Source organism: Pseudomonas flavescens (genome assembly GCF_013408425.1).
In the GTDB taxonomy this organism is placed as follows: Bacteria; Pseudomonadota; Gammaproteobacteria; order Pseudomonadales; family Pseudomonadaceae; genus Aquipseudomonas; species Aquipseudomonas fulva_A.
Genome location: NZ_JACBYV010000001.1, coordinates 3,666,886 through 3,724,423, shown reverse-complemented (window position 1 = coordinate 3,724,423; position 57,538 = coordinate 3,666,886). Strand labels below are relative to the sequence as shown.

The following is a 57,538-nucleotide window of genomic DNA, read 5'->3' as shown; positions in this document are numbered from 1 at the left end:
GGCGCACCAGCTGTGGCGATTGCCGAAGCGCTGCAGCAGCGCCGGTGCCGCCAGGCTACCGAGCAGGCCCATGCCTATGCACCAGGCTTCCAGAGCGCCGGCCTGGGTCAGGCTCAGGCCCCTGTCTATCCAGTAGGCGGACGCCATGCCCAGCATCAGCCGCGGTCCGCATTGCGCTAGCAGCACCAGCCCGGCACGCCGACGCATCACCGAACGCCAGGCATGGCGCAGGCTGGGTCTTGCCAGAGCCGAGCCAGTATCGACGCGGGGCAGGGGCAGGCTCAGCAGTGGTAACAGGCACAGGGCGAGCAGGGCGCCGAGCACGAGGGTCCCGGCGTGCCAGCCATGGCGATCGAGCAGGGGAGCGGCCAGTAACCCGGCAAGCAGGTAGCCGAGGTAGCTGCCGCCGATCTGCAGCCGATTGAGGGTCGGGTAGGCTTGCTCTGGCAAGGCCGCTACGGCAAGGCCGTCGCTGGCGATATCGCCACTGGCGGCGCACAGCGCTGCCAGCCCCAGCAGGCCGAGCGCCAGAGGCAACTGCTGCACCGGGTCGATGCTGGCCAGCGCGAAGATGCAGGCCAGCAGGCTGCCGTAGCACAGCAGCAGGCAGGTACGCCGCTGCTCGCGGCACCAGCGGTCTACCTGCGGAGCCCACAGCAGCTTCAGTGCGTGGGGCAGAAACACCAGGGCCACGAGGCCGATGCTGTCCAGTCCGACGCCCTCGCGGCGCAGGTAGGCAGGTAACAGCTGCAGGCTGAAGCCACCGAGCAGTCCGAGGCTGGTGTACTGGCCGAGCAGCAGCACGTGAATGCGGCGAGAGGCTGACAGGGCCATGGTCAGAAACGCAGGCTCAGGTCGACACCCAGCTCACGCCCGGGTCCGGCCTGGGCAAATGCATCTGCGCCCGAGAGGTAGGCGTAGCTGCGGTAGTCCTTGGCCGTCAGGTTGTTGCCGTACAGGGCCACTTGGTAACTCGCTGCCGGCTGCCAGGTCAGGCGCGCATCGAACAGGGTGTAGCCGCCCTGGGCCAACTGGTTGTCGGCGTCGAAGTAATGCTGGCCAACATACGATAGACCCACACTCGGGCGCAGCTCGCCGAGCAGGCCGTCCCAGCGCAGGCTGCGTTCCGCCGACAGGCGCAGGGTGCCGCGTGGCGCCAGAGCCAGGCGATTGCCCTGGCGGACGTCGGCATCCACCAGACGGCTACGGTTGATGGTGCCAGCCAGGTGCAGGCGGGTATCCTCGTCCGGTAGCCAGTCCAGCGACAGTTCGGCGCCTTCACTGCGGGCGTCGCCCATGTTCTGCAGGTTCTGAATGCCGACCATGCCGATGTACTGCTGCACGTCCTCGATGCGCATCCAGTAAAGCGAGGCATTGGCGAACAGGCGACGCTCGAGCAGGCTGGCCTTGAACCCAGCCTCCAGGTTCAACGAGCGCTCGGGGTCGTAGGCCACGGCGTCGGCACTGCTGCTGCCGATGCGGTTGAAACCACCGGGCTTGTAGCCCTCGCTGGCCAGTGCGTAGATGCGCAGGTCATCGCTTGCCTGGAAGCCCAGGACGATCTTCGGCGTGGTGGCGTTGAAGCGGTCCTGCCCGCGGTAGGCGAAGCCCGGCACCATCAGGCCATCCTGCTGGACGAAGCGGGTGCTGGCCTCCTCGCGGCTGTGGCGGGCGCCCAGGGTCAGATCCCAGCGTTCGTCGATGTGCCAGGTGAGCTCACCGAAAACGGCCTTCTCGGTGCTGTCGATACGGCTGTCGGCCAGGCCCAGCAAGGAGTCGTAGGGGCCGCCAGGTGCCGTGCGGCGTTGCGAGTGGGTCTTGCTGTCCTGCCAGTACAGGCCGAGGTTGGCGTCCCAGGTACGCTGTTCGCCCTGGGTGGTGAGGCGCAACTCCTGGCTGAGGGTGCGCTGGCGTTCCGGGTGGTAGAGGCCGAAATCACCGAGCAGGCGCTCGTGACGGTAGCTCTGCAGGGCGCTGGTGGAGGTGAGTTTCCAGGCATCGCCGAGTGACCAGTCGATGACCGCGCTGCTGGTTTCCACGCGGCGGGTGAAAGACGATTCGCGCCACCCGGGGTTGACCGCTCGGCTGGCATAGCCGTGGAAAGGCAGGTAACGCTCTTCGTGGGATGTCAGGCGATCACGGGCGTAGACCAGTCGGACGCTCAGGTCATCATTGGGTAGCAGGGTGAGGCCAACGCGACCACCGCCGTTGTCGCCGTCACCGTGCTGCGGGCTGCCCTTGAGCTCGCCTTGCAGATCATTGTGAAAGACGGCGGCCTCGGCGAGTAGGCGGTCTTCGACCAGAGCGCCACTGACGCTGGCGCTGACCTCGCGATTGAGATTGCTGACGCGGCTACCCACCTTCAACTGCGCAGCGTTTTCCGGGCGGCGGGTGACGATACTCAAGGCGCCGGCGTGGGCGTTGCGCCCGTACAGGGTGCCTTGAGGGCCTTTGAGCAATTCGATGCGTTCGATGTCGAGCAACTGCTGGTTGAAGGCGCCGAGCACATAGGGCACGCCATCGACGTAGAACGCCACCGGTGCGCTGTAGGCGTCGGCGGACGAGATCCCGCGCAGGCTCAGATTGGGGAACAGGCTCAGGCCACTTTGGCTCAGGAACAGTTCGGGGAAGACTCGATTCAGTTCCTTGCTATTGCCGATGTTGGCGCGTTGCAGGTCCTCCTGTTCGGCGACGGACAAGGCCATGTCGGTCTCCGCCAGGCTGGTCTCGCGTTTGCTCGCCGTGACTTGCAGGCCAGGCAGGTCGACGGCGGCGTGGGCCAGGGCCGGCAGACCGCTGGAGCACAGAATGGCAAAGCTCAAGGGCGTCAGGCGCATGATGCAGGCATCTCCATGGATGAATGGCCGGCATATTCCGCCGCTCGGGGGGAGGTTGCGCGTGCGATCGGGCGTAAATGCGCGTGATCGGCACTTTAACTGATAAGTGTTCTCATTTATTGTGATCGCCTTGTGGAGTGTCAGCCATGGCCATCAATCACTATTACGCCGACCGCCCCCTGAACGACGTTTTCGCCAGCTTCGCTGACGAGGAACTGGACGTGCGCCTGATCGAAATGGATGGCGAGCACGACCTGTACGTGCAGGCCGACAGTCATCCCTCCCTGACCCTCGCCTACTACGAGCAGGGCGGTGGTTGGCGGCAGTTCGCCGACACCCCGGCAATGGATCTGCGCAATGACACCTGCTGCCTCTACCACTCCAGTGTCTCCGTACGGGGCGAAGGTCTGCTGCCGGCAGGCTCGCGGCTACGCGGTGTGAACATCAGCTTCGCCCCGCAGATACTGCAGCGCCTGAGGGTTGGGGAATGGTTGTTCGACAGTGCCGGCCCGTGGGAGCGGGCCTGCTCCAGTGACGGCCTGGCGCGGCTGGTGCAATTTCCCGCGCCGCACGTGCTGCGTCGTATTGGTCTGGAGATGCTCGATTGCCGCCTGGAAGGCCTGGCGCGGGACATCCTGATGCGTGCCAAGGCTTTCGAGATGCTCGCTGAAATGCTCGGTTATCTACAGGAGAACCTGCGCCCCAGCGTGCTCGGAGGGCGTGATCGACTGCGTTTGGAACGTGCTCACCAACACCTGCGCGAAGCCCTCGAGCGCCCGTGGACGCTCGAGAGCCTGGCTGCCGAAGTGCAGTTGAACGTGCGCAAGCTCAAGGATGGTTTCCGCCAGTTGTACGGCAAGGGGGTGTATGCCGAACTGCAGGACCTGCGCATGCAGCACGCGGCCCTGTGCCTGCGTCAGGGCCAGCGGGTCGGCGATGTGGCGATGGCGGTGGGCTACTCCAACCCCAGTCATTTCGCCAAGGTGTTTCGCCGCCATCACGGTCTTGCGCCGCGCGCCTATTCACGGCAAGTGGGCGTAGCCGAAGCGTCCTGAGGCGGTTCAGGCCAGGATCGAGGCCAGGGCGGCGCGGTCGATGTTGGCGCCGCTGAGCACCACCGCCGAGCGTTGGCCCCGATTGATTTCACGTTCCTGGATCAATGCCGCCAGCGCTGCCGCTCCAGCGCCTTCGGCGAGGTTGTGGGTGTCTTCGTGAAGGATGCGAATGGCCTGGCGGATCTCGTCGTCATCGACTCGTACGATGCGCGCGGCACCGGCCCGGATGATCTCCAGCGCCTCGGGCTGCGGCATGCGGCAGGCCATGCCATCGGCGATGGTGTCGGCGCTGTCGGTGCAGATCACCCGCCCGGCCGCGAAACTTTGCGCGTAGGCATCGGCGGCACTGCTCACCACCCCGATCACTTCGGTGTCCAGGCCGAGCAGGTCGCGGGTGCGGATCACCCCGCAGATGCCCGAACCGAGGCCAATGGGCACATAGATGCGCTTGAGCGGTGGTGCGGCCTCGAACAGTTCCAGGGCATAGGTGGCGACGCCACGGATCAGGTCCGGGTGCAGCGACGGAACGAAGTGCAGGCCGCGCTGCGCAGCCAGCTCCGCCGCCCGGCTTCGGGCCTCGTCGAAGTCGCGACCGTATTCGATCACCTCGGCGCCCAGGGCGGCCATGGCCGCATTCTTCTCTCTCGCGTTGCCTTGCGGCACCACGATGCTGATCGGCAGGCCAGCCTTGCCGGCTGCCAGCGCCATGCTTTGTCCGTGGTTGCCCCGGGTGGCCGAAACCAAGCCGGCGGTGGTCGGTTCACGGCGCAGCAGGGCATCCACATAGACCAGGCCGCCGCGGACCTTGAAGGCGCCTGTGGGGGTGTGGTTCTCGTGCTTGACCCATACCTCGCAACCCAGGCGTTCGGCCAGCAACGGCCAGGCGAACTGCGGCGTTGCCGGAACGTTCGGGCGAATCAGGGTGGCGGCTTGGCGAAGCGCGGCAAGGTCGAACATCTGGGGGGCTCCCGGTTGGCTTTGACCCGATGCTACGGCCCTGTCATTGTATGGGTAAATCTTTATATTGCATGGCAAGCAATGTGGTTACCTGATCTGCAAGGCAGCACGCTGCCCACTTATCTGGCCCTGGTCGAGGCGATTTCCAGCGCGATCGGCAAGGGTGAGCTCAAGCCCGGTGAGCGCCTGCCGCCGCAGCGCCGACTCGCCTGGACGCTGGGCATCAATCCGAGCACGGTGATGCAGGCCTATCGCGAAGCTGCGCGGCGTCACCTGGTGTCCGGCGAAGTCGGCCGTGGTACCTATGTCCTGGCCGATAGCCACGAAGCCAGCCTGTTTCACCTCAAGCAGCCCGGCCAGCCCGCGCAGGGCATCGATCTGTCGACCAACGTGCCGGTGCACGACGGCGACAGCGATGACCTGTCCTGCACCTTGCAGCGCCTGATCGCCGAAGGCCGCATCGACGCGCTGCAGGCCTACGCGTCGGCCGAGCTGGAGGTGCGTGGGCGGCTGGCTGGCAGCCTGTGGCTGCAGCAGCGCGGCCTGCATTATCCGCCGTCGCGGGTGCTGCTCTGCGCGGGTGCTCAGCAGGGCGTTAGCGCAGCGTTGCTGGCGCTCTGCGAGCCCGGCGATCCGGTGCTGGTCGAGGCCTTCACCGCGCCCGGCATCAAGGCCGCGGCGCGGCAGTTGCGGCTGCCCCTGCACGGCGTGGCGATGGATGAGCGTGGCATTCTCCCTCAGGATCTCGACCGGCAGGTGCGTGCTACCGGCGCGCGGGTGCTGGTGCTCACCCCCTGCCTGCAGAACCCCACGGGCAGCAGCATGGATGGTGAACGACGGCAACGCATCGCCGAGCTGGTGGAACGCCACGGCCTGTGGCTGATCGAGGATGACGTCTACGGCGCGCTGGGTAGCCAGGCACCGCTGGCCGTATCGGTGCCGGAACGCAGCCTGCTGGTCACCAGCCTGTCGAAAACCGTGGCCCCGGGCCTGCGACTGGGCTTCGTGCATGGGCCGCAGGCGCTGCTCAAACGTATTGATCCGCAAGGGCACGCCACCGGTTGGGCGGTCTCGCCGTTGTGCCTGGCGCTGGCCTGCGAGTGGATCGAGGACGGCACCGCAGCGCGCAAGCTGGCCTGGCAGCGGGACGAGTTGCAGCAGCGCTGGCGCCTCGCCGCGCGGGTGCTCGGCGCACGCATGCCCCAGGGCCGTGAGGTGGCGCCGCACCTGTGGTTGGAGGCGGCGGATAGCCGTGACCTGGCAGCCGAGTGCCGAACTGCCGGTGTCGAGGTGGTGCCCGCCGAGGTGTTCGCCGTCGGCCCTGCTGCGGCCAACGCCATTCGCATCAGCCTGGCGGCTGCCCGCAGTCGTGTCGAGCTCAAGCAGGCGCTGGAGCGCATCGTCGATGTGTGGCCGCAATGATCGCTGCACTTGCACCCGGCCTGTAATGCGTGTCAGCTATGGTCCATGATCCCCACGATAAGGAACCGTGCATGTCCCTTTCTACAGACGGCGCTTTTATCGTCGTCCACTCTGCCGAAGAAGCCGTCGATCGTCTGGCGGTGCTGCACCAGCGCGCCACCGAAGGCCTGAGCCAGGCGCTCAAGCGCTACCTGAAAGATCGCATCCGCCCCGATGCCGAGCAGCAAGAGTTGTTTCGCTACCCCGAACTGCGGCTGACCTACGACTGCCAGGGCGAGGTGCCGACCACCGTGCGTGCCTACGCCAAGGTGCAGGTGCCCGGTACCTACAGCATCACCATCACCCATCCGGCTGCGTTCCGTAAGTACCTGCTCGAGCAACTGCAGCCGCTGATGGCCGACTTCACCCTGACCGTCGAGGTCGGTGTCAGCCAGCAGTACATCCCTTACCCCTACGTGGTGGAGCAGGGCGATGAGCTGGCTGGCTCCGGCGTGACCGCGGCAGAACTGGCGCGGGTGTTCCCCAGCACGGACCTGTCGGCCGCCACCGATGGCACCGCCGACGGCCTCTACGACTGGGAAAATACCGATCCATTGCCGCTGGCCCTGTTCGACGCCGCCCGGGTGGATTTCTCCCTGCGTCGCCTGGTGCATTACACCGGCAGCGACTGGCGCCACGTGCAGCCGTGGATCCTGCTGACCAACTACCACCGCTACGTCGACCAGTTCATTCGCAACGGTCTGGACATGCTCAATGGCGAGTCGCGCTTCGAGCGCATGGTGCTGCCGGGCAACGTGGTGATCGAGCGGGGCATGCCCGAAGGCGAGATGCAGGCGATCATCGAGACCGTGGTCTGGCACCGCTACCAGATGCCGGCCTACCACCTGCAGGCTGCCGATGGCGATGGCATCACCCTGGTCAACATCGGCGTCGGCCCGTCCAACGCCAAGAACATCACCGATCACCTGGCCGTGCTGCGTCCGCACTGCTGGCTGATGATCGGCCACTGTGGCGGCCTGCGTCAGTCGCAGACCATCGGTGACTACGTGCTGGCTCACGCCTACATGCGCCGCGACGGCATTCTCGACCGGGTGCTGCCACCGCACATTCCGCTGCCGGCCCTGGCCGAAGTGCAGCAGGCGTTGCAGGATGCCGCCGCGCAGGTGACTGGCGAGCGCGGTGACGATCTCAAGCGTCGGCTGCGCACCGGTACCGTGCTGACCTACGACGACCGCAACTGGGAGCTGCGCTGGGCGCAGGAGCGTCCGCTGATCAACCTGTCACGGGCCGTGGCGGTGGACATGGAAAGCGGCACCATCGCCGCTCAGGGTTATCGCCTGCGCGTGCCGTATGGCACCTTGCTGTGCGTGTCGGACAAGCCGCTGCACAGCGAGATCAAGCTGCCGGGCGCGGCGGGTGCCTTCTACGAGCGGGCCGTGACCCAGCATCTGCACATCGGTATCGCCGCTCTGGATCTGCTGCGTGGCCAGCTCAACTCGCTGCACTCGCGCAAGCTGCGCAGCTTCGACGAGCCGCCATTCCGCTGAAGGCGGCCCCGGGCGCCAGGCTCATAGCGGGTGAGCTTGGCGCTACTTCTTCGACTTGCCGACCATCATCCGCCAGCGGTTGCGGTTGAGCAGCACGTAGCCGGTCAGTTGCATGCCTGCGGCTATCACCAGGCTGCGGGTCAGGTCCGGGTCAGCCGGGCGCGGCCCGCTGTAGATGGCGTACAGCGCATACACGACGCCGATCAGGCCGAGGATGAAGAACACCAGGCCGAGAATGGTCAGACGGTGAAGATTGCGTAGAGGCATGGCAGAAATCGTCAGGGATAACGGGCGGCCAAACTAACCCGGAATTCCGGGTTTCGCCAGTCGCCCGTCCAGACGCTCACTTGCCCACCTGATGCAGCGGCAGGGCCGTGGTCGATTTGATCCGCTCCATGGCGAAGCTGGAGCTGATATCGGCGATGCCGGGGATTTCGATCAGGCGCTTGTACACGGCGTCGTAGCCCTCGATGTCGGGCACCACCAGGCGCAGCAGGTAATCGGTGACACCCGCCATGCGATAGAAGTCGACCACCTCCTCGATCGCCGCCACCTGACTGTGGAAGTGCTTGAGCCATTCGGCGTTGTGCTGATTGGTGCGCACGAAGGCGAATACCGTGACCGGCACGCCGATCTTGCGCGAGTCGAGCAGGGCCACTCGGGCACCGATCACGCCGCTTTCCTCGAGCTTCTGAATACGCCGCCAGCACGCCGTGTTACTCAAACCAACGCGTTCGGCGATCTCACCCAGCGGCTGAGTGCAGTCCTGCTGTAGCAGCGCGAGCAAGGCGCGGTCGAACTTGTCCACGGTCTAGAAAACTCCTGATAAGACGATTGGGGAATATCGTCAGTATGAAATGGGCTAAGTCTGGAAAATAATTTCGTTTACTTTGTCCAGGTTGGAAATATATTCCGTTTCATGGGCTCGAGAACAGTGAAATAACAAAATTTTTCACGTCCCGCTCTCTTAGCATGGTGCTCCAGACAAAGCCGTCTAGCACGGCGCCTTCAATCATCTGCACGGCCGCTACCCCTATGTCAGAACTGTATTTCGATTACGCCGCTACCACTCCCATCGACGACGCTGTCATTCAGGACATGTTGGCGTGCATGGGCCGTGACGTGGTGTTCGGCAATCCCGCTTCCGCGTCTCACTCCTTCGGGCAGCGGGCTCGTCTGGCGGTCGAAAAGGCACGCAAGCAGGTGGCGGCCCTGGTAGGTACCCGCGCAGATCGCCTGGTCTGGACGTCCGGGGCGACCGAGTCGAACAACCTGGCGCTCAAGGGCGTGGCCGCGCTGGCCGATGGCCGTCGGCACATCATCACCAGCCGCCTCGAGCACAAGGCCGTTCTGGATACCGCCGGGCAACTGGAGCGCGAGGGCTTCGAGGTGACCTGGCTGCAGCCCGATGCCAACGGCATCATCCAGCCGGAGGCGGTCGCGGCAGCCTTGCGTGACGACACCCTGCTGGTCTCGTTGATGCTGATCAACAACGAACTCGGTACGCTGACCGATATCGCCGCGGTGGGCGAGCTCGTTCGTCAGCGCGGCGCGCTGTTCCATGTGGACGCCGCCCAGGCCACCGGCAAGGTGGCCATCGATCTGGCCACCTTGCCGGTGGACCTGATGTCCTTTTCCGCCCACAAGACCTATGGTCCTAAAGGTATTGGTGCGCTCTACGTCGGTGACCGTGCGCGCTCGCTGATCCAGGCGCAGATCCATGGCGGTGGGCATGAGCAGGGGCTGCGCTCCGGCACCCTGGCCACCCACCAGATCGTCGGCATGGGCAGCGCCTTCGCTCTTGCCGGTGAGCTGATGAGCGAAGAGAACACGCGCATCGCTCGCCTTTGCGCGCACCTGCGCGAAGGGTTGCTGGCGCTGCCCGGCGTGCGTCTCAACGGCTGCGCCGAGAAGCGTGTGCCGCATACCCTCAACCTGTGCATCGACCACCCCTGGTTCGATGCCGAGAACCTGCTGGGGACGCTGGCGTTCTCCTCCACTTCGGCCTGCAATTCGGCCAGCAGCGCGCCGTCCCATGTGCTGCTGGCGCTCGGGCTGGACGATACCCAGGCGTATCGCAGCATTCGCCTGAGCCTCGGCCGCTACACCACGCTCGCCGACGTCGAGCAGGCCATCGATGCCATTCGCCGCTGTCTGCCTGAATGACGGGCCGGTGATCGCCCGATGAGCACGCTGGGAGAGCGAGCGCTGCAGGTCGAGAGCGTTTTCGATGCGCAGACGTCGACGTTCAGCCATCTCGTCCATGCTGGCGCGGGCAGCGCTTGCGCGGTGATCGATCCGGTGCTCGGCTATGACCTGGAGTCCGGCAGGCTCGACAGCGCACCGGCGGACGCTCTGTTGCGAGCGCTGGAGGCCAGGCACCTGGAGGTGCAGTGGATTCTGGAAACCCATATCCACGCCGATCACCTCACCGCCGCTGCTTACCTGCGCGAGCGCAGTGGCGGGCGGGTCGCCGCCGGACCAGGCATTGGCGAGGTACAGCGGACCTTTCAGGCGCGTTTCCAACTGCCCGAGGATTACTGCCAGGCGAGCGGCCAGTTCGACCATCTGTTCGCCCCCGACGAAGACTTCGCCATCGGTGCTCTGTCCGCTCGGGCGCTGCATGTGCCCGGGCATACGCCCGCCGACACGGCCTTTCTGGTCGAGGAGCGGCACGTGTTCGTCGGCGACACCCTGTTCCAGCCGGACATCGGCACGGCACGCTGCGATTTTCCTGGTGGCAGTGCTGCGCAGTTGTATCGCTCCATTCGGCATCTGCTCGAACTGCCGGGCGACACCCGCCTGTTCATGTGCCACGACTACCCACAGGATCGCGCGCCACGGGCCTGGTGCTCCGTGCAGGAACAGCGCCTGCATAACCAGCATATGCATCAAGGCGTCAGTGCCGCGCAGTTCATCGAATGGCGTGAAGAACGGGATGCAGGGCTGGAGCCCCCCAGGTTGCTGATCCCGGCGCTGCTGTGGAATCTTCGCGCGGGCGTTGTGCCCGACGGGGACGTGGCAGGCGTGCGTTTTCGCTGGGCGGCTAACTGAGCCCGTCCATCTCCACGGCGACCAGAGCCTTGCAATAAAAAGCCCCTGACACTCATCGAGCATCAGGGGCTTCTGAGCGGGCGACTCATCGTCGCCAGCGGAGGGGCGGGATCGGCTACCTCGAAGACTACTCGTCGCTCGGCGCCAGCTCCTTTTCACCTACATGCTCGCCAGCCAGCGATGCACGCACCGCGGCGACCTGCTCGGCGGACACCGCCGGCGCGTCGTTCGACCAGCCTTGACGCAGGAAGGTGGCCAGTTCGGCGACCTCGGCGTCGTCCATGCGATCGGCGAAGCCCGGCATCGGCAGGATCGAGGGTGCGCGCGCCGTCGATGGCGTTTGCGCACCGGCGAGTATCACGTGCAGCAGGGCGCTGGGGTTTTGCGCGTTGATCACCGACGCGCCATCCAGGCGTGGGAACACCCGAGGCGCGCCGTCACCCGCCACGAAGTGGCAGGCGCCGCAGTTGTCCAGATACAGACGCTCGCCAAGGGTCAGGTCGGTGGCCGCCGTCAGCTTGCGGGTGGTCGCTTCGCTGCGCTCGGGCTGATGGGCGCTGGCTGGCTGGCCGTCGGCGGCGAGGGACTTCAGGTAGGCCGCCATGGCGTGCAGGTCGTCGTCCGACATGTGCGAGGTGCTGTTGGCCACCACGTCGGTCATCTCACCGGCTACCGAGGCCTTGGCGTTACGGCCGGTACCCAGGTAGTCGACGATTTCGTCCTGGGACCAGTGCGGCATGCCGCGCAGCGAGGGCACGGCCCAGTCGTTGAGCTCGGCGCCGCTCAGGTAGTCGGCGGTGCTTTCATCGAGCCCCTTCTCCTGCATGGTCAGCGCCCGTGGCGTGTGGCAGGAGCCACAGTGGCCCAGGCCCTGTACCAGGTAGGCACCGCGGGCAATCTGCGCATCGGCATCGCGGGTGGTGACTTTCAGCGCCTCGGCAGCGGACTCCGGCGATGGCGAGAACAGCGTGCGCCAGTAGGCCAGGGGCCAGCGGATCGACAATGGCCAGGGGATGTCGTTGGCCTGGTTGGCCTGTTCCACCGGCTGCACGCCCTGCATGAAGTAGGCGTACAACGCCTGCATGTCGGCATCCGAGACCTTGGCGTAGGACGGGTAGGGCATCGCCGGGTACAGCGCGCTGCCGTCGTGGCCAACGCCGCGGCGAATGGCGCGTTCGAACTCGCCATAGGTCCAGTCACCGATCCCGGTCTGCTTGTCTGGGGTGATGTTGGTGGAGTAGATGGTGCCGATCGGCGACTCGATACCGAGGCCGCCGGCGAAGGCCTTGCCGCCTCGGGCGGTATGGCAGGCCACGCAGTCACCGACGCGCGCCAGGTACTCGCCCTGGCTGATCAATGCCGGGGTGACGGCCTGACCGAGCTGCGCCGAGGCGTCGCCCGAGCGGTTCAGGGCGATGCTGGCCAGCCAGGCCAGTGCAGCGAGCAGCAGACCGATGATCAGCAGCTTGAGGAGCAGAGAACGGGGTGTGGATTTCATCTCTGCGTTCCTCATGCCTGCACCAATGGGCCGGGGTTCTTCAGGTACTGATCCTTGATGGCCTGGGCGGCGAACAGGGTCAGTGCACCGATCAGGGCCGTAGGGTTGGCCTGGAAGTTCTGCGGAAAGGCGTTACCGCCCGGTACGAAGACGTTGTGCACGTCCCAGCTCTGCAGGTAGCGGTTGAGCGCACTGGTTTTCGGGTTGTCGCCCATGACCGCGCCGCCCACGTTGTGGGTGGACACGTACTTGGTGATGTCCCAGTGCGAGTCCATCGCCAGAAAACTCTCGGAGACGCTGTCCGGCCCCAGCTCGCGGGTGATGTTCTGGACGATGCCGCGCAGGTATTGCTGCAGCTTCAGCTCGTTCTCTTTCCAGTCGAAGGTGATGCGCAGCAGTGGCTGGCCCCATGGATCCTTGTAGGTGGGGTCGAGATCCAGGTAGTGGCCGCGGTAGGACATGCAGCCGGTGGAAATGCTCACCTTCATGGAGTGGCCGTACCAGTCGGTCATGCCGTCTTTCCAGCCCTGGCCCCAGGCCGGCGTGCCGCCCGGCAGCGCGGTGCCGATCGGCGTGCCGGTGGCCTGCGAGCTGTGGATCTTGGCGCCGCCGATGAAACCCAGCGAAGGGCCGTCGTAGTTGCCCGGCGAGATGTCGTTGAACATCTGTCCGGTGGCACCGGCGGTGGCGAACGGATTGAACTGCTTGTCCTTGAAGAACAGGGTCGAGCCGCCGACGCTGAGGTAGGCGTAATCGCGGCCGATGGTGCCTGTCTCGGTAACCGGGTCGTAAGGCTTGCCGATTCCGGAGAGCAGCATCAGGCGCACGTTGACGAACTGGAAGCCGGCCAGCACGACGATCTTCGCCGGCTGGAACACCGTGTTGCCGTGTTCGTCGGCATAGGTGACGCCGCGGGCGGTCTTGCCATCGGCGTGCAGCTCGACGCGCAGCACGTTGGCCCGGGTGCGGTAGGAGAAGTTTTCGAGGCGCTTGAGGGCATCCATCACCGCAGTCTGCGGCGAAGCCTTGGAGTAGTTCAGGCAGGGGTACTTGCTGCAGTAGCCGCAGTAGTTGCACGGCGCGATCTGGTTGCCGTAGGGGTTGGTCCAGGCGCGCGAGACGTTGGCCGACGGGTTGGGAAACGGGTGATAGCCGAGCTTGCGCGCGGCGTCGGCGAACAGCTTGTTGTTGAGCGTGTCTTCCAGCGCCGGCAGCGGGAACGGGTTGGAGCGCGGGCCTTCGAACGGGTCGCCGCCTTCGATGATGCGGCCCTGCAGGTTGCCGGTGTTGCCCGACAGCCCGCAGATCTTGTCGAACTTGTCGAGGTAGGGCTCGATCTCGTCCCAGGTGAACGGGTAGTCACCGATGCGCATGTCGTCCTGCAGAATGCCCTTGCCGTAGGCCTGGTCGGCGTAGGTCTTGAGCTTGATGTCGGTCGGTGTCGGGCGGATCAGTACGCCGGTCCAGTGCAGGCCCGAGCCACCCACGCCGGTGCCGGGCACGAAGGCGCCCCACTTGCGCGTCGGCAGGGCGGTGCCGTGGCTGTTGTGGCGGACCGTCAGGGCGCCATCCTTGGGGCTGACCATGACCTTGTTGCGTACCGCGTAGGCGTACTGGTCGGCAGGCTTGGGATAGGCGAAGTCGGCATTGTTGCGGTCTTCCCCACGCTCCAGAGCGCGTACTTTCAAACCCGCCTGGGCCAGTTCGATGCTCATCAACGAGCCGGTCCAACCCAGGCCGACTACGACGACATCGACTTCGTCATTGGTAATGTCTGACATAAAAAACCTTGCTTGCTGAAACGCTGCGCGAAAAGAAAATCAGCCGCGGTCGCCGTTGAGGCTGACCGGCCCGAGGGGATACTTGACGTTGTGCTGGGCGACCCATTCCAGGTAGCTGGCACGGGCACCCGGAAAGCCGATGGCGATCCACGCCTTCATGCCCTTGTTGCCGCCGTAGATCGGGTCGGACAGGTAGCCCTGCTGGGAGAGCGAAAGCATTTCGCTGAAGAACAGCTTGGAGCCGAGCACCTCTTCGCCGAAGGCCGCGAAGTCCACCTCACCGGCTTCGAGCTTCTTCAGCACGCTGTCCTGGGTGGTGGCATCGAGCAGGGCGAAGCGCTCGTGGTGGGCGTGCTCACACCAGGCATCCACGGCCTTGATGCCGTTGCGATAGATCTGCTGCGGCAGGTACGGAATCTGGTAGCCGAGGGTGGCTGGTGCAGCGAGGTCGAAGGGCCCCTCGAGGTAGATTTCGCTCCCCAGGTCGCTTGCCAGCTGCTGGTCCATGAATACCGGCACGTTGGTTTCCAGGGCGCCAGGTGCTTTACCGCCAGCGGGAATCAGACGGTCGCAGGCGGCCATCATGAAGGTCCACTCGGTGGCACTGAAAAAGGTCGGTGTATAGCTGTCGAGGGCTGGCGCGACCATCTCGGCAGCGGAGGCTGCGCTCAGGCCTTTGATGGTCACGCCCAGCGCGGGGAGGGCGATCAGCGAGGAAAGCAGAAACTTCCTTCGCGACGTGGGTTTGGACAACAACATGTAGAGGCCACCTATGACTGCTCACAAGAAAGCCGGATGTTGCAGGGCCCAGGGGCCGGGCACCTCACGTGCGGTCCAACTCCCAGCGCGAACGGGATGGCGACAGCCGCGACCTCCAGTCCGGGAGGCGACGGCTTTCAGGTTCCGGAGGCTGGCGTGGGCGGTCTGCGACCAGGGCCAGAGACCGCGGCCGCAGCGGGCAATCTGTGTGCAGTACGGCTCGCGCTCGTCTGCTCGTTCCACGTCAGGCTGTATCCAGAACAGGGCTGGCAGGCCTTGGCGGCCGCTCTAATTGTGCTTCATTCACATCGGGACGGCTGGCGTGCAAAAGGCATCGTCCAGCCCAACATCGAGGGGTGCGATACTCGGGTATCGTCTGCTCATCACGGTGAATCGATGCTAACATTCGAGACTGAATGTAACAAATAGTTTCTTGGAATGGTGTCAAGCAGACACACTGTCGCAGGCTTGTACCGCTCTAAATCGGCCCTTTTCGCCCGGCCGAGCTCAGTCATTAATTTGACCACTCGTTCAAGTATGAATAGGGTGTCAGCCCATTTCTCCCGCCGAGTATTTATGACCAGCCGCTCCAGATTGCCCGCAACCGTCTACCTGCTGGGGGCCACCATCTTCTCTTTGGTCACCGCCGAATTCATGGTTGCCGGCATGATGCCCGCCCTGGCCGAAGCCTTTTCGGTCAGCCTGGCGCAGGTCGGTAACCTGATCGCTCTGTATGCCCTGGGCATGGCCCTGGGTGGGCCGCCGGTGACGCTTCTGCTGCTCTCGCGCGGCATCAGCAACAAGCACGCGCTGATCGGGCTGCTGACCGTCTACGTCGCGGCCGGCGCCCTGGCCGCAGCCGCGCCGAGCTACCCGGTACTGGCGCTGGCGCGGATCATCATGGGGGTGGCCAGTGCTGCCTGCATCGGCCTGTGCATGACCGTTTGTGCCGCGATGGTCGAACAGGCGGCGCGCGGCAGGGCCATCTCGGTGGTGCTGGCAGGCCTGATGCTTTCCCCGGTCGCTGGCGTGCCGCTGACCGCCTGGGTCGAGCAGCACTACGGCTGGCGTGCCAGCTCCTGGGTGGTGGTGGCGCTGGCCTTGATCTGTACCGCCCTGGCGGCCATGCGTCTGCCGTCCAGCTCGCCGGGTGGCGAGGCGGGTCTGAACCGGCAGTTGGCCTCGCTGAACAACCGCAGCCTGTGGGGCGCCTACCTCACCAGTGGGTTGATCATTGGTGCCACCTTCGCCGCATTCAGCTATTGCGCGCCCATCCTGATCCACGAGGTCGGTATCGAGCCTGCACACGTGGCTCCGCTGCTGGCGCTTTACGGCGTGGCCAACCTGCTGGGCAACATGATCGTCGGCCGTTTTGCCGACCGCCACACCTTCAGCGCCCTGGGCTGGGGCCTGGCCTTGCTGGTGCTTGCCCTGAGCGGTTTCGCCCTGGCCGGCGATCAGGTCTGGCTGAATCTGGGTTGTTTCATCGCCATTGGCATGACCGGCGTGGCGCTCAACCCGGCAATGGTCGCGCGGGTAATGAAGGCCGCCGAGTCCGGGGCGCTGGTCAACACCCTGCACACCTCGGTGATCACCGCCGGGCTGGCTCTTGGAAGCTGGGCCGGAGGTGCGGCGATCGAAGCCGGTTATGGCTTGCGCGCTCCGCTGTGGGTCGGCGCGGGATTGGCGCTGCTGGGGCTGCTCAGCCTGGTGCGTCCGGTGGCGGCGAACAGGCTTGCGCGCGCTTGCGCTTGAGGGCGTCGGGACCGAAACTGTCCGCCATCGTGACCACCACGCAGGCGTTCCGGGAGAGATCGAATGGCAGACAAGCTGCACACCTACGACGTTCTGGTTGCCTGGACGGGTAATCAGGGCACGGGCACCTCCACCTACCGTGGTTACAGCCGAGCGCACAGCATCCAGGCGCAAGGCAAGAGCCCCATCGACGGCTCGTCCGATCCGAGCTTTCGGGGGGATCCGGCGCGCTGGAACCCGGAAGAGTTGCTGGTCGCGTCCCTGGCCGCCTGCCACAAGCTCTGGTACCTGGGCTTGTGCGCCGGAGCCGGCATCGTGGTCACCGCTTATGAGGACAATGCCCAGGGCACCATGCTCGAACAGGACGATGGCGCCGGCCAGTTCACCTCGGTGGTGTTGAGGCCGAAGGTGGTGCTGGCTTCCGGTTCCGATCTCGAGCGCGCCAGGGCCCTGCATCACCAGGCACATGAGATGTGCTTCATCGCCCGCTCGATGAACTTCCCGGTCAGCCATGAGCCGGAGCTGTCGATCAGCCCGGACAGCTGAGGCGGCGTCAGGCGCTCATCAGCTCGCGCACGCGCGACACCAGGGTGTCGACCGCGAAGGGTTTGGTCAGCACCTGCATCCCCGGCCCGAGGTGGCCGTTGCCGATCGCGGCATTTTCTGCGTAGCCGGTGATGAACAGGGTTTTCAGGCTCGGTCGAATTTCCCGTCCGGCATCGGCCATCTGTCGTCCATTCATGCCGCCAGGCAGACCCACGTCGGTGATCAGCAGGTCGATCTGCACGTTCGAGCGCAGCACCTTCAGCCCCGCGACACTGTCGGCAGCCTCGACCACGGCATAGCCGAGATCGCTCAGCACGTCGGTCAGCAGCATGCGTACCGTCGGCTCATCATCCACCACCAGGATCGTCTCGCCCGTTTCGGGCAGCGAGGCCGAGGTGGTGATGGCTTCGCTGCGGTCTTCGCTGGCGTCGCCGTGATAGCGCGGCAGGTAGATGCTGATGGTGGTCCCCTGACCCAGGGTGGAGTGGATGCGCACCTGGCCACCGGATTGCTTGGCGAAGCCATAGATCATCGAAAGGCCGAGGCCGGTGCCCTGGCCGATGGGTTTGGTGGTGAAGAACGGATCGAAGGCCTTGGCGATGACCTCGGGCGACATGCCGGTGCCGGTGTCGGTCACCGACAGGGAGAGGTACTGACCCTCGGGAATGTCGTGGGTCCGCGCGACGTCGCGATCCATCCAACGGTTGGCGGTCTCGATGGTGATGCGCCCGCCGTCGGGCATGGCGTCACGGGCATTGATGCACAGGTTCAGCAGCGCATTCTCGAGCTGACTGGCATCGGCCAGCGCCGTCCACAGGCCCGCCGCGCCGACCGTTTCGACCGCGATGCTGGGGCCCACCGTGCGCTGAATCAGATCGCTCATGCCGGTCATCAGCCGGTTCACATCGGTGGGTTGCGGGTCCAGGGTCTGCCGACGGGAGAAGGCGAGCAGGCGGTGGGTGAGGGCGGCGGCCCGCTTCGCCGCGCCCTGAGCGGCTGCCATGTACTTGTCGATGTCGCTCAGGCGGCCCTGGGCAACGCGAATGCCGAGCAGTTCCAGCGAGCCGGAAATGCCCGCCAGCAGGTTGTTGAAGTCGTGTGCGAGGCCACCGGTCAGTTGGCCGACGGCTTCCATTTTCTGTGACTGGCGCAGCTTTTCCTCGGCCTGCATCAGTTCGTTGGTGCGCTCGGCCACACGCTGTTCCAGGGTGTCGTTGAGCACGCGCAGGGCGGTGATGGCGCGGTCCCGCTCGGCCTCCACGGTGCGCCGCTCTTCCACGTCGATGAGCACGCCGGGGAAACTCAGTGGAGTGCCATCCGCCGCGTGGTCCACGCGCCCATTGGCCTCGATCCAGTAGTACTGGCCGTCTGCGCGTCTGACCCGATATTGATGCACATAGGCTCCCCCACGGCGGGCCGCCTCGTCGACTGCGGCGATCATCGCGTCGCGGTCGTCGGGATGCACGGTGGCGATCACCTGCTCGAGGTCCAGGCCTTCACGGCCCATGCTCGGGTCGAGGCCGAAGGCAACGGTGAAGGCTTCGTCGACCGTGAAACGGTCGGCCTGCAGATCCCAGTGCCAGGTGCCGATGATCGCTCCGGCGGCGAGCGCCAGTTGCACGCGCTCGACGTTTTCGCGGGCGGTCGCCTCGCTGATGCGCAGGCGTTCCTGCGCGTTGCGCCGTTCGGTCACGTCATTGAAGAAGATGCCGATCTTGCGCTCTTCGGGCTCACCGACCCGAACGGCACGTACGTCGAACCAGCGCTCGAAGGCCTTGGCGTAATTCTCGAAGTTGGTCGGTTCGCCGGTCTTGGCGACATGGCCGTACATCTCGAACCAGAACGTCTCCAGGTCCGGCGCGTACTCGGTGACCCACTTGCCGCGCAGGTCGACGCCCGCCTGCCGTTCGAACGCCGGGTTGACCTCGATGAAGCGATAGTCCACGGGACGATCGTCAGCATCGAACTTGACCTCGACGATGGCGAAAGCCGCCTCGATGGTGTCGAGGATGGTTTGGAAGCGCTCTTCGCTCTTGCGCAAGGCGATCTCGGCGCTGCGCATTCGGGTGAGGTCGAGCATGGCGCCGATCATGCGTACAGCGACCCCGTCGGCATTGCGGATCACATGTCCGCGATCCAGCACCTCGGCGTAGGTGCCGTCCTGACGCTGAAAACGGTAGCCGTCGGTCCAGTCCGTTGCCTCACCATCGATGACCGCGTGGATCGAGGCATCGATACGGGTTCTGTCATCCGGATGAATGCGCGCCATCCACCAGTCACCGCTGGTTTCGGTGCTCGCCAGGGAGTAGCCATAGGCATCCTCCAGCGCTTCGTTCCAGAGCACCTGATTGGCCGCCAGGTCCCAATCCCATACCGCGTCGTTGGTCGCTTTGGCGGCTAACCGATAGCGCTCCTTGGTCTCCTCCATCGCCTGGCCCGCCAGATGCTCGCTGGTGCGGTCGCGCAGGATCTTCATGAAGCCGAGAAGACTGTTGTCGTCATTGTAGAGCGGCATCATCTCGCCCGATGCCCAGAAGCGTTGCCCGCTCTTGCGCAGGTGCCAGCGCTCGTCAGCAGCCCGACCGTGCTGCAATGCACTGCGCATTTCATAGTCGACCCGGCCGCTGGCGCGATCGGCTGGGGTGAAAAAAAGCTCGGCCTTGCGCCCGCATATTTCTGCCGGTGCCCACCCCATAATGTGGGTCGCACCCTGGTTCCAGTCGGTAATGACTCCAGTCGTATCGATCAGGATGATGGCGAAGTCGATGGCGCTCTCGAATACCGCGCGCTGCCGTGCCGCGTTTCTGGCCTGGGTGATCTGGCTGGGTTGCAGCCTCCCATCGTTCGCAGCGGGGCGCACACCTGAGTGCGATGCATCGATGCCTGACTCTTCAAGCGCGACACGCAGTCGTAGCACTTCCGCTTCCAGCTCTTCACGGCTCAGGTTTTTCAGAGTTGTCTCCACGTACCCATGATTGCTGCTGCCCATGCAGAGAACGTCGTTTCGTCTCGCGCCGATCCTGGCAGCAATTACAGCCTGAAAATCGGCTTTGTATACTGATCCTTCTCAGATACTTCCGTGCAAAAACTTGTTTTCGAATGACGTGCAGGCTTCAGCGGCAGCCTGTCGTCTTGTCTCCATATTAAATCTGTTGGGCTTTGTATAGATTGCAGCGGTCACATCTTCGTGGAGGCCGTTCGCGACTCATAGTGTTCTGAACAAGCCGTGCCGAACTGCACCTGTATCCGAGCTGGAATCGACCGGCCGGCATACCGCATACGCCCATGTTTAGACAAGCCGACTCCCCTAACCATCCGGCGGGGCACTTCTGGAGTGGAAAATGGTAGAGATTAGGCCGGTTGTATCGACAGGGAATGCGGGTTTCGATGCCGTGTTGAAGGGCGGTTTGCCCAGCAATCGTTTGTATTTGCTCGAAGGCACTCCCGGCGCCGGGAAAACCACGCTGGGCTTGCAGTTTCTGCTGGAGGGCGTCGCCGCTGGCGAGCCGGTTCTGTACATCACGCTGTCGGAAACCAGCGAAGAGCTGGATAGCGTCGCCAAATCCCATGGCTGGACGCTGGAAGGCATCGACCTGTTCGAGTTCTCCTCCACCGAAGAGGTGCTGGGCGAGGACTACGAGCAATCGATCCTCCACCCCTGGGAGGCCGAACTCGGCGGCACCATCAAGCTGATTCAGCAGCGCGTGGATCAACTGCGCCCCAAGCGTCTGGTGTTCGACAGCCTCTCGGAGATGCGCCTGCTCGCTCAGGACCCGCTGCGTTATCGGCGCCAGGTGCTGGCGCTGAAACAATTCTTCGCCGGCCGCGACATCACCGTCCTGTTGGTCGATGACCTGACCACCATCAGCGGCGAGCGCGACAACCACTTGCACAGCCTTTGCCATGGCGTGGTCACCCTCGAGCGCCTGACCCTCGAATTCGGTGCTGCGCGCCGTCGCCTGCAGGTACAGAAGCTGCGTGGTGTCGACTTCACCGCAGGCTTTCACGACTTCACCATCCGCAAGGGGGGCCTGGAAGTCTATCCGCGCCTGATCGCCGCCAAGCACAATACCGACTATGCCAACGAGCCGGTCAAGAGTGGCGTGCAGGAACTGGACGACCTGCTGGTCGGTGGGCCGATCCGTGGCACCAGCACCCTGGTCACGGGGCCAGCGGGTTCGGGCAAGACGACCCTGGCACTGGTGTATCTGGCCGCGGCCTGTGCCCGGGGCGAGAACTGCACGATCTACGAGTTCGACGAACGTATCGGCACGCTGCTGGCGCGCGCCGACTGCATGGGGCTGCAACTCAGCCATTACGTGGCGACCGGCCAGTTGGTCATTCAGCAGATCGACCCCGCCGAGATTTCACCGGGTGAGTTCGCCTGGCGCGTACGTACCGAAGTGGAGGTGCGCGGCAGTTCGCTGCTGGTGGTGGACAGCCTGAATGGCTACATGGCCGCCATGCCGCAAGAGCAGCAACTGATCCTGCAGATGCACGAGTTGATGTCCTACCTCAGCCAGCAGGGCGTGGTGACCTTCCTGATCAATCCGCAGCACGGCTTGATGGGCTCGATGTCCACCAACCTCAACGTTTCCTATGTGGCGGACTCGGTGATCCTGATCCGCTTCTTCGAAGCCAAGGGCCGCCTGCGCAAAGCCATTTCGGTGATGAAGCACCGTGGCGGCGCCCATGAAGACACCATTCGTGAGCTCAGAATCGACTCTCAGGGCGTTCGGGTCGGTGAGCCGCTGACCAACTTCCGTGGGGTGTTGACCGGTACGCCGGAGTATCACGGCGCCGAGCAGCCGCTGATGGAAGAACGACCACGTGTCTGATGACCTGAGCGCAGAGAGCCGACATTTACTCATCTGCGCGCCCTTCAAGGGCGATGGTTTGAGCCTGAGCAAGCTGTTCGGTACGGGCTATCCGGTGCACGTGCATGATCGTCTGACCTCTCTGATCAGCGCAGTTGGCGATCAGGCCGGGGTGGTGGTCATCACCGAAGAAGCCTTGGTCGGTGACGTCTCGCCGCTGGGGCGTGCTCTGGAAGAGCAGCCAGCCTGGTCGGAGATTCCGATCATTCTTCTGGCCTCCAACAAAGGCCGCACCGGCCGCGCCACGGAGGCTGCCCGGCTGCGCTTGCCAGCCGCTGCAGGGCATGTGCTGGTACTCGAGCGGCCACTGAGCTCCGCGTCGCTGATCAGCGCGGTTGCTGCCGCCTGGCGTTCCCGCGAGCGGCAGTTCGACATGCGTGACCGCCTGGCCGAATTGGCCGAAGAGCGCTCGCGCATGCACACGCTGCTGGAGAACATCCCCGTTGGTGTGTGCTTCATGGACAGTGACGGCAAATCGCTGGTCAGCAACCCGCGCTATCGGCGCTGCGTACCCGATGACGTCATTCCCTCCCGGAGCCCGACGCGCTTGAACCGCTGGGTTGGCCACGATGAGCACGGCAACCTGCTCGCGCCCAACATGTTTCCCGGGGCGCGGGCTCTGCGGGGGGAGCCGGTAGCCGGTCTCGACTTCAGCTACCAGACCGATGATGGCGACGAGTCCTGGATGAGGGTCAGCGCCATCCCGCTCTACGACGAAAGCCAGCACCTGATCGGTGCCGCTTCGGTCATTCTCGACATCAACGAGGAGAAGCGCTCGCAGCAATCGCTCAGGCGCTTCAACGAAGAGCTGGAAATTCAGGTCAGGGCACGTACCCAGGCCCTCAATGCCGCTGTCGAGAAGCTGAAACTGGAGAGCGACGAGCGCGCCCGTGCCGAAGAACAGTTACGCCAGTCCCTGAAGATGGAAGCGGTCGGGCAGCTCACCGGCGGCATCGCTCACGACTTCAACAACATGCTCACCGGTGTGATGAGTGCCATGGAGCTCATGAAGCTGCGCCTGGCCAAGGGCAAGCTCGATGGCGTCGAGCGCTTCATGGATGCCGCCTACTCATCGGCCCAGCGCGCCGCCTCCCTGACCCAGCGCCTGCTGGCGTTCTCGCGGCGACAATCACTGGATTCCAAACCTTTGTCGGTCAACGGCTTGATTCTCTTGCTTCACGAACTGCTGCAACGCACCGTGACCGAGCAGGTGAGCGTGCAGCTCGATCTGTGCGAGAACGATCCGTGGGTATGCGCCGACACCAATCAACTGGAAAACGCGCTGCTCAACCTGGTGATCAATGGCCGTGACGCCATGCCTCGGGGCGGCACCCTGACGATCAGAACCCGAGCCAGCAACGCGACTCTGGAGCCCGCGAGGGAGGGCGGCTTTGGCGAGGCCGGGCATGTCTGCATCGATGTCAGCGACACCGGTGTCGGCATTCCCGAACACCTGCTCAACAAGGTTTTCGAACCCTTCTTCACCACCAAACCCATTGGCCAGGGCACTGGCCTGGGGCTGTCGATGGTCTATGGCTTCGCCAAGCAGAGTGACGGCCGGCTCGCCATCGACAGCGTCGAGAACAAGGGCACCACCGTGTCCATCTGCCTGCCGGTGAGCGATAGCCATAGCCTGCCGGCACAGATCCCCGGTGAGATGGCGGTAGCCGGCAAGGGGCAGACCATTCTGCTGGTCGAGGACGACGACTCGGTGCGCCTGATCAATCAGGCCGCACTGGTCGAACTCGGCTATCGGGTGGTGGTGGCGCGCGAAGCCGAAGAAGCACTGGCGCAGCTGAGTAACCTGCCCAGCCTCGATCTGCTGGTCACCGACGTCGGCCTGCCGGGCATGAATGGCAGACAGCTCGCCGAAGTCGTGCAGCAACTCAAGCCCGGCCTGCCCGTCCTGTTCCTGACCGGCTACGCCGAGGGCGCCATGAAGCGTGAAGACTTCCTCGGCCCGCACATGCACCTGCTGACCAAGCCCGTATCCCTGGAAGCACTGGCCAGCCGGATCGACCTGATGCTGGGCGAGCAGGGCGCAGGCGGTCCGCGCGAGGTGGATTAGCGCCCCAGCTGGCCGTTTCAGCGTTCACGCTGGATATCGATGCGCCTGCAGATAGGCCTTGAGCAGCAGCGTGGCCTGCGGCTCGATAGCGGTTTCGAAGCTGGCAGGCGCATTGCCTTCCAACAGAGAACGAACCGGGCCGGCGAGGGCGCTCAACGCGATTGAAGCGGTCAGCGTCGGGTCTGCGAAATGTGCGTCAGGCGCCGTCTTCAGCATGGCGGCAAAGGCCGCCACCATGCGCGTATTGATCCGTGCAACAAGCTCGGCCCCACCTCGTTCGGCTGCAATCGCATACAGCGCTTTAGAGACCGTCGGGTCGCGCAGTTTGACGGCCAGGTATGCCGAGACCAGACCTGCAGCCATATCGCCAACCGGCTTGCCCTGAAGCGCGATACAGGCCGACTCGGCGGCATCCACCACTTCCAGCAAATGCTTTTCAAGCACGGCGGCGAGCAGTGCATCGCGGTTCGGGTAGTACTGATAAAGGCTGCCCACCGACATGCCGGCGCGCTCGGCCACCCGGGTCGTGGTGCAGCGGATCAGGCCCTGTTGTGTCAAAACCTGAAGGGTGGCGGTGTGCAGAGCCGCGACAGTGGCAGCCGATCTGGCTTGAACCGCTGATTTTCTTGGCTTTAGCGATGCGGTTGGGTTGCTCATGGAATGCGAATTCTAAAACCTGAAGGATCCTTCATATCATAGTTCTCCCCCAGCGAAGCAAGAGCGATCGATATGAGCAGCGCAGACAACAGCGGCACTTTCATTCTCGGCGACCGTGAGGTGAATCGAGTCGGCTATGGCGCCATGCAGTTGGCCGGCCCCGGCGTATTCGGCCCACCCAAGGACCGGGTTGCCGCGCTTGCCGTATTGCGTAAAGCCGTCGCAGCCGGCGTGAACCACATCGACACCAGCGATTACTACGGGCCGCACGTCACCAACCAGATCATCCGCGAAGCCCTGCATCCCTACAGAGATGAGCTCACCATCGTCACCAAGATCGGTGCTCGTCGCGATGGCCAGGGTGCGTGGCTGCCTGCGGTGTCAAAGGCGGAGCTGACCCAGGCCGTGCATGACAACCTGCGCAATCTTGGTGTGGACGTACTCGATGTGGTGAATTTCCGTGCGATGCACGGCCCGATGGGGCCGGCGGAGGGCTGCATCGCCGAGCCGCTGGAAGCCATCGCGGAGCTTCAGCAGCAAGGGCTGCTGCGTCATGTCGGCATCAGCAACGTCACGCCGACGCAGCTGGCGCAAGCACGCAGTATCGTCAGCGTGGTTTGCGTTCAGAACCACTACAACATCGCTCATCAGCACGATAACGCGATGATCGACGAGCTGGCTCGCGATGGCATTGCCTATGTGCCGTTCTTCCCGCTCGGCGGATTCTCACCCGTGCAGTCTTCCACGCTGTCGAGCGTTGCACAGCGCCTTGGCGTAACGCCCATGCAACTGGCGTTGGCCTGGCTGCGGCGTCGCTCCGCGAACATCCTGCTGATCCCCGGGACCTCATCGCTCACCCATCTGCGTGAAAACCTCGCAGTGGGCGGGTTGCAGCTGTCGGACGAGACATTGGCAGAGTTGAACGCCATCGCGGATTGATCTTGCGAGCGCCGCTCAGGTGTCGATGCGCTTGAGATAATTTGCAATGAGTCGGCACTTGAGTGCGCCGTTGCGCCTGATAAATTGGCGCGGCGACACCGGGCCCCTCTGACAGCTGAAAAGCTGCCATGTCGGAGTTGCAGTTTGTACAACTCTGACTTAGGAGGGGCTTATGAGCACCCTAGAACCGTTTCTGATGGCCGAGTTCCTCGGCACTGCCACCTGGTTGTGGCTCATCTTCATCACCATCGTCATCAGCCTGCTGGTCTTCGACCTCGGGGTGCTTCACCGTGAGCACCGCGAAATCGGCGTCAAGGAAAGCCTCTTGCTGTCCGGCGGCTACATCACCGCAGGCCTGCTGTTCGGCCTGTGGGTCTGGCACATGAAGGGCGCCGCTTCCGGTATGGATTTCTATACCGGTTTCCTGATCGAGAAATCGCTGTCCATGGACAACGTGTTTCTCATGGCGATGATCTTCAGCTTCCTGGCCATCCCGCGTAAGTACCAGCACGAGGTGCTGTTCTGGGGCATCCTCGGGGTGATCGTGCTGCGCGCGATCATGATCGGTCTGGGCGCCGCGCTGATCGCCGAGTTCAGCTGGATCCTCTACGTGTTCGGCGCCTTCCTGCTGCTGACCGGCGTGAAGATGCTGTTCAGCAAGGTCGACGATCACCCGGACCTGGCCGAGAACAGCATGGTGAAATTCCTGCGCAAGCACATGCGCGTCACCGACCGTCTGCACGAGGGCCGCTTCTTCGTGCGTCAGCCGGATGAGAAGGGCCGTATGGTGCGCTGGGCCACGCCGCTGTTCCTGGCGCTGGTGCTGATCGAGTGTGCCGACCTGGTGTTCGCGATCGACAGCGTGCCGGCGATCTTCGCCATCACCCAGGACCCGTTCATCGTCTACACCTCGAACATCTTCGCGATCCTGGGGCTGCGCGCGCTGTACTTCGCCCTGGCGGCGATGATCCATCGCTTCGCCTACCTCAAGTACGCCCTGGCTCTGGTGCTGGTGTTCATCGGCGCGAAGATCTTCCTGGTCGGCATCATCGGCAAGACGCCGCCGGTGATCTCGCTGAGCGTCACGCTCGGCCTGCTGATCGGTGGCGTGCTGCTGTCGCTGTGGAAAACCCGCAACGACCCGCCTGCCGTCGAAGCCGAAACGCCCCGTCAGTAACGTTCTTGTGCCCCGGCTTGCCGGGGCCTTCATCACCTCTGGAGATGACCCATGAATCCATCACCCATCGCTGCGCTGGTTCTGGTAGCCGTGATCGGTCTGACCACGGCGGGTTGCGATGTCGCCGAAGAGTCGGCGCAGAAACTCACCGACAAGGCCGAGCAGGCCGTGCAGGACATCGCCCGCGAAGCGGTCAGCGACACCCTCAACGCCTTCAACGAGCAGATCGATCAGGTGCAGAAATCCACCAGCGAACTGCTCGGCCAACCCGAGGATGAAGCAGGCAAGGACCAACCCGAACGCGACGCCGAGAAGCCGTCGCCTTCCTTCAAGGAGGGTGTCGAGACCTGAGTCGGGCTCCATTTTCGTACTGCTGAAACCGCACAGGGCAAGGGCCGGTATCTACCTCAGGGTAATGCCGGTCGCTTGCCCTGTTGCGTTCTCGCTGCGCCATGACACAGGCGGCTGCGCTTCATCGCTGCACCCGTTGTGCGGTTCTGCGCCCGCTTCAATCGTGGCCTTGGCGCTGGCCAAAGCGTTCCCGATAGAACGAGGGCGCCAGGCCGACCACCTTTCGAAACGCCACCCGAAAACTTTCCACCGAACTGAAACCACAGCGCTCAGCGATCTGCTCGCTGTTCAGGCCGGTGCTTTCCAGAAGTGCTCGGGCCTGTGCCATGCGCATGTGCTGCAGCCAGCTCTTGGGTGAGAGGCCGGTGGCTTCGCTGAAACGGCGCAAGAAGGTACGTTCACTCATCAGGGCTCTGGTCGCCAATTGCTTGATCGAGAGGGGCTCGTGCAAATGCTGCCGTGCCCATTCCAGCACCGCAGAGAGATCGTCCCTGGGAGCCTGCGCGACCGGCGCGGGAATGAATTGCGCCTGTCCGCCCGAGCGCTGTGGCGCCATCACCAGGCGGCGTGCCACCGAGTTGGCGATGTGAGCGCCGTAATCGCGCTCGACCAGATGCAGGCATGCGTCGATACCCGCGGCGCTGCCTGCGGATGTGATCACCTGCCCGCTGTCCACATAGAGCACCGAGGGATCGACGTCGATGGCCGGGAAGCGCTGCGCGAGTTCATCGGTGTAGCGCCAGTGGGTGGTAGCACGCTTACCGTCCAGTAGCCCTGCTGCGGCCAGCACGAAGACACCGGAACAGATCGACAACAGACGGGCGCCTCTCGCGTGTGCGGCTTGCAGCGCTTACAGCAGGGCGGGCGGTGGCGGCTCATCACGGCTGCGCCAGCCGGGAACGATGATCGTGCGCGCCGTGTTCAGCGCCTCGAGGCCAGCGTCGGCAGTGACCTGGATGCCGCCCAGTGCGCGCATGGGACCATTGTCCACGGCGACGATGCAGTGGCGGTACCAGGCGAAGTCGAACTCGGGGCGAGGCAGGCCGAAGATCTCCACGGCTATGCCGAATTCGAACGTGCACAGGCCGTCATAGGCGAGAACGGCAACCAGACCAGGGGCTTCATGCATTTGGCGGAAAACTACCAGTTGATGTCTATTTGGCCACTGTAGCGCTGTTCGCGGCATCTCTACAGTGGTGGCTCTTTCCGCCATCGAGTAATCAGTATGTCCAGCCTCGTCAGTGAAACGCCTGCCGCCGAGCCAGCCGTAGCGCTCGCGCATTTCAGCCGCCGTCTGAGTGTCGAAACCGACTGTTCCGATGTCCACCAAAGCCAGCAGGCCGGTGAGGTGGATTACCTGCTGGTCGACGTACGCAACCCACAGGCATTCGCCACCAGCCACGTTCCCGGCGCTATCAATATTCCCAGCCGCGAGATCACGGCCGAGCGGATGGCCGATTTTCCCGCTGAGACGTTGTTCGTCGTTTACTGCGCCGGCCCCCACTGCAATGGCGTGCACCGTGCTGCGGTGCGCCTGGCGAGCCTGGGGTATGCCGTTAAGGAAATGATCGGTGGAGTCACCGGCTGGCTCGACGAAGGGTTGCCGCTGGCCGGGACGCACCCCGAGCGCAGCGGCAATGCCGACGTCACCTCATGCGCATGTTGAGCGATGGCTGCCGGGTACGTCCGGCCACCGTGGCCGACGTTCCGCTGCTGCTCGAGTTGATGCGTGCCCTGGCCGTTTTCGAGGGCTACATCGATGAGTTTCGTGTCGATGAGCCCGCCTTGTTGGCCCGTGCCTTCGGGGCCAACCCGCAGTGCCAGGTGTTCGTCGCCGAACAGCAGGGGCAATTGCTGGGGTACGCCGTGGTGCTGGAAATTGCCTTTACCTTCGATCTACGTCCCACGTTGCTGTTGAAGGAGCTGTACGTCGCCGAGGGGCGGCGCGGCAGTGGCTTGGGGGAGGCCCTGCTGCAACAGGTCGCCCGCTTCGCGCTGAGCATCGACGCCGGACGTTTGAAGTGGGATGTCCTGACGGGTAACGCCCGTGCCGAAGCCTTTTACCAGCGCCTGGGAGGCATACCTGAGCGCAAATGGATGGGCTACCGGATGGACGTGCCTGAACTCGAACAACTGGCTCTGGCGAGTGACGCCTGAGCGACGCACCACTGTGCCGTTGCCTGGCGTTGAGCGAAGCGATACCCGGAGTTTTGTTCTCGAGTATCGCTTCGCTGTGCAGAGTGCTCCGTGAGAGGTCGTCATGGCCGTTCGAGTGCGAGCCCAGGTTGGGGCTCCACTGCGCCACGCACAGCGAACGGCGACCGTTAGCGAGCCGCTTCGGTTGTGGCTTCGGGGGCCTCGGCAGTGTTTTCAGGCTTGAGGCCCTTCAGCTCGAAGCGCTTGATCTCCCCTACGATCACCAGGTAGCTGAAGGCGGCGACGAACGCATTGGCGCCGATGAATACCAGTGCGAGTTTGAAAGAGCCCGTTGCTGCGATGATGTAGCCGATGACGATCGGGGTGGTGATGGACGCGAGGTTGCCGATGGTATTGAAGAGCCCACCGGAGAGTCCCGCAATCTGTTTGGGGGACGTGTCGGAGACCACCGCCCAGCCGAGTGCACCCACCCCTTTGCCGAAGAACGCCAAGGCCATGAACGAGACGACCATCCAGTCCGTATCGACGTAGTTGCAGATGATCATGCTCATGGACAGCATCATGCCTGCGACGATTGGAACTTTGCGCGCGACGCTCAGGGAGTTGCCGCGTCGCAGGAGTGCGTCCGAAATGACGCCGCCAAGCACGCCGCCGATAAATCCGCATATCGCTGGAAGCGAAGCGATGATGCCGGCCTTGAGAATGGTCATTCCTCGCTCTTGAACGAGATAGACGGGGAACCAGGTCAGGAAGAAATACGTCAGGGTGGTGATGCAATACTGGCCCAGGTAGACCCCGGCCATCATGCGGTTCTTCAGTAGCTGCAGGATGTAGCCGAACTTGGGGCCGGAGTCCTGTTTCTTGCCCGCGGCATCGAGATCCACCAGGCCGCCATTTTCGGCGATGTACTGGATCTCGGCGGCGTTCGCCAGAGGATGGTCTTTCGGATTGTGGATCACGTACATCCAGATTATCGAGAACACGATTCCCAGTGCTCCCATCACCACGAAGACGTGCTGCCAGCCGTACGTGTAGACGATCCAGCCCATGATCGGAGCGAACAGAACCGTCGCGAAATATTGAGCTGAGTTGAAAATGGCGGATGCCGTGCCGCGCTCCTTGGTCGGAAACCAGGCGGCGACGATACGGGCGTTACCCGGGAAGGAGGGGGCTTCGGCAAGGCCCACCATGAAGCGCAGCAGGAACAGAACGGCGACCGCGCTGGCAACGCCGAACACGCCGATGTAGCCCTGCATGAGCGTGAACAGCGACCAGAGGAAGATGCTGCCCGCGTAGACGCGCTTCGAGCCGAAGCGATCGAGCAACCATCCGCCAGGGATCTGCCCCAGCACATAGGCCCAACCAAAGGCGGAGAAGATGTAACCCAGCTCGATCGCATCGATGCCGAGATCTTTTTGCAGGCTTGAGCCTGCGATCGAAATCGTCGCCCGGTCTGCATAGTTGATCGTGGTCACGAGGAAAAGCATGAGCAGGATCAAATAGCGGGCGCGAGTCTTCTTGACTGCTTGCATGAAAGAACTCCGACGTTTGTTTTTATGGTTCGGTGCATTCCGTCGACTGTTAACGTTAACAGCTAACGTTAACAGTCTATGATGTTAACGTTATCATTGGCTACCGCTGAAATAGATCTTTTAGTGAGGGGCTGATGGGGTGGTTATGAAAAAAGGGTTGGTGGGGCAGTGAGGTGCTCGATGGAGGGATGCTTCATTGGGATCAGGTGCTGCCGCGCTCGATGATCTCGAATCCGGTGTCGATCTGATTATCGCCCTTCACACCATCAAGGCGGCGCAAGAGCGCCTCGGCGACCTGATACCCCATCTCCTGAGCATTCACGCTGACCGTCGAAAGCGCCGGGTAGGCGAACTGGCCGTTGGTGATGTTGCCGAAGCCCAGAACGGCGAGGTCGTCAGGCACGGAGATTCCATGGCTCGCGGCCTCGGCCAGTACGCCGAGCGCGACCGTGTCGGAGCTGCAGAAGACGATCTCTGGGTGCATACCGTCATTCAGCAGCTTCGCCAGGCCCGCTCGCCCGACTTCCCAGGTGGCCTCCGTCGCGAAGATCTCCTGATGAACGTCGCCAATGTTCAGCTCGTGCAGGCGCGAGATCAAACTGCGGCAACGGCGCATGGCGCGGGGATCATCGATCCCGACTACCGCCCATCGTCGATAGCCCTTGGCGTGGAAGTGATCGGCCACGGCGACGCCGACCTTTTCATGGGAAAAGCCAACCTGGGTATCCAGCAGGTCATCGCTCAGGTCCCATGCTTCGACGACGGGAATGCCAATCGAGGCGAGACGCGAGCGGATCTGAGCAGTGTGCAGGGTGCCGGTAAGAACAATGCCGTCCGGTCGTCTGCCCAGGATCGCGTCGAGAAGGATCTCTTCATTCTCCGGCGAATAACCCGTTGGCCCGACCAGTGACTGATAGCCAAATGCGGAAAGCCTGTTGATGATCGACTGCACGGCAATCGAGTAAATCGAGTTGGCGATGGTTGGCAGCAGAATGGATACGAGCCGGCTCTTTCTGGTGGCTAGCGCCCCTGCCATGATATTCGGCACGTAGCCCATGGAACGGACGATTTCGAGTACATGCTCTCGCGTGACCTCGTTCACCAGTTCTGGGCGTTTGATCGCGCGCGACACCGTCATCACCGAGACACCGGCCTTCAGCGCCACATCCTTGATGGTGACAGGGCTTTCTGCGGAGTTGCCGTCATTTCTTCCTGATTTGCGCGCCACTTGGCTCTCTTAACACCGAACATTTGCATGGATAAGTATGAATGCCCAGGCGCGTTTTTACTATGTGCAGCATCGCGCAGACTTCAAGATCATGTGTCGAATTTCCCAGAGCGCTGGGTGCATATGTCGATAACTTTCAGGAACTGGATTCGCGGCGAGCGTGCCGTTCGAGCCCGGCGTGGAGGCCCGATGCGTGTTCAGTTCTCAGTACGGCTGTTTGCGATAGCCGTGAGATCGACGACATAGCCAGGGGCGAGCGAAGCGATGCTCGGGAGTGTGATCCCGGCCATCGCTTTGCTCAGCCCGAGCGATGGGGCTGCACTCGTTTGCCCCCTGATGCGCGTCGTCGGGATTTGCCATGTATGCCATTGCCCGACAGAATCGCGCGCCGAGCCGGCGCAACCTGCCTGGCGGCCGTGGTGAAAAGAGGTTGGAGTTGAACGAGCGAAGCTTGTCCGAGCGTCTCGAACGCGTGGCGGCGCATATGCCGGTCGGCGCGCGGCTGGCCGACATCGGCTCGGACCACGGCTACCTGCCCGTGGCGCTGATGAACCGTGGCGTCATCGACGCCGCGGTGGCTGGCGAGGTGGCCATGACTCCGTTTCTGGCTGCCGAGCGCACCGTGGACGAGAACCAACTGGGCGCGCGCATCAGCGTGCGCCTGGCCAGTGGCTTGGCAGCGATCGAGCCGGCAGATGGCATCACGGTGGTCAGCCTCTGCGGCATGGGCGGTGAGACCATTCGCGACATTCTCGAACGCGACAAGAACCGTCTGAGCGGCGAGGAGCGCCTGATCCTGCAGCCCAACGGCGGCGAGCAGCCGCTGCGCCAATGGCTGATGGAAAACGGCTACCGCATCCTCCACGAAGAGCTGCTGCGGGAACACCGCTTCTACTACGAAATCATCGTCGCCGAGCGTACCGGGCCGGTTTCGTACAGCGCCGAGGAACTGTATTTCGGGCCCCTGCAACTGCGCGAGCGCAGCCCCGTATTCCTGGCCAAGTGGCAACGCCTGCTGCAGTTGAAGCGCCAGACCCTGGCCAACTTCGCCCAGGCACGGCAGCAGGTGGCCGATGAGAGGGTGCAGTCGCTCGCCCAGCAGATCCGATGGATCACCGAGCTGCTGGCATGACCTTGAGAAGGATCCTTGGCGATGGTCATCGACGACTGGAGGCCGGCGCGATTTTGTGCAGTCGGTCATCAGGCAACAGGGCAAAGTCGGTAGCATATCGGGCCCGATAGCGACGGCAGTCCCCTCCATACGCAGCTCGTTGAATGGGCTGATGGACGGTTTCACCTGGCAAGGACACGCGATGACATTCCGCCCGTTTCAGCTCGAGCCGAAAGACCTCGCTCTTCTCTTCTATGTGCTGAGTCTGCTGCTGCCAGCCATCAGGCAGCACCACGAAAGGCTCGAGGTCCCGCCGGTCGTCTATGGCTGGGAAGTCTTGCTGACCGGCGCGTTGGCGATACCCGATGGGGGCATCGCATGGCTGGCGAACGTAGCCTTCGCTGTCGCCTACTTATCCACAAAGCCTGGGCGCGTGCGCGTTTGTTCGGCTGCGGCGATCGCGCTGGGGCTGACCTCGTTCACCTACAGCGGTATCTGGAATGATGGTGACGGAAGGATTTCGATCACCGGGTACAGCTATGGCTTCTATGTGTGGATGCTTGCCTTCATCTGGCTGCCGTTGTCGCGGTTGGTCAGGTAGCCATCCGGGCATCGCGGCGCTCAACGACGGGCCACTGGGCCGCAATGCACCCTGGCGAATAGCCTCGCATGGGCGCCCCGAGCCACCCGGCGAGCCTCGGCCCGATCGGTGGTGATGGATAAAAAATACGGATTCTTTACGCTCTCGTGACGTTTATAAGTCGATTTCTGGACAAATCCCGTCGATAATTTTCCGGCAGCGGAGGAACTCCGCATCCGCAGAGCGTAAACGGCAGCCGTTCCAGGCTTCATCTGGAATAACCCAGCCCTCTCATTGAGCCAGACCTAAACCCTCATGTTCGAATTATTCAGCGGGCTCGACGCCTGGTTGGCGTTGAGCCTGGCACTCGCCTTGCTCTTCGTCCTCACCTTCGAATTCATCAATGGTTTCCACGATACGGCCAACGCCGTGGCGACGGTCATCTACACGAAAGCCATGCCGCCAAACCTGGCCGTCGTCATGTCGGGCATATTCAACTTCTTCGGTGTCTTGCTCGGTGGCGTGGGGGTGGCTTACGCCATCGTTCACCTGCTGCCGGTCGAGCTGCTGATCAACGTGAATACCTCCCATGGCCTGATCATGGTGTTCTCGCTGCTGGCTGCGGCGATCACCTGGAACCTCGGCACCTGGTACTTCGGCATTCCGGCCTCCAGCTCGCACACGCTGATCGGCTCGATCCTCGGCGTGGGCCTGGCCAATGCGCTGCTCACCGACATTCCGCTCGGTGACGGCGTGAACTGGCAGAAAGCCAGTGATATCGGCCTGTCGCTGATCTTCTCGCCGATTGCCGGTTTCATTGTCGCCGCGCTGCTGTTTCTCGCGCTCAAGCACTGGATGCCGACGCCGAAGGTGCATAGCACGCCGGTCTCGCGCAAGGAAATCAAAGGCAAGAACAAGCCGCCGTTCTGGAACCGCCTGGTACTGATCGTCTCGGCCATGGCGGTGAGCTTCGTGCACGGCTCCAACGATGGTCAGAAGGGCATCGGTCTGATCATGCTGGTGCTGATCGGCATAGTGCCGGCCAAGTTCGTTCTCGACCTGAACAGCACCACCTACCAGATCGAGCGTACCCGCGACGCGGCCATTCACCTGGGCGAGTTCTATCAGCGCAACGCGCCGACCCTGAACGAGTTCCTGGCCCTGGGCAAATCCGGCAACAGCGAACTGCCGAAGCAATTTCGTTGCGATCCGAAACTCACCGAGCTGACCATCACCACGTTGCTCAAGACCCTCGACGGCGTGAAGGACTACCACAGCCTGAGCGAAGAGAAGCGCATCGACATCCGTCGCTACCTGCTCTGCCTGGATGACTCGGCCAAGAAAGTCGGCAAGCTCGAAAACCTGCCAGCTCGCGAGAAGGCCGACCTCGACAAGCTGCGCAAGGACCTGACCGCGACCACCGAGTACGCGCCTTTCTGGGTGATCATCGCCGTGGCCCTGGCCCTGGGGATCGGCACCATGGTCGGCTGGAAGCGCGTGGTGAAAACCGTCGGTGAGAAGATCGGCAAGCAGGGCATGACCTATGCCCAGGGCATGAGCGCGCAGATCACCGCCGCCTGCGCCATCGGGCTGGCCAACGTCTACAGCCTGCCGGTATCCACCACCCATGTGCTGTCATCCGGGGTTGCCGGCACCATGGTCGCCAACCGCAGTGGCCTGCAGGGCAGCACCATCAGCAACATCCTGCTGGCCTGGGTACTTACCTTGCCCACCTCCATGGCGCTGGCAGCAGGTCTGTTCTATGGCGCGACGCTGATCTTCGGCTGATAGCGCTGCTTGCGAGAACGCGGTGCCTGCCGAGCAGGTACCGCGTTTTTTGTTTCTGGGGCCTGTCCACCGGGCCGACTCATCGCTGCCGAGCAAGCCATCTCGCTGCCGTGAAACAGTGCCGTCAGGCCGAATGCACGGTCGCGCCTGGCGAATCGGCGTAGGCTGCTGCCAGCCCGTGCAGCAAGCCGCTTCGGCTGTTCATGGTTCCCGTCAGTACACGCCGAATCGATCAGGTCATTCTCATGACACGCTCACACAACCCGCCCATCGCTTTCCATCTGGGGCCTGATGCCGAGAACGATTGGGCGGCCGCCATGCTCGAACACCACGGGCTGCATTGCCAATTCGATCAGGCGCACATCGCAGGTTCATCTGCGCAAAGCTGGCACCTGGGCGATATCGGGGTGACGCGTGCCGACCTCGTGTCGCTCGCGTTGGTGCCCGCAGGCGAAGATCAGGGCTCATGGCAAGGCCAGTGGCTGTACCTGAAGCTGATGACCGGTGGGCGTGTCGACATCGAACAGGCTGGAAGCACTCACCGGTTTACTGCGGGCAGCATGTTCTTCATCGACCCTGAACGGCGTTTCCACGAGTCGTTTGCCGAGCGTGGGCAAATGACCGTACTGCGCATTCCCAAGGGCATCCTGCGGGAGCGTGGCCTGCGGCACTCGCTGCGCTCGCCGGTCATCACCGATGTGGGCTCGGCGGATACCCGGGCCATCCGTGACCTGATTCACTGCATCGCGCAGCAGCATGTCGCCCCTGGCCCGGCGGTCCGTGACCTGATGGGCCGACAGTTGCTCGACCTGGTCGATAGCATGCTGGGCGGGGCAGGGGACAAAGCCAGGTCGCGCAGTGCCGACGCCGTTCTGTCGAGAGCCCGACGGCATATCCATCTGCATCTGGCAGACCCACGTCTCGACTGCACGGCGGTCGCCGAAGCGGCCCACGTTTCGGTCAAGCACCTGCAACGCTTGTTCAGGGAGCAGAACACCACCCTGATGCGGCAGGTCTGGAGCGTCCGCCTGCAGCATGCGCAGCGGCTGCTGACTTCCACCGCCGGGCGCCCAAGCGTGCAGGATGTGGCCTGGCAATCCGGCTTCGCCACGGCCTCGCATTTCAGTCGTGCCTATCAGGCGCATTTCGGCATCTGCCCTTCGCAGGTCGGCGCGGCCAGGTAAGAACGTCCCGCCACTCGCCTGATCATCGATAGCGCCTCCGGGGCATGCAGCATGCGCCCTGCAGGTAAGGGGCGTACGTCGGTCCCGCTCTAGAATCGATCGGGTCTTCACAGACCGATCCATTCCATGGCCAGCGTCATGACGCCAGCCGCCTCCTTTCGTTGCTCACCTGTTCGGCAGTCGTTCATCGCGTCCGCTGCAACGGTGCATAGGCCCATTCGTGAACAATCATTCCTGTATCGCCGACGAAGCAGACTTCGCTCGTCAGGTTGAAGAGAACCAGTTTCGCCAGCAAACCAACCTTCGCAGCGCATACGATTACATCGTCTGCGGCTCCGGTACTTCGGGCTCGGTGGTTGCCCGGCGTCTGGCGGAAAACCCGGACATCAGGGTGCTGCTGCTCGAGGCAGGCGGCAGCGACGACCTATCCAGCGTCAGCGATGCCGGGGTCTGGTTCACCAACCTGGGCAGTGAGCGCGATTGGCAGTTCGTGGCGCAGCCCAACCCGCACCTGCACGGTCGGCAGATGCCCCTCTCGATGGGCAAGGTGCTCGGCGGGGGCGCCTCGATCAACGTGATGGTCTGGTCCCGTGGGCACAGCAGCGACTGGGACCATTTCGCCAGCGAGTCCGGCGACCCGGCCTGGAACTATCAGTCGACACTGGCCACCTACCGGCGCATCGAGAACTGGCAGGGCGCCCCGGACCCACTGCGTCGAGGCACGGGCGGCCCGGTGTTCGTGCAACCTGCGCCCGACCCCAATCCGGTCGCGCCTGCCATGCTGGCCGCGGCGGCGAAGCTCGGGATGACCGTTTACGACGACCAGAACGGCGCGATGATGGAGGGGCCAGGCGGTGCGGCACTGACCAACGTGTGCCTGAGTGACGGGCGCCGACGCTCGATATTCCGCAGCTACGTGTTCCCGTCGATGGCGCAGCCCAACCTGACGGTACTGACCCACGCACACGTCCTGCGTGTGCTGCTGGAGGGCCAGCGGGCGGTCGGCGTCGAAGTGCTCTACCAAGGCCGGATCATCCACTTCGGAGCTGGTGAGGAGGTGGTGCTGTCGTTGGGAGCGATCAACACGCCCAAGGTGCTCATGCTGTCGGGAATCGGCGATGCGCAGCAGCTTGCCAGGCACTCTATCGAGCCGGTGCAGCACCTGCCGGGTGTCGGCCAGAACTACCAGGACCACATCATGGTTTCCGGTTGCATCTGGGATTACGAACAGGCTCACGCACCGCGCAACAACGCCGGCGAGTCGACGTTCCTGTGGAAAAGCAGCGCCGCGCTCGACGCGCCGGACATCCAGACCTTTCTCGCCGAAATCCCCATCGCGACCCCCGAGGCACAGGCCATGTTCCATCCGCCCGCGGCGGCCTGGTCATTGCTTCCAGGCCTCGTGCGGCCCAAAAGCAGAGGGTCGATCACCCTCACGGGCAGCGGTGCCATGGACCCGCTGAAGATCGACAGCGGCGCGCTCAGCGAACCGGAGGATCTGCAAGCCCTGGTGCGCGCGGTCGAGTTGTGTCGAGAGATCGGCAACAGCGAAACCATGCGCCCCTTCGCAAGACGCGAGGTCATGCCCGGGCCATTGCGCGGTGCTGCGCTCGAGGCATTCGTGCGCAACGCGGCGTCCACCGTGTGGCACCAGTCATGCACGGCGAAGATGGGCACGGATGCCTTGTCGGTGGTCGACGCACAGCTGCGGGTCTACGGCATCCAGCGTCTGCGCATCGCCGATGCTTCGATCATGCCGCGGATCACCACCGGCAACACCATGGCGCCCTGCGTGATCATCGGCGAGCGTCTGGGCAGCCTGCTCACCGCCTAGCCATAGGCGACTCGCAACGCTCTGCAGTGCCGGGCCGAACCGCGGGCGCGCTACCGAATCGCCCTTCAACAGCGCGATCGCCGAGGCGTCATCGTATTTTCATGCGCAGCGGGTTTCATGGTGGGTGTCCCGCTGCCGGTGCGTCTTGACGTTCGGGGCGGGAAGCGGGCGCAGCCTGTGGGCGGCGCCTCCACTTGTACCAGTTCTACCAGTAGCGAGGCTTGCGACCAGCCATGCAAGCACCGGCAGTCACTGTACTTTTCTGGTGTCCCGCAGAAGGATAAAACAATGACCGTCAAGGCTACGAACAACCAAGGCGTCGACGCCAAGGGTGACTCGAACTCCGTCAAGGATTGGGATCAGGCGACCGAACAGGCCAAGCAGGCAGGCATTCGCTGGGAAAAGCCAGCGGACGACAAGCGCTCCGCCAAGGAGATCATCGAGGACAGCCCACTGCTCAAGAACCTGGGTAACCAGAGTGGCGTGAAGGACATGCTCAGGGATCGCGTCGGTGATTTCGAGAACGACCCCGATGCCGCCTTTCGCGCCGCTCAGGTGCTCGAACATATCGAGAAGATAGACAGCAGTGGCAACCGTATCGTCAGCGACAACGTCGATAACGGTCGGGTCGATGGCTTCACCAAGGGCGGCGATGCCAAGCACGGCACCGAAGCCGGCCGGCTGCAGGATTTCGGCAAGTATGGTTTCGACCATCTCGAGGGCAAGCTCAATGACGTGAGCACGGCCGCCGATGACAAGCAAGCCCGTCAGCAGGCCGAAGCCGTCGGCATTCAATGGCAACGCCCCGAGGGTGACGAGCGCTCGGCACAGGACATCATCGACGACAGCCCGCGGCTCAAGAACCTCGGCAACCAGAGTGGCGTGAAGGACATGCTCAAGGAGCGTGTCGGTGATTTCGAGAATGACCCGGATGCCGCCTTCCGTGCCGCCCAGGTGCTCGAACACATCGAAACCCTCGACGGCTCCGGCGACAAGATCGCTGGCAAGGATGTCGGCAATGGCCGCGTCGACGGTTTCACCAAAGGCGGCGATGCCAAGAACGGCACCGAAGCCGGGCGCCTGCAGGACTTCGGCAAGTATGGCTTCTCGCATCTGCAGGGCGAACTGCGCAACCCCACCGCGGCTGCGGACAACAAGGAAGCCAGGGCGCAGGCCGAGCAACTGGGCATCATCTGGGAGCGGCCGAAGAACGACGAGCGCACCGCCCAGGAGATCATCGACGGCGATCCGTTGCTCAAGAACCTCGGCAACCAGAGCGGCATCAAGGACATGCTCAAGGAGCAGGTCGGTGATTTCGAAACCGACGCCGATGCCGCCTACCGCGCCTCCCAGGTGCTCGAGCACATCGAAACCCACGATGCCGACGGCAAGGTGCTCACCGGCGCAGACATCGGCAACGGCAAGATCGACGGTGTGACCAAGAGCGGCGAAGCCAGGCACGGCACCGAAGCCGGGCGCCTGCAGGACTTCGGCAAGCATGGTTTTTCCGCCCTCAAGGGGCCCGAGCCGACAGAGGACAGCAAGATGGATTTAGCCCGTGAAGCCGCCGGGCTGCCACCTGCCAGCGAGCTCGACATCGCCAATCTCGAGACCACCACCGTCGACCCCAAGGACAAGAACGGCAAGCTCACGGTCAGCGAAATGACCTGGCAGAACCTGATGAAGGACTGGAAGGCCGGCATCGACAACGGCAGCATCGGCAAGGATGACGAACGCGCCAAACTCTACAACGCCTTGCGTGCCCAGGCAGCCACCGAGAATGGCCTGGACATGGTCACCCTCGACATCTCCATGGGCAAGAGCACTGCCAAGGCCAATGGCGATGACCTGTCAGCGATCATCGACGGCACGAAGCTCGACGAGCAGATCGGCCAATTGTTCGGCTCGCAAAGCGTGCAGAAGGATTTCAAGGCCCAGCAGGACAAGGCGCTGGATGCCTTGCCCGACAAGGACGGCGTGCGCGAGAAGCTCGAAGACACGGCATTCTCCGAGGAATATTCGCGTTATATCGCCGACCTGAAAGAGAAGGGCCTGGGCGATCTGGCCGAGGCGGACATCGCCAAGACCTACGCGTCCCTGACGGCGTTCGATCCCGACAAGGCCGCGCAGTTCTCGCAGCACATGATGATCGATGCCACCACCATGGACCTCGACAAACTGATGGCCGACCCATCGCTGATCAGCGATGACAACACTGCCCTGGCCACTCAGGACACCATCAAGACACTGCTCACCGCCTTGAAGAAAGGCGGCATCGACATGACCCGCCGCACCGTGGAAACGGAGCGTTTCGTTCAGGAATTTCTCGGCAACAAGCAGACCGCCAAGGCCTTCGGCGATGCCCTGAAGGAACTGGGTGCGACCTTCGCCAAGAATGGCACGGTGACCTCGGCCGACATCGACAAGGTCATGGGCAAGGACGTCTACAAGACCCTGGGCGAGGGCGCTCACGGCAGCATGCTGAAGACCATCACCGAGCTCAACGCCAACGGAGCACTGGGTTCAACTGGTGGCTTGATCTCCCTGGCGTCGGGCATCTACCAACTGGCCGGCAAGGGCGGCACCCTGGCCGATACGCCGGAAGAGCGCCTGGCCATCGCCAAGGACTTCGTCAGTGTGCTGGGCGCCGGCCAGCACTTCGTCAATCTGGGCAGCAACATCTACGACAACATCCGTGGCACCCAGACCAACCAGATGCTCGGCCTGGACAAGTCGCTGCCACAGATATTCGGCAAGGATGCACCCGGCGGCGCCGGGCACAACATGAGCGTGATCCAGGGCGAGGTGAAGAAGCTCTACGAGGACTTCAACAGTGCCGTCGATGCCGCGCCCATCGACAACAAGGAGAAGCTCGCCGAAAAGCTCAACATGTCCGACGAGCAACTCAAGACCATCAACGATGGCTTCCGTGATGGCTTCGCCAAGAACCCCGGGCTCAACGGCAGCACGCCGACCAGCCGTGGTATTTCCGCTTTCCTGCGGATCATGGATGCGGGTGCCAACAGCTTCACGGGTGTTGCCGATCTGGTGCTCGGCGGCCTGAAGATCAAATCCGGGATGGGCAGCAACGACCAGGTCGCCATCGCCCAGGGGGCGATCACCGTGGCTGCTGGCGCCTTCAACGTCGCTGGCGGCGGTGCGCAGATGGCCGCGCTGATGGGCTCCAATGCCGCCAGGGCTCTTGCCGGGCCGTTGTTGTGGGCTGGCGCTGCATTGACCGTGGCGCTGACGCCGTTCCTGATCGTCGAAGACATCAAGCACAGCAACCGCATGGATGCCCACCGTGCCGACCTCGATCAGTTGTTCAAGGACCTGGATACCCAGGGCCTGCTCACCGAGAACGGGCTGCAGCGCTACGAGTTCCTCGACGACTACATGTACAACTATGCCCAGCGGGACGCACCGGATGACCAGAGCATCTTCGAGTACCGCGAAGAGGAATACGCGTTCTACCGTGAGGAAGGTCGCCTGCCGGAAAACGGCTGGGATCACCTGGTGCACGACGACTACAAGGGGGATGGTGCCAACCTCGATACCCAGATGGCGTAAGGCAACCTGACGCCTCTGATCACCCTGTGCTCGACCGGCCCGTGAGCAGTTGCGCCGGTCGGGTCCTGGGGCTGGTAGTCGGTAGGGAGGCGACTCGTTGAGAGATCGCCATCTTGCGATGCAATGATCAGGTTCGGTTGGCGTCGTCGTAGTCGGGACTCGTCTGCCCGATCTGCGGAGCTATCTCTCCTTTCGCGAGCCAGAGCGCGTAATGGGGATACAAGCTGACCAGCGCTTCAACCTCGCGGGTGCTGATTCGAGTCCGCTTGTCATAGCGCACAGTTCTCCAGCGAACTGCGCCGATTTCAGTCCTTTTGACCAGCTCGTCCAAGCCGGCCTTATCAACAAGCGCTCTAATGCGGTCGTCTATTGATTCCATAATATTCTGGTAATTTACTGTCGTAATATACAAATAACACTGCGATAGTTGTATATTACGAATGTGGGTTGGATAGTGGCTCGCGCTTGCTGCGTCCATGCTGCAGTGCAAACTCGCATAGTGCAGCAAAGGCCCACCCGATGGAAGGAACCCACCGGGCACACGCACTTGGCTATCGCGCAGGCTCAGCCAGTGGCCATTCGCAACCGGTATCAAGGAGGAGACCACACGCCATGTCCGATCAGACGCCATTGCCAGATGCAGCCCATGCCCTGGCCTATATGGGCAAGACGGTACTCGTCGAACTGCAGTGGGATGATGAACCCCGGTCATACTGGTATCGCGTGCACGTGGTGGGTGTCGTGCTACCGATGGCGGGCGTTTTCGACGAGGCCTACTTCATGACCAAGGCCGTCGATGACCCCAGCCCTTACCCGGACGAGCTGTTCTTTTCCGACATTCGCAGCATTCGGGCGATACGCCACTGACATCGCCAAGGCGCTGGCGACTGGCCCTCTGAATGGCGTGCGGCTCAGCCGTTAGCCAAGGTTGCGCATCCCTTCGAATATCAGCCGAGTGGTCGACCGGACGGTCTCTGCGTGGGCCGCCATGTCCATCTGTTCGCTGGAGGTGAGGCGCAGCAGTTGCAGGTGCGAATAGTCGTTGAGCAGAAAGGCTGCCAGCGTGACGTCCAGGTCTGGGCGCAGCTTGCCAGCGGCTTGCAGGTCACGCAGAACGGTGGCGATTTCGGCCTGCAGGCCGCTGTTCATATTCCGGTAGGCAGCCGGCAGACCGCTGTCGCCGCCTACCAGTACCAGGGGCAGCAATTCCTTCCAGAGCGCGGCTGGCAGCACGTCCAGGGCATAGCCCACCAGCAGGCTTTCCAGATGGCAGAGGGTGTCGACCGGGTCATCGAAATCGCGCATGCGCTTGCGCAGGTCGAGCATGGCTCGGCGGTCGGCCTCCTTGAGCATCTCGAGAATGATTTCCTGCTTGCTGCCGAAGTACTTGAACACCGTCGGCGCAGAAACACCGGCAACGCTGGCGATCTGTTCGATGGTGGTTTCTCGAAACCCCTGGCGCTGGAAGAGCGTCACGGCCGCCTGCGCAATGGCATTGCGGCGTAGTTCCTTCTGGCGCTCGCGCAATCCGCTCACCGTTGCTCCTCAGATACTGAATCGTTATCTCGATCATAGCTCGCTAAGCTTTTTATGGACAAATATTTTATTGACTAAAGAATTTATTAGGATTAATTATTTCCTCACATCTGTTCCAACGCAGAGCCATTTTCAGGATTCGTCAGATGAATCAGATTCTCGACCGCTCCCTCGCTTCGCTGTACCTGGAAGCCCACGCGGTGTGCAAAGCCGAACAGCAGCAAGCGACGCTGATGCAGGGGTTCCCTGCTGCTCCGCAGGCGCGGGTCACCTGGAAGAACTGGATGTTTCCGCCGTTCAACCGCTGGGGGTTTCGCAACCTGGCACGGCTCAGGCCGACGATCGATGTGGCGGCAGGTAGCGGCCCCGCCTCGCAGCTGCCGCAGGCGCCTGTGGCACTGGAGGGGCTGGCGTTCACGAGCGTTTGCGGGGTGTCGGTCAACGTGATCGAACACTTGCTGGCCAGCAAGACCGATGGGTTTCTGGTCATGCACAACGGTGCCGTGGTCTATGAGCGCTACTTCAACGGCCAGGGAGCGGATGATCGACACATCATGTTCTCGGTGACCAAGTCGCTGATTGGCGTACTCGGCGAGCAGCTCGTGCAGCAAGGGCTGCTCGACCCGGATGCCCAGGCGCAAGACTACGTACCCGAGCTGCGTGGCGGAGCCTTTGCCGATGCGACGGTGCGCCAGTTGTTTGATATGGCGGTGGGGATCGCCTACAGCGAGGTGTACGACGATCCCAGTTCGGAAAGCTCGCAGTACGGCTATGCCTGCGGTTTCCAGCCTGCGCCCGCCGAGTACGCTCAGTTCCAGTCGCTCTACCAGTACCTGCCATCGCTGCAGAAACGTGGTGAACACGGCGGTTTCTTCCATTACGTGACCGCCACCACCGAAGCTCTGGCGTGGGTGATGGAGCGGGCCAGCGGTGTCGCCTGCGACAGGCAGTTGCAGGCCATCTGGGCGCAGCTGGGCTGCGAGCGTGATGGTTATTTCATGGCCGACCCATGGGGGCGGGCGGTTGCCGGCGCCGGCTTCAGCGCCACGCTGCGCGACATGGCCAGGTTCGGCCTGCTGCTGGCGAACGAGGGCGTTGTCGATGGCCGTCAGCTGATCGCCGCAGAGGCGATCAAGGCCATTGCCGAGGGGGGCGATCGCGAGATCTATGCCGGCAACAAAGAGTTTTCCAAGTGGACGCCAGGCGCGTCATACCGCAGCCAGTGGTACGTGTTCAACGACCATGGCCGGGCCTTGATGGCGGGGGGGATCCACGGTCAGTACCTGTTCGTCGACCTTGCCGCTCAGGTGGTGATCGTCAAGCAGTCGTCGCTGCCCGAAGCGGTCACTGACCTGGATGCGGACAGCGTCCGCATGCTCAGAGCCATTGCTGCAGAACTCAGTCACTGACACCTATCGATTAGAAGATCACGGAGCGCCGGCCTGCCTGCGTTCCCACCTGCTGCGTCAGGTGTTCAGTGGCCAACTGCGCCACTTTTTACTGCCCTGTAATACAAAAATAACGGCACAGGAGCTTCACATGCACACGGCAAAACGCGTTCCCTGCGTGCTACTCGCACTCGGGCTTCCATTGGCCAGTCAGTCGACCCTGGCTGGCTATGCCTTCGAGCAAGGTAACCTGAAAGGTGAGGTCAACCTCACTGCTGGCGGCGCGACCGTCAGCACTCGCGGCGTGAATTTCGGTGCTGGCCGCACCGACATCCGCAGCGGACGCAATGACGGCAAGAAGGTCGACTGGCAAGAGTTCTACATCAAGCCGGGCGTCACGCTGGACTACTCGCTCAACGAGAGCGTAGGGCTGATAGCCGGTGGTTCGGTGATAGCGGCAACCACCCTTGGCGATGGCGACGCCGGCGGCAATACGCGTAGCTCCGACGGTGACCTGGCGACCGAGGAACTGTACGCAGGGCTGCGCGCCGGTGACTGGAAGTTCACCGCCGGCCGCCAGAACTACATGATCGGCAGCGGCTTCATCGTCATGGATGGCAACCTCGATATGTTCGACGATGGGGCCTACTGGCTGGGCCCCAGAACCGCTTTCAAGGATTCGGCGATCCTCGCCTGGAGCCATGGCGGGCTGCAGTCCCAGGCGTTCAGCTTGCGCACCGATGACCGGATGGGCAACTTCCGCATGACGGGCGCCAACCTCGACTATGACCTCGACGGCCAGGTCACGCTCGGTGCCATGGCCATGAAGGTCGATTCCCTGGCGAGCAAGGGCACCAACCGTAGCCGCCGCGATGGCATGCAGGTCTATAACGTACGTGCCTTGCGCGGCAAGATTCCCGGGGTACCGGCATTGACGCTGAATGCCGAGTACGCCGTCGAACGGGGTAGTGGCGAGGGCGTCGATTACGATGCCAGCGCCTGGTACGCCCAGGCCGATTACCTGTTCGACTCGGTGCCATTCACGCCCACGCTCGGTTATCGCTATGCCGAGTTTTCCGGCGATGATGACCTCACCGACAACAAGCAGAAATCCTGGGATCCCTTGAGCAAGGGCTTCATCGACTGGAGCACCTGGCTGGTAGGCGACGTGGTTGGCAACTACTTGCTGTTCAACAGCAACGAGCGGGTTCAGCAGTTCTCGATCAAGAATCGCCTATCCGAGACCTTCACCCTGGGGGCCATCCACTACCAGTTCTGGCTGGACGAAAAGAACTTCCAGGGGGCACCGGTGAGCGATCGGCGATTCGCCGATGAGACCGTGGTATTTCTCGACTGGACGCCGACGCCGCGCTTCTACAGCTCTCTGTCTTACAACTGGGTCACGGCCAAGTCCGCTGCCAGGCAGGTGTTCGGAGACGACGAGCGCTTCAGCGCCGTTGAACTCTACTTCACGTATCGCTACTAGCCGAGCCAATGATGCCCTTGTCGGGCAGAGGAGTGCGTGATGACGACCACAGCGCAAACCGGGCTCGCCGTGCCGGCCCTGGAGTGGGTGATGACCTTGCAGGTGATGATTGCCGAGGCCGATGACATGGGGCCATGCGAGGGCGGGCAGCGAAGCAATTTCCGGATACTTGGCGGGCGCTTCGACGGGCTGGATATTCAAGGCGAGGTGCTCGCCAGCGGCGCCGATTTCTATCTCCAGCGTGGCGATGGCGTTGGCCAACTGGATGCTCGCTACAGCCTGCTCACCGATAGGGGAGAGCTGATCAATATCCGTAATACCGGCCTGCTGGTCCTGGACGATGAGGGGCGGCGGCTCGAGGCCCAGGGCATCTGGCCCGTGCCGCAGCAGGCGTACCGCTGCACCTGCTCGCCGCGATTTCAGGTGCCACGGGGGCGCCTCGAGTGGCTGACCCGTAGCGCGTTCATCGGGCAGGCGACCTATCCCCGAGCGAACCAGGTGCTCATCCACTGCTACCGACTTGCCTGAGCGAATTTCCCCAATCGGGATCCATGGATTTTCTGAAGCGGGCATGCGCGTTCGACGCCTTGCCGGCGGGTACGAATAATGAACATCAGTCATCCAGCTGCCATGCGCGCAGCGTGCATTTTCATCGCCGCAGCCTCGATTCTGGCCATCGGTGTGCAACCCATCTTCATGGGGCTTTTGACGGAGCGTCTGACACTGACGCTATCTCAGCAGAGTTGGGTCATGTCGGCCGAGATGTGCGCGTCCATCTTCGGAACCTTGCTGTACCTGCCGATGATCCGTTTTCTCGGCCCACGAACCATCGCCTTGAGCGGCGCTGTGCTGCTTCTGGCCGCTAACCTGTTCACCGCCAGTGTGGCCCAGTTGGATACTCTGATGCTGCTGCGCTTCGTTTCGGGAGTCTGTTCCGGGGTGCTGTATTCCTACGCGATCTATTGCCTGGGCAGGATGAGCGGCCAGGATCGCTCCTACGGCATTCTGCTGTTCGTGCAGACTGGCATGTTCTCCTTCAGTGCTGCGGTGTTGCCGATGATCGCCGAGGTCAAAGGCTTCTACGGGGCGATCTACTACCTTTCGGGCTGGTTCGCCCTGGTGTGCCTGGCGTGCTTCTGCCTGCCGACCAGGCAGAGCGAGGAAGAGCAGCGGGTATCCACCGATCGCCTGTTCTCCGGGCTGACGGTCATCGGTGTCTGCTCGTTGCTCGGCATGCTGTTCCTGCAACTGTCGATCTACTCGCTGTGGGGCTTCGTCGAGGGCATCGCCAGTGACGCGGGCGTGGCCCCGGTCGATATCGGCTGGGCCATCAGCGTTGGTCTGCTCGGCGGCCTGCCCGGTGCGGCGCTGCCCAGCCTGCTGGGGCGTCGCCTTGGCCGCGTGCCGATGATTTTCACCGGTTCGCTGGCCGTGCTGGTTTCGGTGTACATGTTCGCGTCGAGTATCCACGCTGCCATGGATCTGGCACTGGCGGTGTTCCTGATGAACTTCGGCTGGAACCTGGCCTTGTCCTACTACATGTCTTCGGTGGTGACCCACGACCCCAATGGCCGCCTGACCAAACTGGTCGGTGTGGTGCAGGTGTCCGCTGCGGCTGCAGCGCCCACCCTGCTGGGGTTCATCATCGAGGGCAACGATCGGCACAGCATCTTCATCCTCTCTTCGAGCGCCATTGTGATTGGCTGTCTGTTGATGATCGTGATGCTCGCGCTTGGCCGAAAGGGCGTCCGTGAAAAGCGCCTCGACTTCTCCTCCTGAGTCAGGCCGCTTACCGGCATTTCAGGCAGGGCAACGAGTGGTGCGAGCGATAACGCTGAGCGGCTTCTTCAGCCGCAGTGAGGGGCATCCGGCGCCGACCGGATGGGCCGCCAGGGCAGGCACAAGCCCTGACGGCAGGCGTTACCAGGCGGCGATGTGCGAGTCGGCCCGTGGCTCGGTGCCGCCGCACAGAACGCCGGTTCGCGGGTCGCGAACGATGATCTGCCCGCGACCGTAGTCGGTCGAGTCACAGGCGATCTGCACGTCGTGGCCCATTCTGCTCAGCGCGTTGGCCAGGTCCCGGGAGGCGGCCTGTTCGATGCCGACCTTCATGCCGCCCAGCCATTGCCAGCGAGGCGCGTCGAGAGCCGCCTGCGGGTTGAGGCCGAAGTCCACCAGGTTCATGACCATCTGCACGTGCCCTTGCGGTTGCATGTAGCCGCCCATCACCCCGAACGGGCCGATGGCTTCGCCGCCTTTGGTCAGGAAGCCGGGGATGATGGTGTGGAAGGTCTTCTTGCCCGCCGCCAGGCAGTTGGCGTGCTGCGGATCGAGGCTGAATTCCTGGCCGCGGTTCTGCAGGGCGATGCCGCTGTCGGGCAGCACCACACCGGAGCCGAAGCCGTGGTAGTTGCTCTGAATGAACGACACCATGTTGCCTTGCGCGTCGGCCGTCGCCAGGTACACGGTGCCGCTGGCGTGGGGATCGCCATGGGCCGGGGCAAGCGCCTGCTCACCGATCTGCCCGCGCCGCCGCTCGCTGTAGGCGTCGCTCAGCAGGTCGGCTACCGCCACGCGCATGTGCAGGGGGTCGGTGATGTAGTGCAGGCCGTCACTGTAGGCCAGCTTCATGGCTTCCAGCTGGCGGTGCCAGGTGCGCTTGCTGTCGCGGTGATCGAAGTCGAAGCCTTCGAGAATCTTCAGCGCCATCAGGGCCACCAGCCCCTGTCCGCTCGGTGGGATTTCCCAGACATCCACGCCCCGATAATTGACGTGGATCGGCTCCACCCACTGCGCTCGATAGGTCTCGAGGTCAGTGGCGCGCAGATAACCACCGGTGGCCCTGGCATGAGCATCCAGACGCTGCGCCAAGGCCCCGCGATAGAAGCTTTCGCACTGGCTGCTGGCCAGTTCTTCGAGGGTGCGCGCTTGCGCCTCGTTACGGAAAATTTCCCCCGCCCTCGGCGCCCGGCCATCGATCAGGAAGGTGTCGAACCAGGCGTCCAGTGCTGCATCACGATGCGGGCTGAATTCGTCCAGCGCGATCTGCCATTGGTGGGCGACCACCGGCGACACCGGGAAGCCGCCTCGCGCCAGACTGATGGCCGGTTGCAGCAGGTCGGCGAAGGGCAGAGCGCCGAAGCGCTGCGACAGCTCGGCCCAGGCCGAAGGGCAGCCCGGTACGGTGACTGGCGTCCAGCCATACAGCGGCATCTGCTCATGCCCGGCAGCCTTCACGGCCTCGATGCTCAGGCCCGCGGGGGCATGGCCGTTGGCGTTGAGGCCATGCAGTTGGCCCTTGCACCAGACCAGCGCGAAAGCATCGCCGCCCAGGCCGCAGCCGGTGGGTTCGACCACGGTGAGTGCGGCCGCCGTGGCGATGGCGGCGTCGATCGCGTTACCACCTTTTTGCATGATTTCGATGCCGGCCTGGGCGGCCAGCGGTTGAGAGGCGGCGACCATGCCACGATGGGCGAAGACGCTCTGGCGTTGCGAAGGGTAGGGGTATTCGTGGGCAGAGAATTTCAACATGGCGGAAGCTCTTCGAAACGGATTCATTGGCCGGATTTGATCCGGTTCCATTCACGGGTGATCAGGCGCTGGATGTTTTCCGGCAGGTCGGCGGAAACGAACGTTCGGCCGATCACGTCATCGCTGGGGTAGACCCCGGGATCGCCGCTGACCTTGGGGTCCATCAACGCCGTGGCGTCCTTGTTGGGGTTGGCGTAGCCCACGTAGTCGCTGATTGGCGCGATCACGTCGGGGCGCAGCAGGTAGTTGATCAGTGCATGTGCGTTGGCGACGTTGCCGGCATCCTTGGGGATCGCCAGCATGTCGAACCAGAGGTTCACCCCCTCCTTGGGGATCAGGTAACGGATATCGGTGTGCTTGCCGGCTTCCTTGGCGCGGCTGCGCGCCTGGATCACATCGCCGGAGTAACCGATGGCCACGCAGATATCGCCATTGGCCAGGTCGGCGGTGTATTTCGACGAGCTGAAGTAGGTCACCGAGGGGCGCAGGGTCGTGAGCAGCTTGGCGGCCTGCTTGTAATCCTCGGGCTTGACGCTGTTGGGGTCCAGGCCGAGGTAGAGCATGGCCTGGGGAATGATCTTCACCGGTGCGTCGAGAAAGGCCACCCCGCAGTTTTTCAGCTTGGCCAGGTTCTGCGGGTCGAAGACCATGGACCAGGAGTCCAGTTGCACGTCCTTGCCGAGTACGGCACGAACTTTTTCCTCGTTGTAGCCGATGCCCACGGTGCCCCACATGTAGGGCACGGCGTAGCGATTGCCCGGGTCGGCCGCTTCCAGGCGCTCCATCAGGCGCGGGTCGAGGTGCTTCCAGTTATCCAGCAGTTCGGGTTGCAGCGGCTGGTAGGCACCGGCGCGAATCTGCTTGGACAGGAACTGGCTGGAGGGCACCACCACGTCATAGCCGGAGCGCCCGGAGAGCAGCTTGGCCTCGAGCATTTCGTTGGTGTCGAAGATGTTGTACTGGGCCTTGATGCCGCTGTCTTTCTCGAAGTTCTTCAGCGTCTCGGGGCCGATGTAGTCCGACCAGTTGTACACCTTCACCACCAGTGCGGCGGCCAGTGCCATGGGCGCAACGGTGGCACAACACAGTGCTGCGAACAGTTTCGATAAACGCATCGTCATCTCCTGATAAGGCTCACAGCACGCGGCTGAGAAAGGCTTGAGTGCGAGGATGGGTGGGGTTGCTGAAAATCTGTTGCGGCGGGCCTTCTTCGATCAGTTCGCCCTGGTCGAGCACCACGACCCGATCGGCCACTTCGCGGGCGAAGCCCATTTCGTGGGTGACCACCACCATGGTCATGCCCTGCTCGGCGAGCTGCTTCATCACCTGCAGCACTTCGCCGACGGTTTCCGGATCCAGGGCGCTGGTGGGTTCGTCGAAGAGCATGGCCTGGGGTTTCATCGCCAGCGCCCGGGCGATGGCCACGCGCTGCTGCTGGCCACCGGAAAGCATCGACGGGTAGTGATCGGCCTTGTCCGCCAGGCCCACTTGGGCGAGCAGGGCGCGGGCCTGTTCGAGGGCCGCCTTGCGGGCAACGCCCAGTACCTGGATGGGCGCTTCGATGATGTTTTCCAGGGCGGTCATGTGCGGGAACAGATTGAAGCGCTGAAATACCATGCCGATGTCGCGGCGCTGCCGAGCGATGTTGCGCTCGCTGTCGCGCACCAGCGAACCGTCGGCACGCTCGCGGTAGCCCATCGGCTGGCCATTGACCCGAATGCGCCCGCTCTGGATCTCTTCGAGCAGGTTGATGCAGCGGATGAAGGTGGTCTTGCCGGAGCCCGAGGCGCCGATCAGTACCACCACTTCGCCGCGCTTCACCCGCAGTGACACGCCTTTGAGGATTTGCAGGTCGCCGAAGGACTTGTGGATATCCAGGGCCTCGATGACCGACTCCTGACTCGTGCTGTGCATCTCAACGCCCCCTCAGAAGTTTTGCCGTGTAGCTGCCGAACAGTCGCTTCGAGGCCGTGGCGGGGCGCCGGTCGGATTGCCCGAAGCGCCGCTCCAGCCAGCTCTGGAAGAAGCCCCAGAGCGTCGTCAGCAGCAGGAAGTAGATCGCCACCACCAGGTACAGCTCGAACACCCGGAAGGTGGCCGAGGTGATCATCTGGGTACTGAGCAGCAGCTCCTGCACGCCGATCACGCTGACCAGCGTGGTGTTCTTGAGCATCACGTTGAACTCGTTGCCCAGCGGCGGCACGATGACCCGGAACGCCTGGGGCAGCACGATGCGGCGCATGAGTTTGGCGAAGGTCATGCCCAGCGAACGCCCGGCTTCGTACTGACCCTTGTCCACCGCCGCGATGCCGGCACGAATGATTTCCGCCATGTAGGCGCCTTCGTTGAGGCCCAGGGCGATGATCGCTGCCTGGATGTTGCCAGGGATCACCACCCAGCCGAGGTCGATGTCCTCGAAGCGGAAGATGCCGCCGGCGGCGAGGGCCGTGTAGAGGAACACGATCTGCACCAGCAGTGGCGTGCCACGCATCAGCCAGACGTAGAAACGCACCGGGTACTGCAGCAGCGGGTTGCCCGACAGGCGCATCAGGGCCGCGATCAGCCCCAGCACGCAGCCCAGGGTCATGGACAGAACGGCGATCACGCAGGTCAGCCACAGGGCGTTCAGGTAAACGTCACTGGGCTGCAGCAGGTACTGCCAGAATATGTCCCAATTGAAATTCATCGATCCGCTCCTCAGTCCAGCTTGTCGCTGTCGACGTGCCACTTGCCGAGCAGCTGTGCATAACTTCCGTCAGCACGCATGTCGGTGATCACCTGCTGGACGGCGGCGGAGAGTTGCGGGTCGTCCTTGCGGATGCCGATGCCGGTGAGGATGCGACCGAACGCCGGTACGCCTTCCTGAAACAGGTCCGGCGCCATGGCAGCGTAGTAGCCTGCGGTTTCCACCGTGGTGCCATAGGCGTCTACCTGGCTGATGCGCAGAGCCTGGAAGGCATCGGTGTCGGTGTTGTAGACCACCAGCTTCATGGGCGGCTTGCCGGCCTTGGCGAGTGTCTCGTTCTCGGCGTCGAGCAGGGTCTTGATGGTCGAGCCGTTCAGCACGGCGACCTTGTGACCGGACAGGTCGTCCAGCGCCTCGATGCCCTTCGGGTTGCCCTTGGGGACCACCACCGATTGACTGGAGTACATGTAATTGACGATGTCGATGACCTCGCGCCGCTCCGGCTTGTCGAACAGCTGATCGACGATCAGGTCGCACTGGCTGGCCAGCAGGGCAGGCACCAGCCCGGAGAAGGGAATGACACGCCACGCCACCTGCTTGTCACCCAGCCGTTTGGCGATCTGCAAACCAAGGTCCACGGCGAGCCCTTGCGGTTTCTGCGCCGCGTCGAAGGACACCAGCGGTGGGGAGTCCATCCCGGAGCAATAGGTCAGCTTGTCGGCATCTTTCAGGCGATCGGGCACCACCACGGCGGCCGATGCGAACGAGGAGGCCAGACCGAGGGTGACCGCGGCGATGAGGGAACACGAAGGGCGCATGGTGAAACTCCGTTTGCTGTTGATGGGGAGGGCAGCAGTCAAGAAGTTCGGCTGGGCGAGACCCGCTTCGGGTCGGCCCGTTTTTTATTGTTCGGCTTGCAGAAAAAGAGTCAGTGCCGGCAGCGTGCCTTCGATGTGTCCGCGGATCACCCGCTCGGCGAGGTCCGCGTCGCGGGTGCGCAGCGCTAGCAGAATCTGTTCGTGTTCTTCACGGCCGCTCAGCGGCTTGTCGCCATGTTCGAGCCAGAGGCGCATCGGTGCCTCGATCAGCGAGTAGAGCGCCACGATCTGCTTCATCAGCCGCGGGCGTTCACTGAGGCTGCACAGGTATTCGTGGAAGTTGCGGTGCCGCACGACCCATTGCGCGGTGTCGTCGCGGCACTCGTCCATGTCATCGAGCAGCCGCTCCAGAATGGTCAGGTGCCGCTCGGTGACCTTGCTAGTCGCAACGCGTATCGCCAGGCCTTCCAGGGCACTGCGCATCTCGAAGACTTCGTTCATCTGCTCGATGTCCAGACCACTGACGATGGCCCCGCGATTGGGTCGCAGGGTGACCAGCCCTTGTGCATCCAGGCGCCGAAACGCCTCGCGCACGGGCATGCGGCTGGTGCCTATTTCAGTGGCGATGTCCTCGGCCACCAGGCGGTCACCCTTGCGGTAACGACCCGCGCAGATCGCCGCGAGCAGAAAGTTGTAAGCCTCTTCTTCGGCGGTAACGGGCTGGCGGTGGGTGTAGAGCGGAGCGCTGTGCATAGGCTTTCCTGAATAAATGTATCCAATTATCCGTTTATCCAAACAAAGCAATTAGTGAGCCACAGGTGCTCGTCCGAGTGTTTGTGCTGGCGCAACAACGGGTTAGCCAATGGTGGTGGGTGGCGCGCCTGGCATTGGGCAAAGGCGAGGTGTCACCTAATGAAGCAACAGGTGGCGAGGTGCACGTTAATCGGGCACTGGGGGTGGGAGAGGTGGCGGGCGGTAACACCGGCAGGGCCGGTCATGTCGAGGCTGCATAGCGCTCGCGTGCGTGAACCGCGCATTGCGGAAGGTGATCCACGCAGGCATATCGAGTAGCCTTGCAGCTCTTTTTCGGTTGGATCGGTCTGTAGGGAGTCGAGCATTGAGTCACAAGAGCAAAGCGATCCTCTGGGGCAGCCTGGGCCTGAGCCTGTTGCTGTCGGTTGTCGCGCTTCGTCTGTTCTCCGTCTGGGCGACGACGCTGCCGCTGGACGTACCGATCCGCCTCGATGAAGGCGCCACCCTGGAATTTCCGGTCAAGGCCCGAACGCTCGAGTTCGATACCCTGGCCGTGGTGTTCTCCACCGATGAGCTGCCGCTGTATACCGTGCGCAAGCTGTCCGGCGGGCCGATCTGGGAAAACGAACAGTGGGTCGAATACCCACCCGCCCCGATGACCCTGGCGTGGAAGCTGCGCACACCGGCAGGCGAACTGATCTCTGCGGGGCAGGGCGACGTGGCCCAGGAGCTCACCAGCTACGGCAGCAACGAGATCACCCGCGCTGTCTCGCACATCCCCATGGAGCCAGGGGACTACAACCTCGAGGTGAACGTGCTGACGCCCGATGCGCGCTTTGGCGAAGTGGCCACGCGCCTGGTGATCGTGGCGGAAGGTAAAGGCAGAACCTGGCAGTCCAACGTCGCCTGGTGGGGCTCGATCATCTCCGGCGTGCTGCTGATCCCGCTGATGGTCATCTGCGGCCTGCTGACCCTGCACAACTTCACCCGCTGGCGTTACGGCGCGCCTGCTGCGGATTGAAGGGCGAGCGCCGCACCGCTGCAGGATGGAAAGCGTGTTTGTAGGCGTCGCCCTGGCGCGATGCGATGCTAGCCAGCGCATCGCGCCCGTGATCGCCACCCATCGTTGCCGTCCGTCGAAGCCATGGCACTTCATCTCCACCCGTGCCTTCAGATTCATAGGTGCGGATGTTCCGCGCCGACACGGGAGATCTGTCATGACAGTCGAAGACAACAACGGCCCGGAAGCGCCTTACCAGGGCCCATCACGCAAGACGCCCGACGCTGGCCAAGGCCACGGCTCCGGGCTCGACGATGCCGAGTCCGAGCCCAAGCAGGGCGCTGACGAGTCCGAAGCCAAAAAGCACCGCGTCGACTGGACGCCCCCGCCCGGCAACCCCGGCTCCGATCAGGATGCGATGACCGATCGGGAAGAAGGCAGCGCCAAGACCGACTGATCGCAGAACGTCAGTGAGCCGCAAGCCCAGCCAGTGTGCTGGGCTTTTTCGTTTCTGGTTTGGCGGATCGATACCCTTGGCTTACAGGTGGCTCGAGTGACCCTCCGAAATACTCAGAAGGCTGGCCGAGGCATGCCTCCCGAGAGTTATTCGATCACAGGCCTCACATGCCTTTGCCTGCCGGTCGTCGCAAAAGGAGACGCCACCTTAAATATAAATGGCCAAGCGCTACCATTTTTCATTTTTGCTGCTGTATTTAAGCGACGGTTTGTTCACTCAGTCCCGCATGACTCCATCGGGAGTGTTTTCAAACTACAAGGAAGTGGTCGCAATGAATCACGTATTTGCGTTGGTATGGAATGCTTCGTTGGGTTGCTGGGCGGTCACTCATGAGCTCAGCAAGCGTTGCCGCAAGGGCTCCCGACGGTCAGGCAAGTTGGCGTTGGCCGCGCTGCTCCTCGGCGCGGGATTCAGTCCAACCGCCTTTGCTACCTGCAGCACCAGCGGATCGACGGTTACCTGCACCGGTGTGCCGAGCCTGCCGCTGTTTCTCAACAACTTCTCCAGCGCTACCAGCGGCCTGACGGTCAACGTCAACTCCGGCGCGCAGATGAATGCGACCCTCGGCGGCCACGTGATGGACCTGACCGGGGTGAACATTTCCCTGAACAACTCCGGCACTATCGATCCGGCGCTACTGGGGCTGGTCTCGGTGTTGAGCGGCGGTGCGTTCATCGGCACCGGCGCAACAAGCACGGTCAGCGTGCTCAACAATGCCAGCGGTATCATTCGCGGCACGGGCATGCTGCTGGGCCTCAACCTGACCAGCATCGACGGCTTGGGCATCGCCGTGAACAATGCCGCTGCCGGTACCACCACCATCACCAACAACGGCACCATCACCTCAACCGGTTTGTCTGTCGGTGGCATCACCCTGGCCGATACGCCGGTGATTGGCGTCTACGGTGGCTCGCAAGTCAGCATGACCAACAGCAGCACCGGCGTCATCAACGGTCGTGTTGCGTTCGAGACGTCAGCGGCAGGCAATACCTTCACCAACGCGGGTGCTATTACTGGCGGTGTCTCGATGGGCGCGGCGAGCACCAACACCTTTACCGCGGTGACCGGTTCCTCGGTGCAGGTCGGAGACGGCGTGCAGATCAGTGTAGGTCTGGGTGGACTGATCGGCATCAACCTGACCTTCGCCCCGACCGGCACGGTCGATGGCGGCGCCGGCGGCACCAACAGCCTGATCCTGCAAAATCCGGTCGGCGTCGGCGGTGGCACCACCGGTGTCGGCACTGCCTCGAGCGCCACTTACGTCAACTTTAACAACCTGACCCTCAACAGTGGCACCTGGACCTTGCAGGGGCCTCTGGTCAGCGGCGCGACCACGCTCAATGGCGGTGTCGCCCAGTTCAACAACAGCGCCACCTTCGGCAGCGGCGTGATCACCTCCAACGGCGGGATTCTGCAGGCGAGCAATGCCGGGTTGAACATCGGCAATATGATTTCCCTCGGCGCTGGCGGCGTGACGCTGCAAGGCACCAACGCGACCACACTGAGCGGGGTGATTTCCGGCAGTGGTGGCCTGACCAAACTCGGCGTCGGCCAGTTGA

The 57,538-nt window shown here is 63.2% G+C and carries 48 protein-coding genes and 1 pseudogene (2 of these 49 running past the window's edge); 28 read left to right on the top strand and 21 right to left on the bottom strand.

Annotated elements, in window-relative coordinates; translation table 11 throughout:
• Together FHR27_RS16610 and FHR27_RS16605 are read right to left on the bottom strand one after the other, a co-directional pair.
• Positions 1 to 834: the 5' portion of an MFS transporter gene (locus FHR27_RS16610; RefSeq protein ID WP_179539106.1), read on the bottom strand. The gene continues 384 nt to the left of window position 1, outside the view; the window shows 834 of its 1,218 coding nt (coding positions 1-834); its start codon is at positions 832 to 834; its stop codon lies beyond the left edge, outside the window.
• Between the two features lie 2 nt (positions 835 to 836).
• The gene (locus FHR27_RS16605; RefSeq protein WP_179539105.1) at positions 837 to 2,837 is read right to left on the bottom strand and encodes a TonB-dependent receptor; all 2,001 of its coding nucleotides are present in this window, start codon (positions 2,835 to 2,837) and stop codon (positions 837 to 839) included.
• Positions 2,838 to 2,983: 146 nt separating this feature from the next.
• On the opposite strand from FHR27_RS16605, the gene FHR27_RS16600 reads away from it, so the two are divergent.
• Positions 2,984 to 3,892 (top strand): helix-turn-helix transcriptional regulator, encoded by a 909-nt coding sequence (locus tag FHR27_RS16600; protein WP_042556362.1) that lies wholly within the window; start codon positions 2,984 to 2,986, stop codon positions 3,890 to 3,892.
• Between the two features lie 6 nt (positions 3,893 to 3,898).
• On the opposite strand, the gene FHR27_RS16595 is transcribed toward FHR27_RS16600, so the two are convergent.
• Complete coding sequence (locus FHR27_RS16595) at positions 3,899 to 4,849, bottom strand: threonine dehydratase (RefSeq protein ID WP_179539104.1); 951 nt, start codon at positions 4,847 to 4,849, stop codon at positions 3,899 to 3,901.
• Positions 4,850 to 4,930: 81 nt separating this feature from the next.
• On the opposite strand from FHR27_RS16595, the gene FHR27_RS16590 reads away from it, so the two are divergent.
• Positions 4,931 to 6,271, top strand: coding sequence for an aminotransferase-like domain-containing protein (locus FHR27_RS16590; RefSeq protein ID WP_179539103.1), 1,341 nt, complete (start codon positions 4,931 to 4,933; stop codon positions 6,269 to 6,271).
• Between the two features lie 71 nt (positions 6,272 to 6,342).
• A complete protein-coding gene (gene amn / locus FHR27_RS16585; RefSeq protein WP_444964379.1) occupies positions 6,343 to 7,818 on the top strand; it encodes an AMP nucleosidase in 1,476 nt (491 codons plus the stop codon).
• Between the two features lie 42 nt (positions 7,819 to 7,860).
• Here amn and FHR27_RS16580 read toward each other — a convergent pair whose 3' ends face one another.
• Both FHR27_RS16580 and FHR27_RS16575 read right to left on the bottom strand, forming a co-directional pair.
• Entirely contained in the window at positions 7,861 to 8,085 is a 225-nt protein-coding gene (locus FHR27_RS16580; RefSeq protein WP_179539101.1) for a hypothetical protein, read from the bottom strand.
• A gap of 76 nt (positions 8,086 to 8,161) precedes the next feature.
• A complete protein-coding gene (locus FHR27_RS16575; protein WP_179539100.1) occupies positions 8,162 to 8,626 on the bottom strand; it encodes an Lrp/AsnC family transcriptional regulator in 465 nt (154 codons plus the stop codon).
• A 227-nt stretch (positions 8,627 to 8,853) separates the two neighbouring features.
• Between FHR27_RS16575 and FHR27_RS16570 the strand changes: the two genes are divergently transcribed.
• Positions 8,854 to 9,984: a cysteine desulfurase family protein gene (locus FHR27_RS16570; RefSeq protein ID WP_179539099.1), complete on the top strand. Its 1,131-nt coding sequence runs from the start codon at positions 8,854 to 8,856 to the stop codon at positions 9,982 to 9,984.
• Between the two features lie 18 nt (positions 9,985 to 10,002).
• Positions 10,003 to 10,872, top strand: coding sequence for an MBL fold metallo-hydrolase (locus FHR27_RS16565; RefSeq protein WP_179539098.1), 870 nt, complete (start codon positions 10,003 to 10,005; stop codon positions 10,870 to 10,872).
• 127 nt (positions 10,873 to 10,999) lie between these two features.
• On the opposite strand, the gene FHR27_RS16560 is transcribed toward FHR27_RS16565, so the two are convergent.
• The 3 genes from FHR27_RS16560 to FHR27_RS16550 are packed head-to-tail and all read right to left on the bottom strand — an operon-like array spanning position 11,000 to position 14,910.
• Positions 11,000 to 12,370, bottom strand: a complete 1,371-nt coding sequence (locus FHR27_RS16560; protein WP_052493867.1) for a c-type cytochrome — start codon at positions 12,368 to 12,370, stop codon at positions 11,000 to 11,002.
• Positions 12,371 to 12,381: 11 nt separating this feature from the next.
• A complete protein-coding gene (locus FHR27_RS16555) occupies positions 12,382 to 14,151 on the bottom strand; it encodes a GMC family oxidoreductase (protein ID WP_042556370.1) in 1,770 nt (589 codons plus the stop codon).
• Positions 14,152 to 14,190: 39 nt separating this feature from the next.
• Complete coding sequence (locus tag FHR27_RS16550) at positions 14,191 to 14,910, bottom strand: gluconate 2-dehydrogenase subunit 3 family protein (protein ID WP_042556371.1); 720 nt, start codon at positions 14,908 to 14,910, stop codon at positions 14,191 to 14,193.
• Between the two features lie 576 nt (positions 14,911 to 15,486).
• Here FHR27_RS16550 and FHR27_RS16545 point away from each other — a divergent pair.
• Positions 15,487 to 16,665 (top strand): MFS transporter, encoded by a 1,179-nt coding sequence (locus tag FHR27_RS16545; protein WP_042556372.1) that lies wholly within the window; start codon positions 15,487 to 15,489, stop codon positions 16,663 to 16,665.
• Between the two features lie 63 nt (positions 16,666 to 16,728).
• On the top strand, positions 16,729 to 17,211 hold the full coding sequence (locus FHR27_RS16540; RefSeq protein ID WP_042556373.1) for an OsmC family protein: 483 nt from the start codon (positions 16,729 to 16,731) through the stop codon (positions 17,209 to 17,211).
• A gap of 7 nt (positions 17,212 to 17,218) precedes the next feature.
• Here the strand turns inward: FHR27_RS16540 and FHR27_RS16535 are convergent, their stop codons facing one another.
• Complete coding sequence (locus FHR27_RS16535; protein ID WP_082045907.1) at positions 17,219 to 20,200, bottom strand: PAS domain-containing hybrid sensor histidine kinase/response regulator; 2,982 nt, start codon at positions 20,198 to 20,200, stop codon at positions 17,219 to 17,221.
• 352 nt (positions 20,201 to 20,552) lie between these two features.
• Here FHR27_RS16535 and FHR27_RS16530 point away from each other — a divergent pair, with 352 nt between their 5' ends.
• Positions 20,553 to 22,049 (top strand): ATPase domain-containing protein, encoded by a 1,497-nt coding sequence (locus tag FHR27_RS16530; RefSeq protein WP_179539097.1) that lies wholly within the window; start codon positions 20,553 to 20,555, stop codon positions 22,047 to 22,049.
• Positions 22,042 to 24,156, top strand: a complete 2,115-nt coding sequence (locus tag FHR27_RS16525; protein WP_179539096.1) for an ATP-binding protein — start codon at positions 22,042 to 22,044, stop codon at positions 24,154 to 24,156. The genes FHR27_RS16530 and FHR27_RS16525 overlap by 8 nt, the downstream gene beginning before the upstream one ends.
• 24 nt (positions 24,157 to 24,180) lie before the next feature.
• Here the strand turns inward: FHR27_RS16525 and FHR27_RS16520 are convergent, their stop codons facing one another.
• A complete protein-coding gene (locus FHR27_RS16520; protein ID WP_042556376.1) occupies positions 24,181 to 24,813 on the bottom strand; it encodes a TetR/AcrR family transcriptional regulator in 633 nt (210 codons plus the stop codon).
• A 72-nt stretch (positions 24,814 to 24,885) separates the two neighbouring features.
• Between FHR27_RS16520 and FHR27_RS16515 the strand changes: the two genes are divergently transcribed.
• The 3 genes from FHR27_RS16515 (at position 24,886) to FHR27_RS16505 (ending at position 27,280) form a co-directional block, all read left to right on the top strand.
• Positions 24,886 to 25,752 (top strand): aldo/keto reductase family oxidoreductase, encoded by an 867-nt coding sequence (locus FHR27_RS16515; RefSeq protein ID WP_179539095.1) that lies wholly within the window; start codon positions 24,886 to 24,888, stop codon positions 25,750 to 25,752.
• A 172-nt stretch (positions 25,753 to 25,924) separates the two neighbouring features.
• Positions 25,925 to 26,929, top strand: coding sequence for a TerC family protein (locus tag FHR27_RS16510; protein WP_042556378.1), 1,005 nt, complete (start codon positions 25,925 to 25,927; stop codon positions 26,927 to 26,929).
• 51 nt (positions 26,930 to 26,980) lie between these two features.
• On the top strand, positions 26,981 to 27,280 hold the full coding sequence (locus FHR27_RS16505) for a hypothetical protein (protein ID WP_042556379.1): 300 nt from the start codon (positions 26,981 to 26,983) through the stop codon (positions 27,278 to 27,280).
• 157 nt (positions 27,281 to 27,437) lie between these two features.
• On the opposite strand, the pseudogene ftrA reads toward FHR27_RS16505, so the two are convergent.
• Positions 27,438 to 28,409, bottom strand: a pseudogene (gene ftrA / locus FHR27_RS16500) (transcriptional regulator FtrA).
• Between the two features lie 96 nt (positions 28,410 to 28,505).
• Here ftrA and FHR27_RS16495 point away from each other — a divergent pair.
• Positions 28,506 to 28,946 carry a rhodanese-like domain-containing protein gene (locus FHR27_RS16495; protein WP_179539094.1) on the top strand — a complete coding sequence of 147 codons (441 nt, stop codon included), beginning with the start codon at positions 28,506 to 28,508 and terminating at the stop codon, positions 28,944 to 28,946.
• Complete coding sequence (locus FHR27_RS16490) at positions 28,934 to 29,437, top strand: GNAT family N-acetyltransferase (protein WP_257026926.1); 504 nt, start codon at positions 28,934 to 28,936, stop codon at positions 29,435 to 29,437. The genes FHR27_RS16495 and FHR27_RS16490 overlap by 13 nt, the downstream gene beginning before the upstream one ends.
• 167 nt (positions 29,438 to 29,604) lie before the next feature.
• On the opposite strand, the gene FHR27_RS16485 is transcribed toward FHR27_RS16490, so the two are convergent.
• Positions 29,605 to 30,969 carry an MFS transporter gene (locus FHR27_RS16485; protein WP_042556383.1) on the bottom strand — a complete coding sequence of 455 codons (1,365 nt, stop codon included), beginning with the start codon at positions 30,967 to 30,969 and terminating at the stop codon, positions 29,605 to 29,607.
• A 202-nt stretch (positions 30,970 to 31,171) separates the two neighbouring features.
• Entirely contained in the window at positions 31,172 to 32,197 is a 1,026-nt protein-coding gene (locus FHR27_RS16480; RefSeq protein ID WP_179539093.1) for a LacI family DNA-binding transcriptional regulator, read from the bottom strand.
• A gap of 436 nt (positions 32,198 to 32,633) precedes the next feature.
• Between FHR27_RS16480 and FHR27_RS16475 the strand changes: the two genes are divergently transcribed.
• The 6 genes from FHR27_RS16475 to FHR27_RS16450 all read left to right on the top strand — a co-directional run bounded on the left by FHR27_RS16475 (position 32,634) and on the right by FHR27_RS16450 (position 42,264).
• On the top strand, positions 32,634 to 33,329 hold the full coding sequence (locus FHR27_RS16475) for a tRNA (adenine(22)-N(1))-methyltransferase (RefSeq protein ID WP_306456092.1): 696 nt from the start codon (positions 32,634 to 32,636) through the stop codon (positions 33,327 to 33,329).
• A gap of 151 nt (positions 33,330 to 33,480) precedes the next feature.
• Complete coding sequence (locus FHR27_RS16470; RefSeq protein ID WP_179539091.1) at positions 33,481 to 33,909, top strand: hypothetical protein; 429 nt, start codon at positions 33,481 to 33,483, stop codon at positions 33,907 to 33,909.
• A 294-nt stretch (positions 33,910 to 34,203) separates the two neighbouring features.
• On the top strand, positions 34,204 to 35,676 hold the full coding sequence (locus FHR27_RS16465; RefSeq protein WP_042556387.1) for an inorganic phosphate transporter: 1,473 nt from the start codon (positions 34,204 to 34,206) through the stop codon (positions 35,674 to 35,676).
• Between the two features lie 245 nt (positions 35,677 to 35,921).
• On the top strand, positions 35,922 to 36,860 hold the full coding sequence (locus FHR27_RS16460; RefSeq protein WP_042556388.1) for a helix-turn-helix transcriptional regulator: 939 nt from the start codon (positions 35,922 to 35,924) through the stop codon (positions 36,858 to 36,860).
• Positions 36,861 to 37,080: 220 nt separating this feature from the next.
• Entirely contained in the window at positions 37,081 to 38,694 is a 1,614-nt protein-coding gene (locus tag FHR27_RS16455; protein ID WP_179539090.1) for a GMC family oxidoreductase, read from the top strand.
• A gap of 288 nt (positions 38,695 to 38,982) precedes the next feature.
• The gene (locus FHR27_RS16450; RefSeq protein ID WP_179539089.1) at positions 38,983 to 42,264 is read left to right on the top strand and encodes a hypothetical protein; all 3,282 of its coding nucleotides are present in this window, start codon (positions 38,983 to 38,985) and stop codon (positions 42,262 to 42,264) included.
• A gap of 127 nt (positions 42,265 to 42,391) precedes the next feature.
• Here FHR27_RS16450 and FHR27_RS26960 read toward each other — a convergent pair whose 3' ends face one another.
• Positions 42,392 to 42,643, bottom strand: coding sequence for a hypothetical protein (locus tag FHR27_RS26960; protein ID WP_257027109.1), 252 nt, complete (start codon positions 42,641 to 42,643; stop codon positions 42,392 to 42,394).
• Between the two features lie 233 nt (positions 42,644 to 42,876).
• Here FHR27_RS26960 and FHR27_RS16445 point away from each other — a divergent pair, with 233 nt between their 5' ends.
• Positions 42,877 to 43,131, top strand: a complete 255-nt coding sequence (locus FHR27_RS16445) for a hypothetical protein (protein WP_179539088.1) — start codon at positions 42,877 to 42,879, stop codon at positions 43,129 to 43,131.
• 51 nt (positions 43,132 to 43,182) lie between these two features.
• Here FHR27_RS16445 and FHR27_RS16440 read toward each other — a convergent pair whose 3' ends face one another.
• Positions 43,183 to 43,800, bottom strand: coding sequence for a TetR/AcrR family transcriptional regulator (locus FHR27_RS16440; RefSeq protein WP_179539087.1), 618 nt, complete (start codon positions 43,798 to 43,800; stop codon positions 43,183 to 43,185).
• Positions 43,801 to 43,946: 146 nt separating this feature from the next.
• On the opposite strand from FHR27_RS16440, the gene FHR27_RS16435 reads away from it, so the two are divergent.
• From FHR27_RS16435 to FHR27_RS16420, 4 genes are all read left to right on the top strand, one after another.
• Positions 43,947 to 45,209 carry a serine hydrolase domain-containing protein gene (locus FHR27_RS16435; RefSeq protein ID WP_179539086.1) on the top strand — a complete coding sequence of 421 codons (1,263 nt, stop codon included), beginning with the start codon at positions 43,947 to 43,949 and terminating at the stop codon, positions 45,207 to 45,209.
• A gap of 130 nt (positions 45,210 to 45,339) precedes the next feature.
• A complete protein-coding gene (locus FHR27_RS16430; RefSeq protein WP_179539085.1) occupies positions 45,340 to 46,674 on the top strand; it encodes an alginate export family protein in 1,335 nt (444 codons plus the stop codon).
• 39 nt (positions 46,675 to 46,713) lie between these two features.
• The gene (locus tag FHR27_RS16425) at positions 46,714 to 47,202 is read left to right on the top strand and encodes a DUF3237 domain-containing protein (RefSeq protein WP_179539084.1); all 489 of its coding nucleotides are present in this window, start codon (positions 46,714 to 46,716) and stop codon (positions 47,200 to 47,202) included.
• A gap of 78 nt (positions 47,203 to 47,280) precedes the next feature.
• Positions 47,281 to 48,453 (top strand): MFS transporter, encoded by a 1,173-nt coding sequence (locus tag FHR27_RS16420; RefSeq protein ID WP_179539083.1) that lies wholly within the window; start codon positions 47,281 to 47,283, stop codon positions 48,451 to 48,453.
• A gap of 141 nt (positions 48,454 to 48,594) precedes the next feature.
• Here the strand turns inward: FHR27_RS16420 and FHR27_RS16415 are convergent, their stop codons facing one another.
• The 6 genes from FHR27_RS16415 to FHR27_RS16390 all read right to left on the bottom strand — a co-directional run bounded on the left by FHR27_RS16415 (position 48,595) and on the right by FHR27_RS16390 (position 54,462).
• A complete protein-coding gene (locus FHR27_RS16415; protein ID WP_042556392.1) occupies positions 48,595 to 50,205 on the bottom strand; it encodes a gamma-glutamyltransferase family protein in 1,611 nt (536 codons plus the stop codon).
• A gap of 23 nt (positions 50,206 to 50,228) precedes the next feature.
• On the bottom strand, positions 50,229 to 51,320 hold the full coding sequence (locus tag FHR27_RS16410; protein WP_179539082.1) for a polyamine ABC transporter substrate-binding protein: 1,092 nt from the start codon (positions 51,318 to 51,320) through the stop codon (positions 50,229 to 50,231).
• 19 nt (positions 51,321 to 51,339) lie between these two features.
• Entirely contained in the window at positions 51,340 to 52,119 is a 780-nt protein-coding gene (locus tag FHR27_RS16405; RefSeq protein ID WP_179539081.1) for an amino acid ABC transporter ATP-binding protein, read from the bottom strand.
• A gap of 1 nt (position 52,120) precedes the next feature.
• Positions 52,121 to 52,891 carry an amino acid ABC transporter permease gene (locus tag FHR27_RS16400; RefSeq protein WP_042556395.1) on the bottom strand — a complete coding sequence of 257 codons (771 nt, stop codon included), beginning with the start codon at positions 52,889 to 52,891 and terminating at the stop codon, positions 52,121 to 52,123.
• An 11-nt stretch (positions 52,892 to 52,902) separates the two neighbouring features.
• Complete coding sequence (locus tag FHR27_RS16395) at positions 52,903 to 53,709, bottom strand: ABC transporter substrate-binding protein (protein ID WP_179539080.1); 807 nt, start codon at positions 53,707 to 53,709, stop codon at positions 52,903 to 52,905.
• Positions 53,710 to 53,793: 84 nt separating this feature from the next.
• A complete protein-coding gene (locus tag FHR27_RS16390; protein WP_179539079.1) occupies positions 53,794 to 54,462 on the bottom strand; it encodes a GntR family transcriptional regulator in 669 nt (222 codons plus the stop codon).
• Positions 54,463 to 54,826: 364 nt separating this feature from the next.
• Here FHR27_RS16390 and FHR27_RS16385 point away from each other — a divergent pair, with 364 nt between their 5' ends.
• The 3 genes from FHR27_RS16385 to FHR27_RS16370 all read left to right on the top strand — a co-directional run.
• Positions 54,827 to 55,483: a hypothetical protein gene (locus FHR27_RS16385; RefSeq protein ID WP_042556398.1), complete on the top strand. Its 657-nt coding sequence runs from the start codon at positions 54,827 to 54,829 to the stop codon at positions 55,481 to 55,483.
• Positions 55,484 to 55,679: 196 nt separating this feature from the next.
• Positions 55,680 to 55,919, top strand: coding sequence for a hypothetical protein (locus tag FHR27_RS16380; protein WP_042556399.1), 240 nt, complete (start codon positions 55,680 to 55,682; stop codon positions 55,917 to 55,919).
• A 331-nt stretch (positions 55,920 to 56,250) separates the two neighbouring features.
• On the top strand, positions 56,251 to 57,538 hold the start of the coding sequence (locus FHR27_RS16370) for an autotransporter-associated beta strand repeat-containing protein (RefSeq protein ID WP_179539078.1). Its footprint extends 7,010 nt past the window's final position; 1,288 of the gene's 8,298 nt are visible here — the first part of the coding sequence; the start codon lies at positions 56,251 to 56,253; the stop codon falls past the right edge of the window.

Excerpts from the sequence above, each read along its gene's own strand:
- FHR27_RS16565 (WP_179539098.1), top strand. The coding sequence starts at position 10,003 with ATGAGCACGCTGGGAGAGCGAGCGCTGCAGGTCGAGAGCGTTTTCGAT.
- FHR27_RS16595 (WP_179539104.1), bottom strand. The coding sequence starts at position 4,849 with ATGTTCGACCTTGCCGCGCTTCGCCAAGCCGCCACCCTGATTCGCCCG.
- FHR27_RS16470 (WP_179539091.1), top strand. The coding sequence starts at position 33,481 with ATGGACGGTTTCACCTGGCAAGGACACGCGATGACATTCCGCCCGTTT.
- FHR27_RS16430 (WP_179539085.1), top strand. The coding sequence starts at position 45,340 with ATGCACACGGCAAAACGCGTTCCCTGCGTGCTACTCGCACTCGGGCTT.
- FHR27_RS16445 (WP_179539088.1), top strand. The coding sequence starts at position 42,877 with ATGTCCGATCAGACGCCATTGCCAGATGCAGCCCATGCCCTGGCCTAT.
- FHR27_RS16485 (WP_042556383.1), bottom strand. The coding sequence starts at position 30,969 with ATGCAAGCAGTCAAGAAGACTCGCGCCCGCTATTTGATCCTGCTCATG.
- FHR27_RS16605 (WP_179539105.1), bottom strand. The coding sequence starts at position 2,837 with ATGCGCCTGACGCCCTTGAGCTTTGCCATTCTGTGCTCCAGCGGTCTG.
- FHR27_RS16520 (WP_042556376.1), bottom strand. The coding sequence starts at position 24,813 with ATGAGCAACCCAACCGCATCGCTAAAGCCAAGAAAATCAGCGGTTCAA.
- FHR27_RS16550 (WP_042556371.1), bottom strand. The coding sequence starts at position 14,910 with ATGTTGTTGTCCAAACCCACGTCGCGAAGGAAGTTTCTGCTTTCCTCG.
- FHR27_RS16460 (WP_042556388.1), top strand. The coding sequence starts at position 35,922 with ATGACACGCTCACACAACCCGCCCATCGCTTTCCATCTGGGGCCTGAT.
- FHR27_RS16490 (WP_257026926.1), top strand. The coding sequence starts at position 28,934 with ATGCGCATGTTGAGCGATGGCTGCCGGGTACGTCCGGCCACCGTGGCC.
- FHR27_RS26960 (WP_257027109.1), bottom strand. The coding sequence starts at position 42,643 with ATGGAATCAATAGACGACCGCATTAGAGCGCTTGTTGATAAGGCCGGC.
- FHR27_RS16390 (WP_179539079.1), bottom strand. The coding sequence starts at position 54,462 with ATGCACAGCGCTCCGCTCTACACCCACCGCCAGCCCGTTACCGCCGAA.
- FHR27_RS16380 (WP_042556399.1), top strand. The coding sequence starts at position 55,680 with ATGACAGTCGAAGACAACAACGGCCCGGAAGCGCCTTACCAGGGCCCA.
- FHR27_RS16545 (WP_042556372.1), top strand. The coding sequence starts at position 15,487 with ATGACCAGCCGCTCCAGATTGCCCGCAACCGTCTACCTGCTGGGGGCC.
- FHR27_RS16495 (WP_179539094.1), top strand. The coding sequence starts at position 28,506 with ATGTCCAGCCTCGTCAGTGAAACGCCTGCCGCCGAGCCAGCCGTAGCG.
- FHR27_RS16535 (WP_082045907.1), bottom strand. The coding sequence starts at position 20,200 with ATGGGCAGCAGCAATCATGGGTACGTGGAGACAACTCTGAAAAACCTG.
- FHR27_RS16555 (WP_042556370.1), bottom strand. The coding sequence starts at position 14,151 with ATGTCAGACATTACCAATGACGAAGTCGATGTCGTCGTAGTCGGCCTG.
- FHR27_RS16570 (WP_179539099.1), top strand. The coding sequence starts at position 8,854 with ATGTCAGAACTGTATTTCGATTACGCCGCTACCACTCCCATCGACGAC.
- FHR27_RS16600 (WP_042556362.1), top strand. The coding sequence starts at position 2,984 with ATGGCCATCAATCACTATTACGCCGACCGCCCCCTGAACGACGTTTTC.
- FHR27_RS16590 (WP_179539103.1), top strand. The coding sequence starts at position 4,931 with ATGTGGTTACCTGATCTGCAAGGCAGCACGCTGCCCACTTATCTGGCC.
- FHR27_RS16450 (WP_179539089.1), top strand. The coding sequence starts at position 38,983 with ATGACCGTCAAGGCTACGAACAACCAAGGCGTCGACGCCAAGGGTGAC.
- FHR27_RS16400 (WP_042556395.1), bottom strand. The coding sequence starts at position 52,891 with ATGAATTTCAATTGGGACATATTCTGGCAGTACCTGCTGCAGCCCAGT.
- FHR27_RS16395 (WP_179539080.1), bottom strand. The coding sequence starts at position 53,709 with ATGCGCCCTTCGTGTTCCCTCATCGCCGCGGTCACCCTCGGTCTGGCC.
- FHR27_RS16465 (WP_042556387.1), top strand. The coding sequence starts at position 34,204 with ATGTTCGAATTATTCAGCGGGCTCGACGCCTGGTTGGCGTTGAGCCTG.
- FHR27_RS16410 (WP_179539082.1), bottom strand. The coding sequence starts at position 51,320 with ATGCGTTTATCGAAACTGTTCGCAGCACTGTGTTGTGCCACCGTTGCG.
- FHR27_RS16405 (WP_179539081.1), bottom strand. The coding sequence starts at position 52,119 with ATGCACAGCACGAGTCAGGAGTCGGTCATCGAGGCCCTGGATATCCAC.
- FHR27_RS16510 (WP_042556378.1), top strand. The coding sequence starts at position 25,925 with ATGAGCACCCTAGAACCGTTTCTGATGGCCGAGTTCCTCGGCACTGCC.
- FHR27_RS16530 (WP_179539097.1), top strand. The coding sequence starts at position 20,553 with ATGGTAGAGATTAGGCCGGTTGTATCGACAGGGAATGCGGGTTTCGAT.
- amn (WP_444964379.1), top strand. The coding sequence starts at position 6,343 with ATGTCCCTTTCTACAGACGGCGCTTTTATCGTCGTCCACTCTGCCGAA.
- FHR27_RS16415 (WP_042556392.1), bottom strand. The coding sequence starts at position 50,205 with ATGTTGAAATTCTCTGCCCACGAATACCCCTACCCTTCGCAACGCCAG.
- FHR27_RS16505 (WP_042556379.1), top strand. The coding sequence starts at position 26,981 with ATGAATCCATCACCCATCGCTGCGCTGGTTCTGGTAGCCGTGATCGGT.
- FHR27_RS16580 (WP_179539101.1), bottom strand. The coding sequence starts at position 8,085 with ATGCCTCTACGCAATCTTCACCGTCTGACCATTCTCGGCCTGGTGTTC.
- FHR27_RS16435 (WP_179539086.1), top strand. The coding sequence starts at position 43,947 with ATGAATCAGATTCTCGACCGCTCCCTCGCTTCGCTGTACCTGGAAGCC.
- FHR27_RS16560 (WP_052493867.1), bottom strand. The coding sequence starts at position 12,370 with ATGAAATCCACACCCCGTTCTCTGCTCCTCAAGCTGCTGATCATCGGT.
- FHR27_RS16515 (WP_179539095.1), top strand. The coding sequence starts at position 24,886 with ATGAGCAGCGCAGACAACAGCGGCACTTTCATTCTCGGCGACCGTGAG.
- FHR27_RS16425 (WP_179539084.1), top strand. The coding sequence starts at position 46,714 with ATGACGACCACAGCGCAAACCGGGCTCGCCGTGCCGGCCCTGGAGTGG.
- FHR27_RS16420 (WP_179539083.1), top strand. The coding sequence starts at position 47,281 with ATGAACATCAGTCATCCAGCTGCCATGCGCGCAGCGTGCATTTTCATC.
- FHR27_RS16540 (WP_042556373.1), top strand. The coding sequence starts at position 16,729 with ATGGCAGACAAGCTGCACACCTACGACGTTCTGGTTGCCTGGACGGGT.